The 54611-nt window shown below is 53.4% G+C and carries 39 protein-coding genes and 1 other annotated feature (1 of these 40 only partly in view); of the genes, 3 read left to right on the top strand and 36 right to left on the bottom strand.

The window, feature by feature from the left end; genetic code table 11:
- Nucleotides 1–145 precede the first annotated feature (145 nt).
- The 27 genes from BLR64_RS14220 to BLR64_RS14090 form a co-directional block, all read right to left on the bottom strand.
- On the bottom strand, nucleotides 146–1474 hold the full coding sequence (locus BLR64_RS14220; protein ID WP_068729132.1) for a peptidase U32 family protein: 1329 nt from the start codon (nucleotides 1472–1474) through the stop codon (nucleotides 146–148).
- Nucleotides 1475–1751: 277 nt separating this feature from the next.
- A complete protein-coding gene (locus tag BLR64_RS14215; RefSeq protein WP_090715063.1) occupies nucleotides 1752–2684 on the bottom strand; it encodes a peptidase U32 family protein in 933 nt (310 codons plus the stop codon).
- A 57-nt stretch (nucleotides 2685–2741) separates the two neighbouring features.
- Nucleotides 2742–3791, bottom strand: coding sequence for an endolytic transglycosylase MltG (mltG, locus tag BLR64_RS14210; RefSeq protein ID WP_279615465.1), 1050 nt, complete (start codon nucleotides 3789–3791; stop codon nucleotides 2742–2744).
- A gap of 181 nt (nucleotides 3792–3972) precedes the next feature.
- Nucleotides 3973–4281, bottom strand: a complete 309-nt coding sequence (locus BLR64_RS14205; protein WP_090715062.1) for a DUF1292 domain-containing protein — start codon at nucleotides 4279–4281, stop codon at nucleotides 3973–3975.
- The gene (locus tag BLR64_RS14200; protein ID WP_090715060.1) at nucleotides 4274–4582 is read right to left on the bottom strand and encodes a DUF1292 domain-containing protein; all 309 of its coding nucleotides are present in this window, start codon (nucleotides 4580–4582) and stop codon (nucleotides 4274–4276) included. Before BLR64_RS14200 ends, BLR64_RS14205 begins: the two co-directional genes overlap by 8 nt.
- 13 nt (nucleotides 4583–4595) lie before the next feature.
- A complete protein-coding gene (gene ruvX / locus BLR64_RS14195) occupies nucleotides 4596–5012 on the bottom strand; it encodes a Holliday junction resolvase RuvX (protein ID WP_198536677.1) in 417 nt (138 codons plus the stop codon).
- A complete protein-coding gene (locus BLR64_RS14190; protein ID WP_068729140.1) occupies nucleotides 5012–5287 on the bottom strand; it encodes an IreB family regulatory phosphoprotein in 276 nt (91 codons plus the stop codon). Before BLR64_RS14190 ends, ruvX begins: the two co-directional genes overlap by 1 nt.
- Nucleotides 5288–5615: 328 nt before the next feature.
- Complete coding sequence (alaS, locus tag BLR64_RS14185; protein ID WP_090715082.1) at nucleotides 5616–8249, bottom strand: alanine--tRNA ligase; 2634 nt, start codon at nucleotides 8247–8249, stop codon at nucleotides 5616–5618.
- A gap of 412 nt (nucleotides 8250–8661) precedes the next feature.
- Nucleotides 8662–8928 carry a hypothetical protein gene (locus BLR64_RS14180; RefSeq protein WP_090715059.1) on the bottom strand — a complete coding sequence of 89 codons (267 nt, stop codon included), beginning with the start codon at nucleotides 8926–8928 and terminating at the stop codon, nucleotides 8662–8664.
- Nucleotides 8921–9940: a nucleotide-binding protein gene (locus BLR64_RS14175; RefSeq protein ID WP_090715057.1), complete on the bottom strand. Its 1020-nt coding sequence runs from the start codon at nucleotides 9938–9940 to the stop codon at nucleotides 8921–8923. Before BLR64_RS14175 ends, BLR64_RS14180 begins: the two co-directional genes overlap by 8 nt.
- 196 nt (nucleotides 9941–10136) lie before the next feature.
- A complete protein-coding gene (locus BLR64_RS14170; protein WP_090715054.1) occupies nucleotides 10137–14123 on the bottom strand; it encodes an endo-1,4-beta-xylanase in 3987 nt (1328 codons plus the stop codon).
- Nucleotides 14124–15034: 911 nt separating this feature from the next.
- Complete coding sequence (locus BLR64_RS14165; RefSeq protein ID WP_090715053.1) at nucleotides 15035–16270, bottom strand: amidohydrolase family protein; 1236 nt, start codon at nucleotides 16268–16270, stop codon at nucleotides 15035–15037.
- On the bottom strand, nucleotides 16263–17330 hold the full coding sequence (locus BLR64_RS14160) for a pyridoxal-phosphate-dependent aminotransferase family protein (protein WP_090715051.1): 1068 nt from the start codon (nucleotides 17328–17330) through the stop codon (nucleotides 16263–16265). Before BLR64_RS14160 ends, BLR64_RS14165 begins: the two co-directional genes overlap by 8 nt.
- A complete protein-coding gene (locus tag BLR64_RS14155) occupies nucleotides 17314–18099 on the bottom strand; it encodes an ABC transporter ATP-binding protein (protein ID WP_090715049.1) in 786 nt (261 codons plus the stop codon). The genes BLR64_RS14160 and BLR64_RS14155 overlap by 17 nt, the downstream gene beginning before the upstream one ends.
- Nucleotides 18090–18860: an ABC transporter ATP-binding protein gene (locus BLR64_RS14150; protein WP_090715047.1), complete on the bottom strand. Its 771-nt coding sequence runs from the start codon at nucleotides 18858–18860 to the stop codon at nucleotides 18090–18092. Before BLR64_RS14150 ends, BLR64_RS14155 begins: the two co-directional genes overlap by 10 nt.
- A complete protein-coding gene (locus tag BLR64_RS14145) occupies nucleotides 18860–19726 on the bottom strand; it encodes an ABC transporter permease (protein WP_090715046.1) in 867 nt (288 codons plus the stop codon). The genes BLR64_RS14150 and BLR64_RS14145 overlap by 1 nt, the downstream gene beginning before the upstream one ends.
- On the bottom strand, nucleotides 19723–20712 hold the full coding sequence (locus BLR64_RS14140; protein ID WP_244157705.1) for an ABC transporter permease: 990 nt from the start codon (nucleotides 20710–20712) through the stop codon (nucleotides 19723–19725). The genes BLR64_RS14145 and BLR64_RS14140 overlap by 4 nt, the downstream gene beginning before the upstream one ends.
- Nucleotides 20709–22325 carry an ABC transporter substrate-binding protein gene (locus BLR64_RS14135; protein ID WP_090715044.1) on the bottom strand — a complete coding sequence of 539 codons (1617 nt, stop codon included), beginning with the start codon at nucleotides 22323–22325 and terminating at the stop codon, nucleotides 20709–20711. Before BLR64_RS14135 ends, BLR64_RS14140 begins: the two co-directional genes overlap by 4 nt.
- Nucleotides 22326–22517: 192 nt before the next feature.
- Complete coding sequence (locus BLR64_RS14130; protein ID WP_090715043.1) at nucleotides 22518–23903, bottom strand: MATE family efflux transporter; 1386 nt, start codon at nucleotides 23901–23903, stop codon at nucleotides 22518–22520.
- Nucleotides 23904–24138: 235 nt separating this feature from the next.
- Nucleotides 24139–25335, bottom strand: a complete 1197-nt coding sequence (locus BLR64_RS14125; protein WP_244157706.1) for a hypothetical protein — start codon at nucleotides 25333–25335, stop codon at nucleotides 24139–24141.
- A gap of 177 nt (nucleotides 25336–25512) precedes the next feature.
- A complete protein-coding gene (locus tag BLR64_RS14120; protein ID WP_090715041.1) occupies nucleotides 25513–26313 on the bottom strand; it encodes a polysaccharide deacetylase family protein in 801 nt (266 codons plus the stop codon).
- 148 nt (nucleotides 26314–26461) lie between these two features.
- Entirely contained in the window at nucleotides 26462–27154 is a 693-nt protein-coding gene (locus BLR64_RS14115) for a DUF1961 family protein (RefSeq protein ID WP_090715040.1), read from the bottom strand.
- Complete coding sequence (locus tag BLR64_RS14110) at nucleotides 27151–29862, bottom strand: exo-rhamnogalacturonan lyase family protein (protein ID WP_415841071.1); 2712 nt, start codon at nucleotides 29860–29862, stop codon at nucleotides 27151–27153. The genes BLR64_RS14115 and BLR64_RS14110 overlap by 4 nt, the downstream gene beginning before the upstream one ends.
- A gap of 83 nt (nucleotides 29863–29945) precedes the next feature.
- Complete coding sequence (locus BLR64_RS14105; RefSeq protein WP_090715037.1) at nucleotides 29946–32318, bottom strand: helix-turn-helix domain-containing protein; 2373 nt, start codon at nucleotides 32316–32318, stop codon at nucleotides 29946–29948.
- 92 nt (nucleotides 32319–32410) lie between these two features.
- Nucleotides 32411–34048, bottom strand: coding sequence for an extracellular solute-binding protein (locus tag BLR64_RS14100; protein ID WP_244157704.1), 1638 nt, complete (start codon nucleotides 34046–34048; stop codon nucleotides 32411–32413).
- A gap of 42 nt (nucleotides 34049–34090) precedes the next feature.
- Nucleotides 34091–34978: a carbohydrate ABC transporter permease gene (locus BLR64_RS14095; RefSeq protein WP_090715035.1), complete on the bottom strand. Its 888-nt coding sequence runs from the start codon at nucleotides 34976–34978 to the stop codon at nucleotides 34091–34093.
- A 15-nt stretch (nucleotides 34979–34993) separates the two neighbouring features.
- Entirely contained in the window at nucleotides 34994–35962 is a 969-nt protein-coding gene (locus tag BLR64_RS14090) for an ABC transporter permease (protein WP_068729168.1), read from the bottom strand.
- Nucleotides 35963–36203: 241 nt separating this feature from the next.
- On the opposite strand from BLR64_RS14090, the gene BLR64_RS14085 reads away from it, so the two are divergent.
- Nucleotides 36204–38198, top strand: a complete 1995-nt coding sequence (locus BLR64_RS14085) for a beta-galactosidase (RefSeq protein ID WP_279615464.1) — start codon at nucleotides 36204–36206, stop codon at nucleotides 38196–38198.
- Between the two features lie 1057 nt (nucleotides 38199–39255).
- On the opposite strand, the gene BLR64_RS14080 is transcribed toward BLR64_RS14085, so the two are convergent.
- The 5 genes from BLR64_RS14080 to BLR64_RS14060 all read right to left on the bottom strand — a co-directional run bounded on the left by BLR64_RS14080 (nucleotide 39256) and on the right by BLR64_RS14060 (nucleotide 49263).
- Nucleotides 39256–40728, bottom strand: a complete 1473-nt coding sequence (locus BLR64_RS14080; RefSeq protein WP_167360680.1) for a glycoside hydrolase family 1 protein — start codon at nucleotides 40726–40728, stop codon at nucleotides 39256–39258.
- A 514-nt stretch (nucleotides 40729–41242) separates the two neighbouring features.
- A complete protein-coding gene (locus tag BLR64_RS14075) occupies nucleotides 41243–43150 on the bottom strand; it encodes a beta-glucoside-specific PTS transporter subunit IIABC (protein WP_090715032.1) in 1908 nt (635 codons plus the stop codon).
- Between the two features lie 115 nt (nucleotides 43151–43265).
- Nucleotides 43266–44099, bottom strand: coding sequence for a BglG family transcription antiterminator LicT (gene licT, locus BLR64_RS14070; RefSeq protein WP_090715030.1), 834 nt, complete (start codon nucleotides 44097–44099; stop codon nucleotides 43266–43268).
- 265 nt (nucleotides 44100–44364) lie between these two features.
- Nucleotides 44365–46257 carry a serine hydrolase gene (locus BLR64_RS14065; protein WP_090715029.1) on the bottom strand — a complete coding sequence of 631 codons (1893 nt, stop codon included), beginning with the start codon at nucleotides 46255–46257 and terminating at the stop codon, nucleotides 44365–44367.
- 621 nt (nucleotides 46258–46878) lie between these two features.
- Entirely contained in the window at nucleotides 46879–49263 is a 2385-nt protein-coding gene (locus BLR64_RS14060) for a phosphoketolase family protein (protein WP_244157703.1), read from the bottom strand.
- Between the two features lie 323 nt (nucleotides 49264–49586).
- Between BLR64_RS14060 and BLR64_RS14055 the strand changes: the two genes are divergently transcribed.
- Nucleotides 49587–50978 (top strand): ATP-binding protein, encoded by a 1392-nt coding sequence (locus tag BLR64_RS14055; RefSeq protein ID WP_167360679.1) that lies wholly within the window; start codon nucleotides 49587–49589, stop codon nucleotides 50976–50978.
- A 67-nt stretch (nucleotides 50979–51045) separates the two neighbouring features.
- Here the strand turns inward: BLR64_RS14055 and BLR64_RS14050 are convergent, their stop codons facing one another.
- On the bottom strand, nucleotides 51046–51768 hold the full coding sequence (locus BLR64_RS14050) for a GntR family transcriptional regulator (RefSeq protein ID WP_090715025.1): 723 nt from the start codon (nucleotides 51766–51768) through the stop codon (nucleotides 51046–51048).
- Between the two features lie 291 nt (nucleotides 51769–52059).
- On the opposite strand from BLR64_RS14050, the gene BLR64_RS14045 reads away from it, so the two are divergent.
- Nucleotides 52060–52245 (top strand): hypothetical protein, encoded by a 186-nt coding sequence (locus BLR64_RS14045; protein ID WP_090715023.1) that lies wholly within the window; start codon nucleotides 52060–52062, stop codon nucleotides 52243–52245.
- Between the two features lie 200 nt (nucleotides 52246–52445).
- Here BLR64_RS14045 and BLR64_RS14040 read toward each other — a convergent pair whose 3' ends face one another.
- From BLR64_RS14040 to atzF, 3 genes are all read right to left on the bottom strand, one after another.
- Nucleotides 52446–52643 carry a hypothetical protein gene (locus BLR64_RS14040; protein WP_090715021.1) on the bottom strand — a complete coding sequence of 66 codons (198 nt, stop codon included), beginning with the start codon at nucleotides 52641–52643 and terminating at the stop codon, nucleotides 52446–52448.
- 176 nt (nucleotides 52644–52819) lie between these two features.
- Nucleotides 52820–54082: a tyrosine--tRNA ligase gene (tyrS, locus tag BLR64_RS14035; protein WP_090715075.1), complete on the bottom strand. Its 1263-nt coding sequence runs from the start codon at nucleotides 54080–54082 to the stop codon at nucleotides 52820–52822.
- Between the two features lie 165 nt (nucleotides 54083–54247).
- Nucleotides 54248–54474, bottom strand: a binding site (T-box leader).
- 69 nt (nucleotides 54475–54543) lie between these two features.
- A protein-coding gene (gene atzF, locus BLR64_RS14030) for an allophanate hydrolase (RefSeq protein ID WP_090715020.1) crosses the window boundary here: on the bottom strand, nucleotides 54544–54611 show its 3' end. It continues 1792 nt past the right edge of the window; the window shows 68 of its 1860 coding nt (coding positions 1793–1860); its start codon lies off the right edge, out of view — the gene reads right to left on this strand; its stop codon occupies nucleotides 54544–54546.

Here is a 54611-nt window from a genome sequence, read left to right as displayed (position 1 = left end):
CCATGCGCAAGCATCCTAGCTACCAAGGTGGCTTGGCCCCTCCTTGGGTTGGACTTTCACCAATTAGATAATGCGTGCCTCTGGGCACGCTAAAAAATAAAAGGACACCCCGCTTCCCGGGGTATCCTCTGTTTAAGCCAAGCTGTTATTTTCTTTTGCGCATCATATCAAAATAGGCAACCGGATGATCTACCTTCATACGGATCTTTTGGAGCGGATGACGGGCAGCATCAAGCTTGTTCCCTTCTTCATCCCACAGCTCCCCTACAGTCTGCTTGAAGCTGGTGATGTCAGGTCCGAAAAACTCCACTTCCTGTCCGGGCTTGAAGTGGTTGCGCTGCTGGATAAGTGCCATACCGGTGTCTGCATCATACTCAAGAACGAGCCCTGCAAAATCATACGGTGCCGCTTTTTCCTCAGGCTCATAAATATGATCCTCATGGTCCGGCGTATCGTAAAAGAACCCTGTGTTCAGCGGACGGTTCGCCGCTTTCTGCAGCTCCTCCAGCCATTCCGGATTCAGCACGTAATTGTCCGGATCGGCCATATAGGCATCTATCGCCTTGCGGTAGGCATTGACTACTGTGGCAACATAGTGAATCGACTTCATCCGGCCCTCGATCTTGAAGCTGTCAATGCCGACTTCGATCAGGTCAGGAATGCTCTCCAGCATGCACAGATCCTTGGAGCCCATGGTGAACTGGTTATCCTCCGGCTGATGCAGAGGCAGCTGGGTCACTCCCGGCAAAAGATGCTGCGGCGGGGCAGCCTCTGCCTGATCCTCTTCCGATACCCAGTTTCCTTCCGGACGGCCGTCCTCGAACAGGTCATACTTCCAGCGGCAGGACTGGCAGCAGCCCCCGCGGTTGGAGTCGCGGTCTGTAAAATGGTTGGACAGCACGCAGCGGCCGGAATACGAGGAGCACATCGCACCGTGAATGAAGCTCTCGATTTCAATGTCGACATGCTGTTTGATCTCAGCAATCTCTTCCAGGCTGGTCTCACGGCCCAGTACGACACGCGGCAGACCTTCTTCCTTCCAAAAGGATACCGCCTGCCAGTTCAGCGTGGACTGCTGGGTGCTCAGATGCACTTCCAGCTCCGGCACCAGCCGGCGGGCTGTATCCACAATAGCCGGATCAGCAACGATAATCGCGGCGATTCCCGCCTCATGCAGATTGCGCAGGTATTCTTCAATCCCGGCGATGTCTTCATTGTGGGCATAGATGTTGGTAGCTACAAATACTTTGGCCCCGTATTTCTTGGCGAACTCTACACCCTCGCGCATTTCCTCGAAGCTGAAGTTGTCAGCCCCGGACCGCAGGCCATATTTCTGTCCCCCGATATATACTGCATCCGCGCCATAGTGCACGGCGAATTTCAATTTTTCCAGGTTACCCGCCGGAGCCAGGAGCTCCGGTTTGTCCAGACGGTAACGTTTGCCCTTGTACTGGGGCTTAGTCATGGTACCCATTGATGTTCTCCCCTCCATATCTTCAGCTGTTAAAAAAGCTTAACCCCCGCTTCACGGTGTTGTACGCAGCTGCAGGGAATGTTTGGACTTCCGGCCGCTGTTATGTTTCGATTTCCTGATTTTAATCCGCTGCCGCGGTAGAAATCCAAACATAAAGGCGGGCGCTATCGCTCCTACAGTTCCAAACTTCCCTTCCGCCGCTACACCTGAAAGTTAATGGTTCAAACCTTATTTAAGAGGCTGAATCATTGCCTTATTTTATTTCCAAAAAGATTAATTAATAGACTTGTTCTTTGTAGAAGAAGCCGAACGACAGATCACGCTCAGGGTCCTGCAGCGCACGGATGCCATCCATCCAGGACTCATCAAACTCATACGCCTGCGGGTCCTGGAAATACAGGTCAACCGCATGTCGGAATGCTTTTACAACAACCACATTATAGGCAACCGGCTTGAGAAGGCCTTCAATCTTCAGGCTATGCACCCCGGCAGCAAGCAGGATATGCAGATCCTCAAGAATGCAGACATCATCGGAGCTCATAATGTGCGTTCCGTTGATATCCTCGTAGATCGGGAACTTCTCTTCCTGGCGCTCTGCCTCAATCAGGAACAGGCCGCGGTCCTTACCCAGATTACCATCTTCTACCGGGCGTCCCTGGTGTGCCATATAGCTGGCTACCAGTCCGCGTTTGGAATGATAAATATTGGTCATCCCGTGTACCTGCACCTGGGCTTCCACCTCAAGCAGCGGCACCATTTCGGTGATTTCATCCATATTCAGCTCACGGGCCAGCACGACACGCGAAGCCCCTTTGCGGCCCCAATAGTTGGCCGTATAGTAATTGGTCGAGGTCATCTCGGCATTCCAGTGCAGCCTCAGCTCCGGCGCTTCGGACTTCACGGCGTACAGCACCGCAGGATCTCCGAATTCGATTCCGTCGATGCCGAGCTGGCCGATTGCCTTAACGTATGCCGGAAGCTCATCCAGCAGCCGGTTGGACATCAGTCCGCCCAGGCCCGCATATACCTTGCGGCCCATGCTGTGGGCCAGTTCGATTACAGCTGCTGTATCCTCCAGCGTAAAATGGCCGGCCAGCCGCATCCCGAAACGGTCGTCTCCGATGAGCAGCGCGTCAGCGCCTGCATTCAGAAGCGCACGCGCTTCCTCCAGGGATGCTGCTGTAACCAGCAGCTCCGGTTTGTTCATCATGTTGCATCCTCCTGCCCTTGCGGCACATCAAACCGCAGTAATCTCTATTTTAATAGGTTACGGCGAATTTTGTTCACTTTTTTTGATATTGGCTAAATGTTCCTCGTACGTTTTACCGAACAGATGGCCCTGCGTGCCGTCTTTTTTGGTCACGTAGAAATAATATTCCGATGCCTCAGGCGCAAGCGCCGCCTGAATCGACGCCAGACCGGGACTTGCAATCGGCCCCGGCGGGAGGCCGGCATTTCTGTACGTGTTATACGGGCTCTCCACTTCCAGGTCCTTGTACAGCAGCCGTTCCTTTTGCTTGTCCAGCAGATACTGGACCGTAGCATCGATCTCCAGGTTTTGGCCCTTGTTCAGCCTGTTATAAATAACGCCGGCTACCAGCGGCCGCTCATCGTCGACGACAACCTCACGTTCCACCAGCGAAGCCACAGTCAGCAGCTCATGCAGGGACATTTTCCGCTCGGCCAGCTGATTTTTCCAGTCCGGAATGCTGTCCAGCTTCTTCTCCAGCTGCTCCAGCAGCGCTTCGACAACGTCCTGGGGCGTGCTGTCCTTGAGCAGCTCGTAGGTTTCAGGGAACAAGTACCCTTCAAGACGGTGCAGCACACCTCCGCCCGCAGGAATCTCCAGCCTGTCAACTGCAGCGAGTCCCGCTCCGGAATCTATAATTTCAAGAAAAACCTCAGGCTTCTGCCCCCATGCCTCAGCCAGCTTTCCGGCCACCTGCTTTGCCGTATACCCTTCCGGAATGGTGAAGACCACCGTCTCCTCCTTCACGACATCTCCCGCATTCAGCCGGGCAATCAGATTGTCGTAGGTATCTCCCGGGCTTGCGGTATATGTACCCGCCATAAAGCCTGACCCTTCCTTAACCCACTTCAGATAACCTTTGAAAAATAAAGCGTTACGGATAATACCGTTCTCTTCGAGCAGATCTGCAATTTCCGAGCTGCCCATTCCCTTCTCTATCGTAAACGTAACGGGCGGCCCCGCAGGCTCCACCGGCTGCATTCCATTCCAGACATACCATGCGCCTCCCCCGGCTGCCAAGACCATCACAAGGACTATAATCAGCACGGCGCGGATTGCTGCTTTCAAATGGAACTCCTCACTTTCCAACAATATAGTATAGAATTGTATTATCTTAAATTCAACATATATTTTTTGTGAGACTTTCATTCAACACCATTTTTACAGTCCTATCAAGCAAAAAGAGCGCGGAAATAAATCCGCCCTCTTCCTTGCCCCAGCATAGATATTGCATATTCGTGAACAGTCTTTATTCCGTATCTTCTGCAGGAAAAGTCAGCTCATCGTACAGCTCGGACACATCTTCCCACTCTTCATCGTCAACGATACTCTCCAGCTCCGGCACACCGTCAGGCGAAACCACAATCCGCAGAATCTCCTGCTCCGCTTCCCTGCCAGAACCGGCCAGTACCGCATACGCGCGGCCGCCGACCTCAAACTCGGCGACAATATTGTAAACGGAAGACCGGCCCTGCTCATCTTCCAGTTCTACTGTTTCTCCATAGGCTTCCTTGAGCTTAGATGTCCAGACCGCTTGTTCTGCGGAAAAATCAGTCATTCTCTGCTCCCCCGTCAAGCTCGTCTACAAGTGTATTGAAGGTCTCTTCAACGATTGCCCACTCTTCGTCATTCTCGATCATAAAGAGCTGCAGGTCGTCCCCGTCTTCCTCGTAGCGGAATGCGTAGACTTCATCGCTATCCTCATCCTCGGAATCCAGCGGCACCACCATCATATACTTTGCATCCGAACCGTCGACTTCAAACTTCATGATGACCTCAAATTCCTCTTCATTACCTTCCTCATCGGGAATATAGATAATTTCCGGTTCTTCTTCGTGGCCAATCTGTTCGTTTGTCATAATAGCGCACCCCTCACCTTTTACTGTTAGCATCCAAAAAATTTTGCAAAATCAGGGCTGCGGCCATTTTGTCCACAATCCCCTTGCGTTTCTTCCGGCTGACGTCCCCTTCAATCAGCATCCGCTCGGCGGACACTGTCGTCAGACGCTCATCCCAAAGGTGTACGGGTATTTCGAGTTCCTCCCGCAGCTGACCGGCAAATTCGATACAGATTTCACCGCGGGGTCCAACTGAGCCGTTCATATTCTTCGGCAGGCCAACCACGATCTCTCCAATCTCATGCTCCTTGACCAGCTCACGGATACGTTCAAACTCGTTACCGTTTCCGCGGCGTTCAATGGTCTCCAGAGCCTGGGCGGTCCACCCGAAAATATCACTTGTGGCGACTCCGATTCTGCGGTCGCCGTAATCCAGTCCAAGCTTCTTCATCATCTCGGCTGATCCACCCGGTGATTGGCCAGGTAGAAACGGACCAGTTCCTCGATCAGCTCATCACGTTCTTTTCTCCGGACCAAACTTCTAGCATTGTTGTGGCGCGGAATGTAAGCCGGATCTCCGGAAAGTAAGTACCCTACGATCTGGTTGATCGGATGGTACTCTTTTTCCACCAGCGCGTCGTATACGGCGAGCAGAATTTCCTGGGAAGAAGCTTCCTTTTCGTCGCCCTTCACATTGAATTTAACCGTTTTGTCCATGGAGTCCATTTGTGACACCTTCCTTCTGCAAAATCACCCTCAGAGAGCGGTTTCGCATAGTTGCTGCTGTACAGCTCACTTGCTGCCTTCATCATAACATATTCATGCCCCGCCTTGGAAATCCTCTATCCGAGATAACGCTTTTTTTGGCATTTTATCTACAAAAATATAGATAATTTTGGTTTCCAAGCTATTGCACAACGGCCTACAAGGCTAATTTTCGCTAAAATGCACCACCCAGCCTCATTAATAAAGCAGCGGTACTGATATGAAGCTCTCAGTACCGCTGGGCACATTATATGAAGGAACAGTCTGTGCAGACAGCCATTTTCACTCTTTAAGCCTGGGCAGCAACGAGCTCCTCGGCTTTGGCAAGTGCCTCGGACAGCTTGGAAGCATCCTTGCCGCCGGCCTGCGCCATATCCGGACGTCCGCCGCCTCCGCCTCCGCATACTGCGGCAACTTCCTTAACCAGCTTGCCTGCATGGAAGCCCTGCTTGACCAGTGCCTGAGGTACGGAGACTACAAAGTTCACCTTGTCGTCCATCGCGGCGCCGAGTACCAGAATAGCATCCGGAAGCTTGACCTTCAGCTCATCTGCCGTGGAGCGCAGTGCATCCATGTTGCCTGCCTGAACAGCTACGGCCAGCAGCTGCGTGCCGGCGCCTACGGTCTTCACGCTGCCGGTCAGCTCGGCGGCAAAGGTTGCGCTCAGCTTCGACTGCAGCGATTCGTTCTCGCGGGATACCTCGCGCACCTGCGCATGCAGTGCTTCAATCCGCTTAGGCACGTCATTCAGCGAGGATTTCAGCAAGCCTGCAGCCTGCTTCAGGAGATCAAGCTGGCTCTCGGTGAACTGGTAAGCATAACGTCCGGTCACGGCCTCAATCCGGCGTACACCGGAGCCGATACCGCTCTCGCTGACCAGCTTGAAGATTCCGATCTGCGAGGTATTCCCGACATGGATACCGCCGCACAGCTCAAGGCTGTAATCGCCGACCTGTACGACCCGGACGATGTTGCCGTATTTTTCGCCGAAGAGAGCCATTGCGCCCATAGCTTTGGCTTCGTCAATCGGCTTGTTCTCAATGACCACATCCAGGCCGCGCCAGATCTGCGCATTCACCCGGTGTTCAATATCGCTCAGCTCTTCCGGTGTAATGGCACCGAAATGCGAGAAGTCAAAACGGAGGCGTGCGCCTTCTACCAGAGACCCTGCCTGGTTAACATGACCGCCGAGCACTTCCTTCAGCGCCTTATGCAGCAGGTGAGTCGCCGTATGGTTCTTCACGATGTCCTCGCGTATTTCACGGTTAACTTCCGCACGTACGCTCTCACCGGTCTTCAGCTCTCCGGCTTCCACGGTCACCAGATGTACATGCTGTCCGTGTGGAGCCTTGAACAGGCCTGTTACCTTTGCAGTAACGGAGCCGCCTGTCAGCAGACCGGTATCGCTGACCTGGCCGCCGCTTTCAGCGTAGAAAGGAGTCGCCTCCAGCACAACCTGGCACTCGGCGCCTTCGCTGACAGAATCCACAAGCTCGCCGTCTACAACAATAGCGAGGATTTTGGACTCTGCTACCGTGTCATTATATCCAATAAATTCACTTTTAACCGTCAGATCGGCAAGGGCGCCGCCCTGGATTTTCATGCTGGCATTGTCCTGGCGGGCTGCTCTGGCCCGGTCGCGCTGCTCCTGCATCGCTGCATCGAACCCTTCGCGGTCCACGGTCAGTCCCTGCTCGGAAGCAAAATCCTCTGTCAGGTCAAACGGGAAGCCGTAGGTGTCATACAGCTTGAATGCATCGACGCCGGCAATGACGCTCAGTCCGTCAGCCTTGGCTTTTGCCGAAATTTCACCCAGAATTGCCAGGCCGTCGGACAGCGTTTCGTGGAAACGCTCCTCTTCCGTGCGGATGATTTTGGCGATATATTCGCGGTTCTCCACAACGGAAGGATAGTACACGCCCATAACCTCGCCGACAGTTTCGGTCAGCTCATACAGGAACGGGCGGTCGAGCCCCAGCGTTTTGCCATAACGTACTGCACGGCGGAGCAGACGGCGGATGATGTAGCCGCGGCCTTCATTGGAAGGAAGCACACCGTCGCCTACTGCGAAAGTCACAGTACGGATATGGTCGGCAATGACCTTCAGGGCGATATCCTGCTCCAGGTTGTCCTTGTATTTCACTCCGGCGAGGCCGGCAGTCTTCTGGATCACCGGCTGGAACAGGTCAGTGTCAAAGTTGGAGTCTACATCCTGCAGGATGGAAGCCAGACGCTCCAGGCCCGCACCGGTATCAATGTTCTTGTTGGGAAGCGGTGTGTAGCTGCCGTCTTTGTTGTGGTTGAACTGGGAGAATACGAGGTTCCACACTTCCAGCCAGCGTTCATTTTCACCGCCCGGATACATTTCCGGATCACTCATGTCACTGCCGTAGGCTTCGCCACGGTCATAGAAAATTTCCGAGCAAGGGCCGCACGGGCCTTCGCCGATGTCCCAGAAGTTCTCGTCGCCAAGCTTGATGATGCGTTCAGCAGGCAGGCCTACCTTTTCATTCCACAGCTTGAAGGCCTCTTCGTCCTCAGCGTACACGGTAACCGAGATGCGGTCGCCGTCGAAGCCGATCCACTCCTTGCCGGTCAGGAACTCCCAGGCCCAGGTGATGGCCTCTTCCTTGAAATAATCGCCGATGGAGAAGTTCCCGAGCATTTCAAAGAACGTATGGTGGCGGCGCGTTTTGCCGACATTCTCGATGTCATTGGTACGGATACATTTCTGCGAGTTGGTCAGGCGCGGATTCTCAGGAATCTCGCGTCCGTCAAAGTATGCCTTCAGCGGGGCCATTCCGGCGTTGATCCACAAAAGGGATGGATCGTTGTGCGGAACGAGCGATGCGCTTGGCTCGATTTTGTGGCCTTTGCTCTCAAAAAACTGCAGCCATTTGGAACGGATTTCACTTGCTTTCATCATGTACAGCCCCCGTCTTAGTATTAATCTGCATCCGGCCATTACGCCGGAATACACAAAAACGCCCCTGAATAAATTCAGGGACGATGATTATCGCGGTACCACCCTGGTTATCGCCTTGACCCGTGTATGAACACGCGGACACCTGCAGACGATCGCCTTGTCGCGGCTGTTAACGGGCGCCCCCGGCGGGATTTCCCCGCACTCCGAAATCAGCTTTCCGCCGGTCTGTCTTCCGGGTTCTCACAGCCATTACGATTCATCCGTAACGGAACCCGTTCTCTGGGGGAGCCATGCTCCGGCGTACTTCATTTCATCAATGTTTTATCCGATTTGCATTTTAACATTTCAAGTATAGCCAGCGGCGGGGATTGTGTCAATGTTTGGCTCTGGGGCAGGCTGCCTCATGTTGTTAGCGGATAAAAGAAGGCTTGCGTTCAGAAACCTTTCCGCCCACTGCTTCAACATATCTTACATCTGCTGTACCTTCATCTGAAGGCCCTATATACAGCTGGCCTTGTAGCGATTCACCAGAGGCTGATCTGGCACGAACATTTATAAACCTTCCCGTACGCGAGTCTCTTCTATTGGTATTAGATAATAAACCGTTGCTCACAATGATGGATCTGTGACCGGATCCGATCAGACGGTTCTTTGCCTTCCGAGAATGTTCATTCATTTCGAATCCCTCCAACCAGTCCTTTTGTAGTAAACAATAGGTCATGATTCACTTCAACAACCTGTTTCATCAGTTCATCACTCAATTCACGATTACCCGAAAAGTGAACCGATAGAACATGTTTCTTACTCAAAGCATAACATAGGACACCTATTCGAGCAATCTGCTCCCGTTTAAAAAATTTCCAGTTATTAGTTCCAAATACTTTCAAAACGAAAATCTGCTCCTCATCTGGTGACTTACCATCATTTTCTGATAAGTGATATCGTCGGCCCCTTCCAACATTTCCACCTACCTGGGATATATACTCATCCTCAACCTGCGTCCAAATTGCTGCCCCTGTAACTCGAAATCCTTCCGGAGGAAGGATGGAATTACGGACAGCTTCCGCCGCTGCGTTATAGCCTTCCACACCGCCAGAAAGAGTCACATTTCGGAGATATTCCAAAAGCAACTGAATGACACTGTCTTTCCTTTCCATTCCCGATTTCATCTCAGTAAAGAGCTCATGCCGTTGTTTAAAGAACCCTTCTTCTGCAACCGCATTCAAGATTCTTCCGCAAGCTGTACTTATTGCACTTCTCGGCCCTCTCGAATGATCAGCCATATATCTTAATAGAGTAATGCCTTCCAGGTCAGAAGGTAAATGCAGGGAAGTAGGCCCTCCCTCCTGACCGGTTGGAACTTCATTCGGAATAATACAAAATACCCTCTTGCGTCCAAGCCGCCCCCAAAAAAGTCCCATTTCGAACAACGTATTGTCTCGTGTAATAAAATATGTTTGATTTCGAATCACGGCTACGTCTTCAGCAGCAAAAACGAAAATACCGAAGTCGTTCGCATCAAGCTCTCGTTCAAGTGATTCCATGGTGTAGTCATTGGCTTGAAAAGTATTGGCATACCAGGCATTAACCTCGACATACATTTCAATGCCTTCGGCAATAGCCCGAGCGTACGGGATCGCTTCCCTTGAACTTCCGATAAACGCCCGGGGGGTTCTATTTATTGTCATTGCATTATCTCCTCATAAGGAAAAATTACACCAGCTACATTAAGTATACAGGCTCTCTCAGATACTGGAAACACTGTTTTTTCCTAAGAATAATGGAGTATACGCCATAGTCGCTTTTCAATGAAATAAAAGAGAACCGCAGGATTTAGCACCTGCGGTCCCCTTTTATTTCAATAGGTACTATTCAGACTTACCTCTATAATCCCCAAATCCGGTACACAATCACCGCCGCTTCTGCGCGGGTCAATGTATCTCCCGGAGCAAGCAGGCCGTTCTTGCCGGCGACAACGCCGGCTTCCACCAGCAGGGATACGCTGTCAGCTGCATATCCGGCGACTTGCGCAGCATCCGGATAGGCAGCCAGGCTGCCGCCACTGTCTGTGGCAGCTGTACCCGCTGCCGCCAGCGCCCGCGCTGCGATCACCATCATCTCCTGGCGGGTGATCGGACTGTCCGGACGGACGGTACCGTCCGCATAACCGGTTATGATGCCAAGCTGCTGTGCAATAGCCAGCTCACTGCCATAATATGCCCCGGCCGGAACATCGCCGAAGCCCGGGGCAGCCGTGCCGGTGCCCTTCAGCTCAAGCGCTCTCACGAGCATCGTGATAAAGTCGGCCCGCTTCACGGATGCTTCAGGAGAGAAGCTGCCTTCAGCCGTTCCCTGTACGACGCCGCGGGCAGCCAAGGCGGTGACGCCCTCTTCGGCCCAGGCCAGCTTCTCAATATCAGTGAAGCTTACAGGGTTAAAGGCTGGCGCATAAGTGCCGGCCCCGGCAATGTGGAACACAAGGGATTTGCTGACCGCGTCATAGCGGCTGTTCGGAATTGCCGTCAGGCTGCCTGTGCTGCCCAGCTGTCCGGCGATCAGGGCTGCGGTATTGCTGAGCTGCACCGCAGCAGGAGTGTACGGGATGGATACTTTTACCGGAGCATCCGGACTGCCCAGGGCAATCGCTTTGCCGCCTGCCGTCAGGCTCAGGTTAATAACCGGCCCAGCACCTATAATCGTGCGGGCCTTTGCATCCAGACCATCCTTGGGAACCTGTTTGATATGGATTGAAATGAGGTCAGCGTCTGCTGCTGCACCGGACAGAGTATTATCCGGAATCTCAATGGCAGCTGCCGCTGTCTTCACCAGCAGCACAAAGCCCTGCTGTCCTTTCAGGCTTTGCGAAGGCAGCTGTACCTCATAGCCCGCGGCATCCTCTTGCTTAGCCACTTCGATAATGACCTGTTTCCGGCCGTCAGCAGCAGGGCTTGCCTGTGCAAGGGCTTTATTCAGATCATCTGCAGAGACAGCCGCTTTAACCCCGCCGCCAGTACTGGTAACCTCAGGTCTGAGTGTCACCACACCATCCGTGCTCGCTGAAACAGCAGGCTTCGGCGTAGCAGCACCGCTGCTCGTACCGCCCGGAATCGCAGCCGGCCCCGGAGTTGGTGTTGGTGTCGGAGTAGGCGTAACTGCCGGTGCATCAGACTTGCCCGTGAGTGTAAGTACACCGTATACCGAGGTATCCTGATACCCGTTGCCGGTCGTATCATTCCATGCGGCTACACTTTGCCGTGCGCCATCCTTCGCATCATTGATCTGCACGTCGAAGCCGAGCTTCCTGGCGTTGGCCGGTGTAACGCTGGTAAGCGGTATTTTTACTTCAACAGTATAATTGGTTCCTGATACTTTGGTTGCAGAGGCGAACCCTGCCGCAATCCTATCGGGATTAAAGGTGCTTTCGTTATCAAAATTAACTCGGAACTGCCCGTCATCGTCCTGGTAGAAGGAGGTCTTCCCGTTATTCTGATCCACGAAAATCTCAACCGAATCCTGCTCCCAGACATTCGCGCTCGCCTTATCCAGCTGCGCATCGCTGACCTGAACCAGCACGTACAGATTCTGGTCATCCCACAGGGCTTTAGCTATGCCGCTTGCCCCCTGCCAGGCCAGCTGATAGCGGTTAATCTGCATTTCGGGTACACCTGCCCAGAGAGCATCTACTGTACCGTCAATGACCGGCGTTCCATAAACCGCGTTAGACACATTGGCGTCCGTTGTATCCGGCTGATGCCCGGCGATATATTTTACCGGATCGATCACCCCGTAATAGGCCGGCTTGGCCTGCAGGCTCTTGTCGAACAGCAGCGGATTGGACGAGGCTCTCCAGCTCGTATTGTCATCCATCCCCCAGAAGGTGACTCGTGCAATATTAGCAGCATGCTCCTTGTAGAGGCTCATAAGCTGGGCATACAGATACCCCTGGGCTTCGGCCAGCTTTTCTGACAGCTCATAGTTGCTGCCCGCCTGAATATCAAGCTCCGTGACGCTTACCTCAACACCAAGAGAGATGAATTTTTCCAGCGACAGCCTGACATTCTCAGGATTGGTGTTAACGTTGTAGTGCGCCTGCATGCCGACACCGTCGATCAGCTTTTTGCCGGGATGATTAAGCGCATACTTATCGTTTATTGCTTTTACCATGTTATAAATGGCCTGGGCTTTATTCTGGTTGTCCTCATTGTAATCATTGTAGTAGAGCTTGATGTTCCATTCCGGATGCTCATCCAGCACTTCCCGCGCCGCCAGAAAAGCCTGCTCGACGTAATCTGCTCCAATTGCGGTTTTCCACGGGGCCTGGCGCAGCGACGACTCCCAGTCGGCCGGATTCCCCGGATTGTCATTCATCGCCTCATTTACGACATCCCAGGAGATCACCTTATCCCCGAAATGCTCCATGACGGTACGGATGTGTGTCCGCAGATTTACAAGAGCTTCTTCGCGGCTTAACGGTACGGTATTGCCCTCCGCATCCTTGGACGTATTCATCCACACCGGCGACTGCTGGTGCCAGACCAGAACATGGCCGTGCATCTGCATGCCTTCCGCCAGCACCTTATCGACCATCGCATCCGCTGCGGTAAAGGTAAAATCGCCCTTCACATTCTGCAGCGCATCCGGCTTCATCGCATTGCCTGCCGTGGCCACGTTATGATGCATCTTCAGCAGCTCCAGCCTTACCCCTTCCAGATCCTCGGCCGAAATGGCATTCCCGATCAGAAAATCATCCCGGTACGCAGCCTTCAGCGGAACCAGATCCTTCTGGATCGCAATGGGACCTGCGCCTGTACGCTCAAAGCTGATATCGTCAATGTAAAAGGAGGCTGTAGCGTTATTCGAGCTCTCCACGTAAATCGTCAGGTACTCGCCGCCTACGCTGTTATAGCGGTAGCTGCCCTCGAATTTGACCCAGCCGTCAGCGGCATTGATGGTCTTGGGGGAGAGTGCGACATAATTGGCGCTGCTGCCGTCGCCTACCTGCGTGGACAGCTGAAGCTGCGAACTGGCCGGAGCAATCAGCTTGACCCAGGCGGAGATCAGATATTCGCTGCCTTTGTCCACATATTTCTCTACACGCAGCACCGGCCCGTGCCAGGTTGATGTGCGGCCCTCCACCTTCAGGGCATAGGAGCCGTCTGCGGTGTGGTTCGCTTCATCCGTCACCGTCAGCGTCTCATCTCCCGACCTGCCGGCGAAGCCGCCAGCTGTCTGATCCTCAAAGGTAACCGTATTGAACGGCAGCGCCGGGTCTCTTACGGGCTCCTCTCCGCCGCCGGAGGCTGGTTTACCGGTAATCAGAACGTCTCCGATATAGAACGGAACCGCTTTGCCGGCCTCGTTGGAATTAATGCGCAGCGCCTGATCCTTGGAGGTATCGGCAATGAATTCCCTGGTCAGCGTAACCGCCTTGCCGGCCACATAAGCTGCTTCGGCATAATTTCCGTAGCTGTTTACAGTCTGCAGCGCAGCCTTTGCCCCTTCTGGCAGAATGACTGCAGCATCAACATAAACCACCGCAGTTACTGTATACGTCTCCCCGTTAACGAGCCCGAGGTCGCTGAATTTAAAATCTGCAGCATCCCAGTTGTTCGCTCTGTTGCTTACATACAGGGCTGCGCCATCGGCGTTTCCGTCAAACGGCATGCCGGTAACCGCTGCCAGGCTGGCCCCGCCGGATTGGCCGGCTTTGCCTGCCCCGCCTGCAAAGGTTTCATGATAAACGGTGGTCACTTCCGTCTGGGCCGCTTCTGCAGCCTGGGATGCCTGAGCTGCCGGAGCAACCCAGCCAAGCGGCAGCAGCAGGCTTGCCGCTAATACTGTGGAGAAGATTCGTTTGAACGTTCTACTCATGCACTGCACTCCTCTTTTTATGAATTTGGATTCAACTGGATTAAGCGCTTACAAAAAGGAATCGAACAGCCCCCTTTCTCAAGCAAAATCGTAGCACACCCGCAAAATCACTGTCTTTCTCCAAACTAAAGATGATACCGGACTTTTTATATAACATTTGAATTAACGGGCAGTTACCGCTCCGTAAGGTCCGGATCTTTTATTTTGGGATTGGCAGTGAATCCAGAGAATATTGGGAAATCCCTCCCGCTGCTGTTCAATTCATGCCTGGCTCGACCCGCTGACTTCGGTTGAAATACGAGACACAACTCAGCCTTCCGCAGTGAATTTAGCTTTCTAACCTGTAAGAGGGATTCTACAGTATGTACAAGGGATTCTACAGTATGTACAAGGGATTCCTTGTTCGAGCTAAGTAGAAAAATGCCATCTAATTCTCCGCTCGATCCCACTTTCGGAAATCTAAGTGGAAAAATGCTACTTAAATTTACGGTTTTGCGCCTAATGGTGGGGTTTGCGCGAAATTAAGTGTCGATTTTCCAACTAATCCTTAAAACTCAAGAGAATCGGAAGAATTAGGTGGCGAAAATCCACTTAGCTGTTCAGGAACCCTCATCCAAGCGGAAGTTTAATAAAACCCAGCTAAGATTTGCCCTTCACCGCTGTCCGCTTAATAAACCGGCCTCTGCTAAGCAGTATAAAGAATTCTAATCAGCCTACGCACATAAACTCCAGCCTGAAGCACATAAACCCCAGCCTGAAAAAAAGCTCCAGCCTAGATCCCGCCGCTCTCTTTAGCCAGACTACCAGCTCAAGGTAGGTCATCAGCGCATCAGCCTACCAACCGGCCACAGCAAAAAGCCGTATAACCACAGTTATACGGCCCGTCCAAACTCTAAAACCGCATAAACGGCTTATCTCCCCCCGGCCAGCTCTGCTTCCGACTCCCCGGTTATAACGGAGACTATGCTCTCACGCAGCACATCGGCACTCCGGGCCTGGAACGGATCGACGTTCCAGATTACAGCATCGGCCAGGTAGCCTTCGGCAATCCGGCCTAAATCATGGCCGCGCCCGAGAATTTCCGCCGCGCCGGAGGTGGCGGACTGCCACGCTTCGGCGCGGGTCAGGCCGTAGTCCAGCAGCGTATCCAGCTCCTGCAGATTATAGCCGTGCAACGCCGGTGTGGCATAGTCTGTGCCGAAGCCGAAGCGTACGCCCGCGCTTCTGGCATAGCCAATGGCCCGGGAATGCGCTTCGGCAGCCCGTGCGGCACGGTCACAGATGACCTGCGGGAGCGCCAGCACGCCGGAAGGATCTGCGGCAATCCGGTAGATTGAAGCGGTAGACACGTAGGCTGTACGGGATTCAGCCAGCCGGCCGGCCTGATCTGCGGTCAGGAACATTCCGTGCTCGATCGATTCGACGCCTGCCCGGATCGACCAGTCAATGGTCACCCCGCCCCAGGTATGGACCAGCACCTTAATCTGATGGGCATGGGCATGGCGGACAATGAAGTCGAACTCTTCCTCCGAGAACACAGGGTCCAGCACTTTCTCCGCAGGCGCACCAAGACCGCCGGTTGCCATAATTTTGACCCAGCCTGCTCCTGTGGCATAGATCTCGGCCAGCCGGCCTTCCAGGAACTTTGTTCCCAGCGCATCCGCCGGACCCAGCATTTCGCTGCTGGTCTCGACCCGGAGCGGGTGCCCATAGCTGCGGACCAGGTGGCGGATCGTCTGCGGCGTAATCCCGCCTGCATCCCGCGCGGTCGTTACACCGGTCCGCAGAGTAGCCCCAAAGGCCGCCCCCTGCATGGCTTCCACCTCACTGCTGCTGCGCTTCAGCTGGTCTGCATGGTCAAAGTCCGTCCAGGCCAGGTGGGTATGCAGATCAATAATACCGGGGCTGATCCACAGATCAGCCTGCGGGATATCAGCCCCTGCAGGCTGCGCCGGTTCCCGCTGTCCGGGTTCTCCTTCCGGGAGCCATTCTCCGGAATACCCGGCCTGCCCCGCCGGTTCCTCCGGCACCGTTTCCTTTACAGACGTGAATCTGCCGTCTCTGATGGAAATGTCGTAACGCTTGCCTTCGATCCCCGCAATGCGGATTGCTTTATAATCAAGCGCCTTCGGATGTTTATTAAGCATGGGCATTCCCCCATGCTGCCCGAACCGCCTGCAGCGCAGCGGCGGCATCCGTTTCGAGCAGTTCCGCCAGCGCTGTAACGGCCGTCTCAACGCTCTGCAGGCTCGCATTTACGCCAAAATGATTGATCCGCAGCAGACGGCCGTTAAGCTCCCCGTCTCCCGGAGCCACGATGCCCACCGGCTGCGCAATTCTGAGGCGCTGGTCGCCGCCAATGCGGACGGTTGTAGTCAGCGTGGAATAATGCCCGCTGTCCTTCTGCCAAGGCTCAAGCCCAAGTGCCTTAATGCCGGAAACAGCTGAAGCAGCCGCAGCCCTATGTCGTGAGATGACATTGTCCAGGCCTTCCGCCTCAACAGCCGCCAGCGCATCAATCAGCGCTCTGGCCTCAAGCGCCGGAATATTAGGTGGAACACGCAGGGGCTCAACACCAGTCGGAGACGGCTTCAGATCCAGCAGAGACAGGATCGAATTGCGCGGCGCAGCTTTATTGGACTCCATGAATTCCCAGCCGCGCGGCGAGATACTGACCGCACTGACCCCGTTAGGTCCGCCCAGCGCCTTTTGCGCTCCCACAGCAGCGAAGTCAACACCCCATTCATCTACCAGGAGCTCTTCCCCGCCGACGGCCGAGACGGAGTCCGTTACCGTAATCAGGTTATGGGTGCGGGCAATGCGCAGAATTTCTTTTGCCGGATTTGAGCCCCCGGTAACGACCTCAGCCTGCACAAAGGAAATCGCATCCGGCTTAACCCGCTCAATGGCCGCGGCAACCTGCTCCGCCGGCACTACCTCATCGAACGGAACCTTTACTTCCACTACTCTTGCTCCGCCGCGCTCCAGCCAACCGCCGAACAGGCTGCCGTAAGGTCCGGTTACCACATTAATAAATGTACGGCCCGGGGCAGATATCCCTGCAGCCACAGCCTCAATTCCGAGAATCGCCTCACCCGGAATGATGACCGGGGGATGTTCCGTTGACAGCAGCCGGGCGAACTGGCTGGTCAACGTGCTGAATTCAGCGCGTGTCAGCGGCACATATCCTTTATGTTCTTGGTTCATGTAGTCCTCCTGATGTTTTCATAGTCGGCATTTGGGGAACCGCAGACAGCAGCTCACGGCTGTAAGCCGCTTCCGGACGGCTAAAGAACCTGTCCTTCGGGCTGACCTCGACCAGCTTTCCCTGCCGCATAACGGCAACCTTATCGCTTACTGCATGTATAACACCCAGATCATGGGAAATAAACAGCATCGTCAGATTTAGCTCTGACTTGAGCGTGCCCAGCAGCTCCAGCACACTTAGCTGTACGGACACATCCAGGGCACTCGTCGGCTCATCGGCAATCAGCAGGCTGGGCTCAACGCTTAACGCACGGGCAATGGCGATCCGCTGGCGCTGGCCGCCCGAGAATTCATGCGGATATTTATCCAGCGCTTTTCCCTCGAGGCTCACACGCTCCAGCAGCTGCCTGGATCTCTTCTCCACCTCCGCACGGCCCACGATCTTGTGGAACAGCAGCGCTTCAGCCAGAATCTGCCGGATGGAATGCTTCGGATTCAGCGAAGCGTCGGGATTCTGGAAGATCATCTGGATTTTTTTGCGCTGCTCACGGGTCCGTTTCCCGGTGAGCGGCTCTGCATCCAGCAGCAGCTGCCCCTGATCCGGGATAATCAGCCCGGCAATCACCCGCGCGAGCGTAGATTTGCCTGAGCCGGATTCTCCGACAAGTCCGAGAGTGGTATGCTGCTGCACCTCAAGCCGGATATTGTCCAGCGCAGTGAAACCGCCGTAACGTACAGTCACATTGTTAACCTGCAGGCTCAAGTCCATAAAACACCGCTCCCTTCAGGGGCAAGCTCCGGCACAGGCAGCACCGAGTTAATCAGCATCTGTGTATACGGATTTTGCGGCTCCTGCAGAACACTTAGCGTACTGCCCTGCTCCACGATTTCACCTTTTTTCATAACAGCCAGCCTGGAGCACATCGCAGCGGCAACTGCCAGGTTATGGGTTACAAAAATCATCGCAAACCCCAGCTCCTGCTGCAGCCGGCCCACTGTCTCCATAATCTGCTTCTGCACCGTAACATCGAGCGCCGTGGTCGGCTCGTCGCAGAGCAGGATGCCCGGCTTGCAGGCCAGAGCCATGGCAATGACGATCCGCTGGCACTGCCCGCCCGAGAGCTGGCCGGGATACCGGTCCGTCTTGCGCAGCGAATCGGGCAGGCCGAGCATATGCAGCAGCTCCAGCGCCGCAGCGCGCGAAGCTTTGCGGCTAAGCCGCTGTCTGTAATACACGACCTCCGCTACCTGCTTGACCACCGGACATAGCGGGTCCAGCGCTCCCCGGGGGTCCTGGAACACCATGGCGCTGTCCGCCGCACTCCGGATTACTCCGCCAGTCTGCTCGATGCCGCGCGGCAGCAGACCAAGCACCGCCCGCAGCGTAAGCGATTTGCCGGAGCCCGATTCACCGACCAGCCCCAGGCTCTCCCCCTGGTTAAGCGAGAAGCTGACATCCTTGACCAGCACCTCCTGTGTTTTAGCAGTCAGCGTCAAGTCCTCTATTTCCAAAACAGGTGTTGTAGCCATTATTTTTTCCTCCATAAATCTGCCAGCCCGTCACCTACCAGCGACAAGGCAATGCCCGTGTATACCACGGCGAAGCCGGGAACGGCCGAGAGCCACCAGGCTGTCGAGATAAAGGACTGCCCGTCCGCAATCATCGTTCCCCAGTCGGGAGTCGGCGGGGCGATCCCGATGCCCAGATAGCCGAGCGTGACGATCGCCACCAGCAGGCCGACCATATCCGTCATCAGCACGACCACTGCCTGCGGCAGCACATTCGGCAGCAGATGCCGCAGAATAATGCGGGGGCCGGACAAGCCGAGCGTCCGGGCCGACGCAATCCATTCCTGTTCACGGAACGATGCGCTAAGACCGCGGACCACCCGGGCGAACACAATCCAGCCGACGAGAATAAAAGTGATATAAATTCCGCGCTGGCCCGCGCCGCTGGCAAAAGCCACAATGATAACGATCAAATAAAAAGGAAAGGCAATAAACGTATCTGTAATCAGAGTAATGACGTTATCGACCCATTTTCCATAATAGCCGGCCACCATCCCCAGAAAAATACCGGTACAAAACGGGATAATCTCCGCCAGCACCATAATGGTCAGATCCGTCCGGGCAGCGTAGATCAGTCTGGTGAACAGATCCCGACCCAGCTGGTCGGTTCCGAGCCAGTGCTCGGCGGACGGCGGCTGCAAAAATGCGCTTAAATTCTGTTCCGTCGGGTCATAGGGGCTGAGGTACGGAATGAAAACAGCCAGCAGGATCAGCACAGCGAACATGATGCTTCCTGCCAGCAGGGACGGGGTATTCAATATCCGGCGGAGCAATGTAGTCTTAGGTCCGTCCGTCTGCAGTTCAGGATAAATAGTTGTCGTTTTCATCGTGTTCCTTTCGTCCGGGGATCAAGCCATTTGGCCAGTATCTCAACCAGCAGGCTGATAATCACCACAGAAACCGCACAGTACAGCGCAATTCCCTGGATGACCGGAAAATCCCGGTTTGAAATGGAAGTAAACAGCAGGCTGCCTATGCCCTTGATGCCGAACACCTGCTCAACGACCAGCGTACCGCCGATCAGATAAGAAATGTTGACACCCAGCAGCATCAGCGTCGGCAATGCCGAATTGCGCAGCACATGCTTGAACAGAATGACCCGGCCGGGAATCCGCGCAGCCCTCAGGGTAACCACGAAGTCGGACTCCAGCACCTCCAGCATCTGCGCCCTTAATGAGCGGACAAGCGTTGGAATCTGGGAAAAAGCGACTGTAACCGCCGGGAGCGTCAGGCTGTACAGCATCCCGGACCACCCTTCGCCTACACCGCCGACAGGAAACCAGCGGAGCCGGACACTAAGCAGCATAATGAAAAGGATGCCAACCCAGAAGATTGGCATACCCAGTGTAATCGCAGGAAAAATACGGATCAGATGATCCGCCAGCTTGTCCTTATTCGTAGCCGCAACCGTAGCAAGCAGCAGGGCAATCACTATAGCGATGACACATGCCATCCCTATAAGCAGCATAGTTACCGGAGCCCGCTCGGCAATCAGCACCCTGGTGGAGGTTCCAGAGACAATGGAATTACCGGTATCGCCGGAGGTGAACAGCAGCTTCACGAACCGGATAAACTGCTCCCACAGCGGAAGATCGAGTCCGAGTGTATGATGCATGGCTGCGATAGCTTCCGGCGTGCTGTATTCACCCAGAATCATTTTTGCGGGATCACCGGGAACGATGCGGATCAGAAAAAAGACAGCGGTCATCACACAGAGGATAACGACAGCGGCTCTAATCAGAGCCGCCGTCAGCCAGCTGTAGGATGTACGATTACCTGCTGCAGAACCTTGCAGCTTGCCCGGCATCATCATTGACCGATCCGCACATCTTCAAAGCGGACGCTGCCGTTAGGCAATACAGTGAGTCCCTCTACCGAAGAACGGGCACCGATCAGAATGTCAGGGTAGTAGAGCGGAATGTAAGGCACTTCATCAGCCAGCGTCTGCAGGAGCTTGGTGTAAATCTCTACCCGGGCATCGCCGTCTGCTGTTTTTTGTCCTTCATACAGCAGCTTGGTTACTTCATCATTGGTATAATGCGTCCAGTACGATTTGCTGAAGCCTTCCGGATCGGTCTGGAAAGCCAGAATCGAGTTCGCTTCCGGAGAATCCGCCTGGCCGCTGTTCAGCATGGCAGCGAAATCATAGGCGAAGAACCGTTCACGGAAGGAAGCCAGCTCAATGGATTCAATCTCAATCTTGATGCCGATTGCCTGGCCTGCCGCCTGGATAATCTGCGCTTCCTGGGCTCTTGTGCTGTTGCCGGAGGCAATCAGCAGCTTGGTGCTGAAGCCGTTAGGGAATGCGGATTTAGCCAGCTCTGCTTTGGCAGCTTCAACATCATAGTTCAGCGCTTTAATCGTATCATTCGCATTGTAAGGAATGGTTGTCGGCAGCAGGGAATTGGCCGTCTTGGCATAACCAAAGGTCAGCGCCTTGGTCAGGCCTTCACGGTCCAGTGCCAGCGCCAGTGCACGGCGGACATGCACATCCTTGAAATGCTCATCCAGTGTATTAAAGAACAGCTGCTCCGTTACCCAGCTGCCGTTGGTCACAACAGCTGTGTCTGCGCCGTTTTTCAGCTCTTCAGCATTCTGCAGGGCAAGCGCTTCGACAGCGTTCACTTCTCCGGCCTTCAGCTGATTGATCGCCTGGCTGTCGTCCTCGATCAGCTTATAGACGAGTTTGTCAATCGCCGGCTTGCCTTCCTGCCAGTAGTTCGCGTTCTTGACGAACGTCACATCGCCCGCAGGGTCCCAGGCTTCAACGGCGAACGGGCCGGTGCCGACTGGATTTTTGAAGAATTCTTCCTCGGTAGCCCCGCCGAAATCAGCCGGGATAATGCCGTTCGAGAAATTGGACAGCTCGGAGATGAACGGTGTGTACGGCTCCTGGAGCTTAATTACCAGTGTCTTGTCATCCTGTGCAGTCACACTGTCTACCTTGGCCGCAATCGCCAGCGGACCGCCGACCTTCAGGTGGCGCTCCAGCGAGAATACAGCATCCTTGGCTGTAACCGCGTTGCCGTTGGAGAACTTCAGCCCGTCACGCAGCACAAAGGTATAAGTCAATCCGTCCTCACTGATCGTATGGGAGGCAGCCAGCCAATCCACAATTTCCCCTTCACTGTTGAAAGCAACCAGGGATTCAAACACTTTATCAATCGCAAACGCATTGTTCGAGGTAATCTGATTATGCAAATCAAACGAGGTTACTGCAGCAGGCCTTCCATAGACAAAAGTCCCTCCCGCCGCCTGTTCACTGGTGTTGTTGCCCGCATCCGCCGCCTGGCTGGCGCTTGGCTGAGCCGTTTCGCCGGAAGCAGCTGTATTGTTCTGTCCGGAGCAGCCGGCAATCACCGCCATTAATAGAACTGCCAGTGTTCCTGACCATAATGTTTTCTTGATAGAAGCTGTGAATTGCATGTCTCAATCTCCCCTTCCCATAAACCTTATATGTTTAGTATGGATTGTATTATGGCCCATACCATCCCCCCTGTCAAACAAAATTCACATAATGCCAGAGCGGGTAAAACTATTATATCCAATAGAGGAAATAAATCCGTTTTCATTATAGTAAACCGGCCATTTTTCAGCATGACCGGCTCTTTGCGGTCTTTAGATCAGCTTATGCGCAAACCATTTTTCCCCTCTGAACCGCCACAGAAAAACAGCCCCGCGGACGGCCCACTCGCTGTTCATCGCAATCCAGACTCCCAGTACACCGAAGCCGAGCACGATTCCCAGAACATAGCCAAAAACAACCCGGAACAGCCACATCGTCAGCATCGAGGTAATGGAGGTGAACCGTGAATCCCCTGCGGCCCGCAGTGCCGACGGCAAAATAAAGCTGACCGCCCACAGCGGAACCTGGGCAATGGCATTGACCAGCAGCACTATAAACAAATCATCAATAATTTCCGGAGGCGGAGAAAAGATTGACACCAGCGGGTGGAACAGCGGCATCAGAATCAGGGCGATCAGAGCCAGAGAGCCGGAACCGATCCAGAGGAAGGATTTGATGAACTTTCTGGCATCGGCGACATTCCCCCTCCCGATACTCTGGCCGACAACCGTCACAATGGTCAGCGACAGCGCACTGGCCGGTATCTGGAACACCATGGCTAATGAGCCGGCTATGGCATTGGTTGCGATGGCATACGTACCCAGGCTTACAATGAAGATCTGGGTCAGCAGCTTCCCGCCGTTAAAAAACATCTGCTCCGCCGCAAACGGCACACCGATGAACATAATTTTGCGCAGCATGCTGAGCGGAATATGGAGCAGATCGCGGGCACGTACACGCAGAGCGGTGTCGAGTTTGAACAGATAGACAAGGGCACAGATCATCCCTGCGTACCGCGCAATATTAACCGCCAGCGTCATGCCCAGCACACCCATATCCAGCAGATTTATAAAAATAATGTTCAAGAGCACATACAACAGGTTCATGATCAGCGACAGCATCAGGGAAGCCCGCGTCCGGCCCACGCCCCGCAGCGCACCGCATACGGCCTGAACCACAGCGATCCCCAGATAGGAGATGCTGCTGCCGATCATATAAATCCGGGCATTGTCCAGCACATCGGCGGAGGCAGACCCGAACAAAAGATTCAATATCGGCGAGTGGAAGCCCATGAGCAATAGACCGATACCCACGGCGATCAGCGAGACTGAAGTAACGGAGCCCGCAGCAGCCTGTGACACCATCCGGTCATTTCCGCTGCCTTTATACTGCGCAACCACCACTGTACCGCCGGTCGCAATCGCCACAAATACGTTGATCAGAAAAATATTAAGGGAATCCACCATATTCACCGCACTGACCGCCGCCATCCCGGACGAGCTGATCATCGCCGTATTTACGAGATTTAGCCCGATGATGAAAGCCTGATCAATCAGAATTGGGAGAAACAGGGCGATAATCTGCCTGTAATCCATCCCTTCCCCGGAAAGGTGTTTCTCCAGCCATTTTTTGTGTGGTATTCGAGCCTGAAGCTGCATAAATAGATCACATTCTTTTCTGTAGGATTAGAGTGCGCGAAATACATTCCTTCCAGTTTACTACAAATTCTGACTTTCGTCTGTTATCCGGGTGATAACCGGTATTTACCACAGACACCTTCTATGTAAAAAAGCAATAACCCGCAGGCGTATGCCAGGCAGGTTATTGCTTGGGTACTTTTGTATGACAGGCGCAATCCATGGCGTGCAGCCGTGCTTTTACTTGAGTACGGCCTTACAGCGCCACTTCCCCGCCCGGGTACAGGGTGGAGCTGTACAGCCGCTTTGGCTGCGGCAGCGGCCGGCCCGGATGGACCGCCGCAAGCGGAAGCGGCTCGCCGGCATAGACTGCAGCCAGTTCATCCGTGTAAATGATAACCTGCTCCGTGCCGCTGCCGAGTAGATCCCCGTGCACGGCATAACCCTGCTCGGCGAACTGTGCAACCCTATTCATCTTCCCGTCGTAAAGCGCCGGAAGCACGCCTTCCCCGCGCCGGTACGCCAGAATATAATCCGGAGCGTTCTTCCAGAATGTGCTGACTGCATCAACGATCGTCAGCCAGCCGTCTGTGGTTCGCTCCTCTTTCCACAGCTCCTTGCCGTTCTGATCCAGCAGGAACATGGCGTCTTTTCCCTTGAGGCCCTTGCCGTCATCCTCTCGGACCATGCGGTCAAGCCCGGCAATCTGCAGTCCCGGCAGTTCAGGGCAGAAGCGTCCAAGCGCCAGATGCTGGGATTCAATGGAGCCGTCGTACCGCCACAGCTCCAGCCCGTCCCGGTCATACATTACCGTAACACTTCCCCCGACAACCAGCTCGGGAAGACCGTCGCCGTTAACATCCCCGACCCAGAGGCAATCCGCATGATCGTCCAGATCACGGCAGCTCCATTTCAGCTGTCCGTCAGCATCCAGCAGATCGTACCCGGCCATGACCTCATCGCGTCCGTCACCGTCCAGATCATACACCCACGGATAATGGCCTACATTGCCTTCGTGGGTCCATAGCAGCTGAAGGTTTTTGTCCAGCGCCCACAGCCGGTGATAGCGGTCCTTGAGGATAATGTCGGAAGGGTGCGCATTACCGCTCAGGTTGGCAATAATAATGCAGTCATGGGCTTCAGCGGACGGAAGCTCATGGACTGCCTTTACTTTTCCCGTTGCCCCTTCCAGGATCTGCAGCTTATCGTCCATTACACACAGCACCTCGAGCGCACCGTCACCATCAATATCATAGATTTGGGCCGGATAATCCGAGCCCTGGCTGCCTGCGCCTGCATCCGGCTTCCCCGTCTGCCACAGCAGCCGGCCGTCCAGATCAAAAGCGCTCAGGCACTGCACCTGATGGGGAATATATCTTACATCCTGACGGTTATCAGGCTGAACCAGCAGCAGCTCAGCCCTGCCGTCCCCGTCCAGATCACCCAGCAGCATTTTGCATCTTGGCCCGGCGGCCGAAATGTCGATCCCGGCCAGCCGGTGCAAGGCCTGATCGCCTTCAGCCGGACTGCCCGCTTTATTCGTATTATTCACAGTAGTTCCTCCTTGTCTCCCGTCCGTTTGCCCCGCCAGCGGCAGGTGCAAGCGGTCTCTTCCAGCCTGCTTCAATAATTAACCCAAGTCCACCGTCTGCCCGCCCGGCACTTCAACGATTTGACCGTCAACCTCCAGCCACACTGCGGCAGCGTTCGGATTGTATACAAAATCCCGGCTTGCCGAAAAGATCAGATTCCGGCAGGCCTTCATATAATGGACAAACTCCAGATTAGTAGCGTACCAGATGTCATCGCGTCCGCCGGCCATGGCGCAGAATTGCTCCATCAGCTCCCAGTTATCATCATTGTCGAATTCATAGCTGTGGCCCCAAACATACATCAGGTACAGGTACTGACGTTTGTGCAGGGCGATAAAATTCTCCCCGTGCTCAAGCAGGTTCCTGTTGTGGTGGCAGGTCGCCGCCCATTCGAGCCAATCTTCCGGGAGGCCGAAGCCGCCGGTGCTCTGCACGGTCCGGGCATACTCCATGCCCAGATGCGGCAGCAGCTTCTTGATCTCGGCGGTATACGACCCGTTCGGGTATGACATCCCGCGGACCGGCTGATGCAGCAGCGCCTCAAGCGCCTTGCGGTCCTCCATAATCTCCTCAACGATGAATTCCTGCGGGCAGCGGGCCATCGTCGGATGCCGCCGCGTATGGGCGCTGACTTCATGACCTTTATACAGCTGAGGCAGCTCCTCCGCTGTAATCCGGTCCCCTTCTCCCAGCAGGCCGGAATTTAGGTGAAAGGTTCCTTTAATCCCGTATTTGTTAAACAGGCCGACCAGCCGCTCATCGGCCCGTCTGCCGTCATCATAGCTCATTGTCAGCGCCTTGTGCCGGCCTTGCGGATAGCAGTAATACACTCCGGGCATTGCTGTTACGCCTCCTTGGATATGGATCGTTGTATCCCATGTAAAATAGTTGAATTTATCGTCATTTCGGGCCGCATTCACCGAATTCAAAGGCATTTTGCCCCTTCAATACTTACTATGCGCCCGTGCCTGGCGGCTTCCGATCCTTTCAGGGCGCATACACAATCAGATCACTGTACTCAGCAATCAGCGGCGCCATCTGGCGGAAGCCGATCCGGCCGCCGGCCAGCAGCGGACCACATGAGCCGTCATCTGTCCACTGCAGCAGCGGCAGTCCGTTGATGGCGAAAGTTACTGCAGCGCCCTGCTTCACTACCAGCATCTCGTAGGCTTCATTCATATCGGCAACATCCGGCAGCGGATCAGCCCCCTGGGCGACCAGATGAAAGCCGTAGCTTTTGCGAAGGTTACATGTATGAAAGGATCGCTCCTCCTCCCACATCCGCCGGAAATAGGAGATATGGAAAGCATTCATCTCCCCGTGATGATACTGGTCATACTCCCCTGTCCGCACGGGCAGCGACGGGTCAAACAGATCCTTGCCCCCGGCACCGGCGGCAGCGAAGAACAGAATGGCCAGTCCAGGCTCGCGCAGCGGCCGGAATGTCCACGACACTGCCAGGTCCCCCGGAAAAACCTCAGGGCACCAGAACACAACATTCGCCTTCTGCCCCTCCGAAGCAGCCCGGGTGCTCTCCAGCCGTAACCGGCCCATCGGAAAGGTTACGGCCCCGTCCCCCTCCATCCGGAAACCGGCCGTTTGCTCCGGGCCCGTCAGCGTATTGCGGTATATCTCCCGCCACTGCTCGGGGATGAGCGCCTTATTCTGCTGAGCAGTCATTCTTTTGCCCCCTTCACGGGATCCCGCTCCGGCAGAGCTTCGGCAATCAGCTCCAGCGCTATGATCGTATTGAGCGACCATTGGGAGGCTTCATTGGTATTCATCCAGCCGATTTCATTCAGCTCTTCCATGTAAGTGACCAGTGTCTGCTCTTCCTGCAGATTGACGGCTCCGAACGGATTCTCTAGCAGGATGTTCCAGCAGCGGTCAGCCGTTGTCCGGTCATCCTTGTACCAGGCCCCGTAAGCAGCAATGGCGACACTCAGCACAGGATGTTCGAACCGCAGCTTGCCTGTAATTGCCCCTCCTGCATAAGCATCCTTTTCTTCTTGAGGCAGATTGTAGAACACGCCAAACTCAGCGAGCATATCCTCCCACTCCGGGTCCTCCAGCATCATGGCCAGCTCAAACCACACCTGCGGCCCGCCCATGCAGATTGCCAGATGCCGGCCCCAGTTATCATCGCCCATCGGGCTGAGGATGCCGGTCTTCGGATCATAGCCGTAGGTTGGACCGGAGATCAGCCGCAGATTGGCTGCTTTGATGCAGTCTATCCCAGTCATTATTTTGTCTCGGTAAGCCGTATCTTCGTATCGTTCCCACCTTGTCATCCAGTTGGAGCTGAACGCCGCCCAGTCCGGGCCAACCCGCACATGCGTCGGAAATTCATCCTTGGGAAAATAAGCCCGCATCGGGTCCAGCGTAACGGTCGTATAATCGGCATCCTTTACACTGTCCATGATGTCGCCGGTCCGCTCATCGCCGGTAAGATAATAGTAATACCGGTGCAATCCGGCCATCGCAATCCGCGCTTCCTTGCAGCCGCAGCCCCAGTGCACAACATTATGCCGCGAGCCGAGGCCTGCATACTCCCCGAAATGGTACACATCCACCTCGCTCGTATGCCGTGTCATCGCCTCGGCCATACGGAAAATGTCAGCGCGCCCGGTCCGCAAAAAGCTCACCCACAGCCACATATTCGGCACCAGCTCCGCATTCTGCCAGGCGCAGCCGCCGAGGTCATAGTTCCAGACATGGCGCACCGGATCATAGCTGTGCATGAAGTCGCCGTAATCCCACAGGCCATACCATTTGCGCTGCTCTACCTCTGCCTGGTAGAAGGAAATGATCCCGTCCAGCCGCTCCTCCAGATAAGCCTTGGCCGGTGTACTCCTGTCGGGCAGGCTCCATAGGCCAAACGCCCGGCTGCGGTGATAATACTCCGGTTCACAGACGAGGAGCGGCGGTTGATCCGACATCTGCTGCATCCGCTGCAGAGCGGCCGAATCCGGTGTTCCCGAAGTGCACCACAGGGTCAGCTCACTGGTGTTGGCAATACCGTACGGGGTAGCCCGCAGCTCCTCGGCACCTTCATACGAGGACTCCACATGCGTCTTTGTATCATAGTGGCGCAGATCCATGACCGGTACCTCCGGCGACCAGAACCAGACGGTCAGCGCAGCCTCATTACCGGAAAGGCCGCTGAGCTCAAGGCCGGATGGGCACTTCCGCCAGAAGTCCTTCACTCCGGCGGCCAGCCCGCCGCACTCTGAGCCGACATAGCCAAGCCCTCCGGCACGCCGCCCTTCCGCTCCCTTGATCCAGACACAGTCCGGTCCGGTACGCTTATGAACTGCATAATGCTCGGAGGAATCCTGAACGAGACGGAAGCTGTCCCACACTGCCGAATCCCGCAGCAGCCCGGTGAAATAAGCATCCTCCTCCGGGTCAAACTGCAGTCTGCGGCCTTCCAGCTGGGCCGCGAACAGCTCCGCATATTTGCCTTTGGTTCTGCGGGTATGGAGCGTCTTGGGCGATTCACTGAAGCTGCCTTCGCTGCCCGCGAACCGGATATGGCGGTTGTACAGCGGGCCGTTGAGCGGCACCTTGAACAGGATGCCCAGCCCCTTGATGAAGTCCTGGTGCGGATTGCCGTCGTAATGGAAGGTATGCACCAGCCGGATCGTCTCAAGTCCGGCATAGAAATACAGCCGCAGCGTATAGGGAATCCATTCCCCGACTCCGCTGCGGCTGCGGTGCCGTCCCTCCAGGCGGATAACGGCGCGCAGCGGCCCTGATTCCTCCAGCACAGCCTGTCCGGTTTCGCCGGTGAACCGCTCCTGCCGCAGGGTAAGGGCACCGCTGAGCCTATCCCGCTGCTCCCTCACACAGACCAGCTCGCTTCCGCTGCATACCAGATGCTCTGCTTTCACATTAGAATCCTTTAAACATCCGGAATATCCGTAATTGCTTTCCGGATTTCCCTTCCCTGCCGGGCTGCTATCCCGTTCCAGCCTCCTGCGGATGATCCGCGACACCAGCTCCGCACCGCGTTTTTCCACGGTACATACAATCGATCCAGTGTCCACGACGAAGGCAGCCTCTGTATCCTGAACAGATACCTTTGCTGCGTACTGGACCTCCTGCGGCTCCGCCCCCCGCTCCAGCACGTACCCTTCCGTACTGCCCTCCGGGCAGACCGCGGAATGGAGTGACCATTTAATGCTGCCGTCCGGCCAATAAGCGGCCGGACGGCTTTGCAGCGGCAGACGGGAATTGTCCCCTTGTCCGTCAAGATATAGAGCAGAGAGCCCTTCGCGGTTCAGCTCTCCTTTGATCCAGGGAACTCCCCACGTAACTCCTGCAGCCGCTGCAGGTTTATTCAGCCAGTGTAATCGGATCGGCAAGGCTGAGGACAAAGCTGTCATCTCCTTTTGGGCGCATCACACAGCGGGCGGTACGGGCGCAGGAAGGCGGCCTTCAGGCACGTTCCGGCATCCCATGCCCGCCCTTACCGGGTTCCCGCATCCTTCTCCCCTTCATGCCGGCTAAGCTCACGGTAGCGTGTCGGTGTGATGTCCTCCTGTTTTTTGAATATCCGGTTAAAATAGCTCTGCTGATAGCCGACCTGCAGCGCAACATCGTTCATTTTGAGATCTGTGTCGCGCAGCAGCTCCTTCGCTTTTTCAATTCTGATCCCGGTTAAATAATCGATAAAATTCTGCCCGGTAACCCGCTTGAAGGATTTGCTGAGCAGGAACGGGCTGGTGCCCGTATAATCCGCACAGCTGTCCAGTGAGATATTGTCCATATAATGCTCCTGAATGTACAGCATAGCCTGGTCAATCGTCCGCCGGATTCCGGCGTCGGAACGCTCGGACAGCTCCTTCAGGAAAGGCGAGACCACGTGATTGCGGAACCAGGGCAGGATCATGCCCGGCTCATGGATCTGTGACAGGCCGGCATAAAGGTTCCTGCCTTTGAACAGCTGGTTCGGCGCAATCCCTGCTTCCAGCACCGCATGCTGTACTGCACCGAGCAGATGCAGCATGCCCTGCTGCACATCAATGACCTTGGCGCCGTCAGCGGACAGCGTGGCGAGGAATTCCTCCAGCAGCCGGTCTGCCTCCTCCGCCTCGCCGGTGCGCAGCGCCTGAATCAGTCCGCGTTCCAGAGTGAACGAATACTGCGGCATATGGGTGCCCTCTCCTTCCCGCTCCAGTTGCTCCAGGCTGACCACCTGGTTGCCGCCCCCGTATCTGCGGTGGCTGGCTGCCTGCTTGGCTGCTTCAAAGGACCGGGGAATCGCGGAGATGCTGTCGATCGGCGCACTGTAGGCTACGGTAGCCTGCAGCTTAAGCATCCGGTTGATCGTGGCCGCCAGCTCTTCCCCGAACGCCTGCACCCTTGCCGTCTCCGGAGCGCCTCCCGGTCCAATCAGCAGAATGCCTGCTGTAAGATTGTGCAGATTAACGGTCTCGGCGCGCTCGAAACGCTCAGCCGCCAGTTCCCCGATAATGTTCACCGCCGCAAAGGACACCAGACTCTCGTCGCCGCTGCGGAACTTGCCCTCCAGGCTGGATATGCCGGTAAGCTGAATGTACAGCACCACAAAGACGCAGTTCTCCACATCCCATTTATATTGCTTCATCCGGCTCTGCAGCTCCTGCTCAGAAAATCCATATAAGTAGCCTTGGAACAGCTGGTGGAGAAAGCTGCGCTGCACATGCGGCAGCTGCTCCGACAGGGTATATTGCAGGGCATTCTGCTGACCGTGCAGATTCTGCCAGTGCCGCTCGATCAGCGTCATCTCATCCTCCCGGCCTTCACAGACATCATGCTCAGGGAGCAGCGTCTGCAGCAGGCGGCGGAAGGGGGAATAGATTTTGCGGGAAGCGATCCACGACAGGACAGCTGCGAGCAGCAGAGCGCTCAGGCTGACCATAATAATGGTCCGGGAAAGCTCCACCACGGGAGAGGTTATACTGGAAATAGGCGAAGCCGATACATACATCCATTCACTGGCAATCCGGGAAAAATCGCCGTAAGTCACCGCATAGGTGACCCCGTCCCAGTCATACAGGAATGATGTGCTGTTTCCGCTGCCCCTTGCTTCAATAGCCGCCTGCAGCGAGTTGACAAATGGCGCGGCGGCACCGCCAGTACCGCTCCCGGAGATGAACAGGCCCCCTGATTTTTGCAGCATATACACCTCTCCGCTGTTATACGGGGTCATGGTCCGCAGCATATCCGAGACCCTCTGCGTATCCATCCGCAGCAGCAATACCCCGAACGGCTCAAGGCTGCCGCCGGGAATATGATGCACAAGAGTCAGCTCTTTTTGCTGAGGCTTGGCCGTATCAAAAGCCGGCTCCGTCCAGTAGGTGCTTTGCTCGGTCTTCATCAGCTTTTCGTAAACGGCAGCTTCGCTGGAAGTAACCGTACCGTACTCTGTGTTAAACAGCACGGGACGGTCTCCGGACAGATAGAGCTCCACCTGCCGTGCCATGGAATTGGAGCCCTGCATGACCACCAGCGTCTTGGTGATATCCCAGGCCCGCTCGTGGTTCATGGTAAAGTCCATATTCTTCAGGCTGTAGTCGAATTTCGGATCAAAAGCCCAGTGGGCCAGCATCAGCTCCAGATTGGACAGCTGGTCATCAATATTGGCGGCACGCTGCTCGATCTGCCGGTTATGCATTTCGAGCAGCTCCTCCTCCAGGCTTCCGCCAGCCATCCAATACACAAGCAATCCTATAATCAGGCCGGGAATGGACGAGACGATCAGCACAATAATCAGATTATTGCGGTAATACCGGCCTGTACGGCCCGCCCATATCCGTTTGTAGCCTTTGCGTTTCACTGCTGTTGTTGTATTCTCCATGTGTATTCACCAGCCGAATTCATAGTTTGGCATTGCAGCCTTGCGGCGTTAATGAGGCTACTTCCAGCCGGTGCATGGAGCGCGGCCGGACGCTATTTAGCCGTCTTTGCGTACAATTCGTTCATTTCTTTTACCAGATCGTCCCCGCCCGTCTTCCGCCATACATCAAAGGCTGCCTTCAGGCCGGCCTCGTCAATTTGTCCGACAATATACTTGATGCGCGCATCGTTGATGACATTATCAAGCTGTGAGCCTTTTTGCGTATATACGGTAGAGATCAGCGCTTCAGCCGGATTGACAACAATGGTTGCTTTATTTTCTTCCTGCACCTTGGTTTGTTTATCCCGCAGCGGGGTCTGTTTAATCTGCTTCGCGTCCTTTGCATTCTCGTCAGGAATATAAGGGATCATCTGGTTAAGCCCTTCCACTTCGGATTCGAGCAGGACGGTGTCAGCTGAACGTTCAACGAATCCATCTACCAGGTTGTAATGGACACCCTCAAGCCCGTATCCCAGCAGCGTCTGCAGATCTCCGTCGTTCACCTGATCCAGGAAGGCCAGTACACGCTTCAGCTCATCCTCTGTTTTGACGGAGGATTTCGGAATAGCCAGCATACCGGAGAATCCGGAGGTAGGGAGTGTATGGAGCTGTCCGTCCGCCCCTGTAACGCCGCCCATGACATCCATGTAGTGACGGTCAGGCTCGTCTTTGCCTTCTTTTTGGAGTGCAGCATGGATCTTGTCGTCAATACGGGCCGCAGTGTCCACTACATCGACAATAACGCCGGCCTGGTTGTTCACAACCGGATCATTCCATTTGGAGCTGTCCATAACCGCGAAGTCGGAGTTAATCAGCTTCTCGTCGTACAGCTTTTTCATAAATTCAAGCGCTTCCAAATATTCAGGATATTCATGCTCAGGAACGAGCTTGCCATCCTGCACACCCCATCTGTTCGGGGAACCGAACCACAGCTTGATCGTATCGAAGCCGCTGGCCCAGCCGCCTGTCCACTTCACCATTACCATGCCGTAGGTGTCATCCTTGCCGTTGCCGTCCGGATCCTGCTCTTTAAACGCTTTCAGCATATTGTAGAATTCATCCACGGTCTGCGGATTCGCAAGCCCCAGCTTCTCCAGCCAGTCTTTGCGGAATACGACACCGTTGCGGCCCAGCGCCCGGCCTCTGTAAATCCCGTAGTTTTTGCCGTCAATGGCCGAGTTGTTCAAAATAACCGGGTCGGCCTTGCTCAGGTTAGGATAATCCTTGAGGTAAGGTCCAACTTCCCAGAAAGCGCCCGATCTTGCTGCATTTACAAAGCTTGAAGCCTTGACATCGCCTACATAAATAATATCGGGGAGCTTGCCTGAAGCAAGCGTAATGTTAAATTTATCGGTATACGAAGCATTTGGCACCCATTCAAAATGGATGTTCGTACCCGTCAGCTCCTCCAGCTTGGCCGCAACCGGGCTGTCATCCTTCGGATAATTCGTTTTAAAAATCGGCAGCATCAGCGTCAGATCCAGCGGTTTCTCTGCTTCTGCTCCCGTTGTTGTTTCAGGCTTGGCTGTTCCTTCACTGCCTGCAGCCCCGTTTGTTCCTGCTGCATTATTGTTTCCGCCGTTGCTTCCGCAGCCTGACATCACACTTACAATCATAATTGTTGACAGTAGTGTAAACAACCGCTTTTTGAATTTAATGGAACTCTTTCCTTTTGAACTTTGATTTTTCATGATTGGCCTCCCTTTATTTGTTAGCATAACATGTTTACCTTTTTAGCCTTTAACCGAACCGAGCATCACCCCTTTGGCGAAGTGTTTTTGCAGAAACGGATAGACGCACATAATCGGAAGTGTACCGACCACGATAACTGCCATTTTGATCGACTGCTCCGGCGGCTGTACAAAATTCGGGTCCATGGAGCTGAGATCGCCGGCTGCCGACTGGGACAGCATAACGATCTGGCGCAGCATGACCTGCAGCGGCCACTTGGACGGATCATTGATATATAACAGCGCAGAGAAGAAGTTGTTCCAGTGTCCGACGGCATAAAAAAGAGTAAAGGTCGCAAGCACCGGCTTCGAGAGCGGCAGTACGATTTTCCATAGCAGACCCAGCTCGCTGCAGCCGTCAATCCGCGCCGCCTCCTCCATTTCGACCGGAATCTCCTGGAAGAAGTTTTTAACGATAATCAGATTGAAGGCGCTGATTGCCCCAGGCAGAATCAAGGCATTCAGGGTATCCAGCAGGTGGAGGTCACGGATTACCAGATAAGTGGGAATCATGCCGCCCCCGAACAGCATGGTGAAAATAACGAGATTAAGGAACAGATTGCGGCCCATCAGGTACCGTTTGGCCATCGGGTACGCCATGGTGACTGTAAAGAACAAATTCACTAGGGTTCCGATCACCGTTATATATAACGACACCCCGATGCTTCGGACAATCGTATCTGTAGAAAAGATGAATTTGTAAGCGTCAAAAGAGATTGTTGTCGGAATCAGGAAGACCGCACGCTTTGTAATTTCCGCTTCCGTCGCGAACGAACCGGCGACTACAAACAGGAACGGCAGGATGGCCGCGATTCCGATAATTCCAAGTATTAAATAGTTGAATACGTCAAAAGTAACCTCTCCGGCGCTTCGATATTGCTTCTTAACCACGCACGCAGCCTCCTTCTAATAAAGTCCTGATTCGCCGAACTTCTTGGCGAGCCAGTTGGTGCCGAGTACCAGCACAACGCCGATGACCGACTTGAACAGCCCGACCGCCGTACTGTAGCTGAATGCCCCCTGGGTAATCCCGAGTGCGTACACATACGTGTCGAATACCTCGGCCACTTCACGGTTAAGCGCATTCATCATCAGATAAATCTGCTCAAAGCCGTTGTCCAGAATGGTACCCATCCGCAGAATCAGCAGAATGACAATAGTGCTGCGGATTGCCGGCAATGTGATATGCCAGATCTGCCGCCAGCGGCTCGCCCCGTCCATTACTGCAGCTTCATATTGCTCCACATCAACGCCGGCCAGCGCAGCGAGGAAAATGATGGTGCCCCAGCCGCATTCCTTCCAGATCGTCTGCAGGATAATCAGCGGCCTGAACCAGTTCGGATCAGCCAGAAAGTCGATTTTGCTTCCTGTAACTGTGTACAGGAATTCATTGACTGCCCCGCCTTGAGTTGTCAGGAATACATAGGAGATACTCGCCACAATAACCATCGAAATGAAATGGGGCACATAGATCAGCGTCTGGATTGTCCGCTTATAGAAGGACAACCTGATTTCATTCAGCAGCAGCGCCAGTATAATCGGTGCCGGAAAAAAGAACACCAGATTAAGCAGAGACAATACTAGGGTGTTGCGCAGCAGCATGAAGAAATCCGGATTCTGGAAAAACGTGCGGAAATGTTCCAAACCCACCCATTCGCTTTTCCAGAAGCCCAGGAAAGGCTGAAAATCTTTGAAAGCGAGCAGTACTCCCCACATTGGCACGTATTTAAACAGCAGAAAATACAGGAGTCCCGGGGTCAGCAGGATATAGAGCCATTTGTCACGCTTCAGGCGTCTAAAGAAGACCTCCCGTCTGCTGCGGTAATTTGAAGCAGCATGTATTTCAGCTGTTCCGATTGCCGCTCCTTGCTTCATTACATTCACCTCCGATTGAATATGCAGCCCCGGCTTGCCTTCAGGGGGCTACGGTTCCCATTATGTCGGCGGCAGATTTTTCCGGCAATCAGACTTTTTGGACTGCCCTGCATCAGCACCGGTACAATCCGCTTCAAAAAAGTGCAAAGCGGGCAAAACTTTACTATTGCCGGCCTGGCAGGCAGCATCTATGATGCCGGAAGATCAATTCCCTCATTATAATCTCCTGGAGGTATGCTTAGTGAAGCATAAATTGTATTACGGCGCCGCATGGTACCCCGAGCTGTGGGGGGAGGCTGAACGGCAAGCCGATCTTCAGCTCATGAAGGAAACCGGAATCAATCTGGTCCGCATGGGCGAGTTCATCTGGTCAGAGCTGGAGCCGGAGGAGGATGTTATCGATGTCCGCCCGTTTGCCGGTCATATCCGCCAGCTGCATGATCACGGCATTGATACCATTATGTGTACTCCCACTGCAACGCCGCCTATATGGCTGACACACGGACATCCCGAGCGGCTGTTCGTCCGGGCGGACGGGGCCGTTATGAACCACGGGTCGCGGCAGCATATCTGCACGAACAACCCTTATTTCCGGCAGCGGGCCGCCATCATAGCCGGACATCTGGCCCGGGAGCTGGGCCGGCTGCCCGGTCTTGTGGCCTGGCAGCTCGACAACGAATTCAAAGCCCATGTGGCGGAATGCGTGTGCGATACCTGTAAGGTGCTGTGGCATAAGTGGCTGGAGCAGCGCTACGGGAGTATTGCCCGGCTGAATGAGGCTTGGGGAACAGCCGTCTGGAGCCATACCTATCAGGCATTTGATCAGGTGCCGCAGCCGGTGGCAACCCCCTTCCTGCATAACTCCTCACTCGTTACGATGTACCGGCTGTTCCAGATGGAAAAAATCGCTGAATTTGCGGCAGAGCAGGCAGGCATTCTCCGCGGGTATTCGGATGTTCCAATCACTCATAACAGCAGCGTTGCTTTTCATCTGGATAATGAGCAGCTATACCGGGAGCTGGATTTCGCGTCATATGACACCTATGCCTCCCAGGCCAACCGGCACGCCTATCTGCTGAACTGTGATCTGTGGCGCAATTTCAAGCCCGGCCGGGATTTCTGGCTGCTTGAGACAAGCCCGGCATACGCCGGGTCTCTTACGAGCTACGGACAGCCGCATCCGGACGGCTATCTCATTGCAGAAGCCGTATCTGCCTATGCGCTGGGCGCAGGCGCTTTTTGCTACTGGCTGTGGCGGCAGCAGCGCTCAGGCAGCGAGCAGACCCATAGCTCCATCCTCAGTGCCTGGGGCGAACCTGCGCTCGGCTTCGATAATGTGCGGGCCGCTTCGCGGGCCCGGCTGGCCATCGAGCCGCATATGCTGGCGACCCGGCCGGTGCAGGCAGAGGTTGCGGTAACCTATTCGGACCGCACAAAGGCTTTCCTTGCGACAGAGCCGCACCGGAAATTGAATTACCGCTCTCTGCTGAGCGATTTCTATAAGCGGATTGTGGACATGGGCATCCATCGCGATCTGGTTCCCGAAGGCGGCAGCCTCAGCGGCTATAAGCTGCTGTTCACTCCTTTTGTGCATTATTTGTCGCCGGAGTTTGTGGGAAAAGCCTTGGCGTTCGCCGAAGCCGGCGGCATCTGGATCGCCGGCCCGCTAAGCGGGGGCCGCACAGCCGAGCACACCCTGCATACCGATGCGGCCCTGGGTGAGCTGGAACGGTATGCAGGCGTGCATACCAAATACGTCTACCCGATGGAGGGAACCGGCAGCATCGGGAAGGCCTTTGGCCTGTCCGCGCCGCTGTCCTTATGGAGCGCGGTGTTTGAGCCGCTGCCCGGCGGGGCTTCCGTGATCGGCGAGATCACGGAGGGCCGGACGCCGGGCCTGGCTTTTGCGACCGAGCAGCAGTATGGCCGGGGGGCCATCGTCATGCTCGGCTCTTTGCCGGCCGGCGGGGACGGCGATCAGCTGCTGCGCGCGCTGATCGGGCATTACGCCGGCCGGGCCGGGGTGACGCTGCGCAGCGATGTCACCGCGGGCACGGTAGTGTGCCCGCGGCGCGGCAGCAGCGGCGAGCTGTGGACCGTCGTGAACATGGACGGTCTCGGGGGCAGGGTTACCCTGCCGCGCAGCGGGCAGGATGCTCTGGCGGGCCGGGCTGTGCCGGCCGGCCCGCTGACGCTCGGGCCGTATGAATACCGGCTCATCGCGCTGGAGGAATAAGGGCGCGGCGGTGCACCGCGAATCATTCGGAAGCGGGGAATACTGCAATAAACCCGGTGCATGTAATCCGGCACACAGGAATGGGGATGTGCGCGTTGGCCGTACATGAACGGGTGCTCCTGTTTGATCGCACATGCTTGCCGTCACACACTCGTCCCACCTATGTCTCACATACTTGGTCGTACGTGCTCGACGCGCTCAGTTGGCTCCATAACCCTGCCACACCCGTTAAATCGCAAAAAAGCAGTATGCAGCCGGATTTATTCCGCTGCATACTGCTTTTTTAAATGTTGTAAGTAATGTTTAAGGGTTGATTCCGCTAATTGGCAAGCTGCGTAGGCCATTTAGCCCTACCATAAGCACTTAGTTACTCAACTTTCCCATTCATGAGCATACGTCTGCCCGCACACTTAACTTCCACCCACTCGCTTACTCACGCAGTTATGGCTCCCCGAAATCTAGTTGGATTTTCGCCACTTAATTCCAGAGAAACAGCATCTATTTCCGCCCATTAAGCCACTTTAGCGTAGATACAGTCGAACTAAGTGCCGTTTTTCCAACTAACAACCTCATTCAGGGGAATTGGAGCAGAAATAGATGGCGATTTTCACTTAGCTTGCTCAGGCATATCCTGTAGATCACTCCCGCCAACCAATTAGTCTACATAGCTGCACTTTATACAACTACAACAGCCCTTTTGGCATGGAAAACACATATAAGTGCATTCCATACAATTAAAATGTCCGCATAACCCCACTTTCGGCCGATTCGGGCAGATATAGCTGCACAGAATACACTTATATGGCGCGATGGCAGGAAGTTACCATTTTTAATTGTACAAACTGCAGTTAAAAGGCCTTCTACTTTAAATAGGGTAATGCCAAAACAACCGGCTAAGCGATGCCTCTGCCAAGGCTGTTAAGAGCTCATTCAATAACTCAATAAATCAATAGCTCTATCAACGCTCTTCAACAGTTCATCAATAGCTCTTAATCGCTCTACACAGCACTAGAACAGCTATGCTGCAGCGAAGCTCCCGCCCCACATCCCCCCGCTATTAGTCCAGATCCGCACCATTCGAGGCAATCGCCTTCTGGTACCAGAAAAAGCTTTTCTTTTTGAACCGGTTCAGCGTGCCATTGCCCTCATCGTCCTGATCCACGTAGATCACACCGTAACGCTTGGACATTTCAGAGGTCGAGGCGCTGATAATATCAATCGCCCCCCAACTGGTGTAGCCCATCACATCAACGCCGTCCAGAACAGCTTCCTTCACCTGAGTAATGTGCTTGCGCAGATAATCGATCCGGTAATCATCGTTGATTGAACCGTCTTCTTCCACCTTATCTTTTGCCCCGAGACCGTTCTCCACCACGAACAACGGAAGTCGGTAACGGTCGTACAGTTCTTTGAGCACGATACGCAGTCCGATTGGATCAAGCTGCCAGCCCCACTCGGTTACCTGCAGATTCGGATTCTTCACCGTACTGAACAGGTTGCCGCCGGTAACGCCGTATTTCTCCGGATCAACTGTAGAGATTAACGAGGTATAGTAGCTGAAGGAGATAAAGTCTACAGTGTGCTCACGCAGCAGCTGCTCGTCTCCCGGCTCTACAACCAGATTAATGTTATTTTCAGCAAAATAACGCTTCACAAACGGAGGATAACTGCCCCGCGCCTGCACATCGGTATGCAGCAGATTGAGCTGGTTGTCTACCTGTGCCTGCAACACGTCTTCGGGACTGCTGGTCGCCGGATAGTGAATCATGCGCGCCAGCATGCAGCCGATGCGGAAGTCCGGATTGATCTCGCGGCCTTTTTTCGTTGCCAGACTGCTGGCCACAAACTGGTGATGCAGCGCCTGGTAAGACGCTTCACGGATATTATCGACTGTATCTTCAACCACACCGCCGCCGGTGAACGGTTCAATGACGGTCGTGTTGATCTCATTAAAGGTAAGCCAATACTTAACCTTATCCTTGTACCGGGTCATCACAGTTTCTGCATACTTTTCATAAAAAGCGATCACCTTGCGGTTTCTCCAGCCGCCATAGTTCAGCACCAGCGACATCGGCATTTCATAGTGGGATATGGTAACCAGCGGCTCAATCCCGTACTTGTGCATTTCGTCGAACATATCGTCATAGAACCGCAGCCCTTTTTCGTTCGGCTCAGCATCATCCCCATTCGGGAAAATCCGCGCCCAGTTAATCGACATCCGGAACACCTTGAAGCCCAGCTCGCCGAACAGAGCGATATCTTCCTTATAACGGTGGTAAAAATCAATCCCGTATCGCTTCGGATATCCTTCAGCCGTAGTGTGCTGCATCGCGCGCTGAATGGATTCACTGGTGACATGCATTAGTTCTTTCAGATTGGTATAATCCTTTTTCTTAAAATAAGGCACCATATCCGCGGTGGACAGCCCTTTGCCGTCGGCATCAAAAGCACCCTCCGCCTGATTGGCCGCGATCGCGCCGCCCCACAGAAAACCTTCCGGAAACCCCTGCTGTATGCTCAATGTGCTCATCTCCTTGGTTTTTATATAGATTGAACTATAAAGTGTAAATTTTGGGATTGGCCGTGACTCCATGAATATTTGGACTTCCGGCTACTGTTATGTTTGGATTTAACTGCTACTATATAGATATAACTGGTGAATTTTCCGTTTTGGGGTTGGCCGTGACTCCAGAGAATGTTTGGACCTCCGGCCGCTGTTGTCTGCAGATTTCTTGATTTGATACCGCTGTTCGCGGTGGAAATCCGCAGACAGCTTATGCTTCCGGAGCTAGCTTTTCTACGAAAAGCTTTCAGGAGGACGCTCCGCTCCTACAGTTCCAAAATTCCTTCCGCCACTTTTCCCTTAATTCAAGTTTTCAAGTTCAATCTATATAATATTTTTTTGTAAAAAGTGCTCTGGATCTGCTGCGCCTGCAAATCCATCTCCTGGTATATAAAACCAAAGGGCAATTGCCCGGGAAATGGAACTCCCCTGCGCAGCCGCAGGTCAAACCGTCTAATCTAATCCAATCGCACTAATCACCCTACAGCTCCGCCCGCAACACCGGCTCACCAAAGCCAACCGGTCCCAGCTTGATCGGAAGAATCTGCTTGTAATCAGCTGTGTTCGTAACAACCATTGCGGTCGTAATATCATAGTTCTGCGCAATCTGCTCCAGATCGAAGGTCAGCAGCTTGTCGCCGGCCTGCACCTGATCACCGGTCTGTACATGCGCTTCGAAGAACTGGCCGCGCAGCTTAACGGTGTTGATGCCGACGTGAATCAGCAGCTCCATGCCGTTCGCATCACGGATCACCAAGGCATGTTTGGTTTTGAATACGTTCATTACTGTACCACTGACCGGAGATACCAGCTCACCGACTGCCGGTACAAAAGCAATGCCCTTGCCCATCAGCTCATCGCCAAACGTAGGATCGTTGACCTCTTTCAGAGGAATCGCCTTACCGCTCATGGGAGCATAAGCCGTAGCATCCGCAGATGCAGTGGCCGCCTCTAGTTCAACCACTGCCGGAGCGGCAGACTGCGGTGCTTCATTAGCAGGTTTTGCCGCAATATTGCCGGAAATCTGTGCAGCGTCATCCGCCTCTTCCTGGATTCCCAGCAGCACTGTAACGACAGCGCCGACTACAAAGGCAATAACCATTCCGCCAAAAGCGTACCAGAACGTCTGGCCGACCAGTCCCGGAAGACCCGGAATACCGCCGTTACCGGCCAGTGCGTACGCCTTGGCACCAAAAGCCAGCGCAAAGCCGCCCCCTGCGCTACTCCCAATCATTGCCGCGATGAACGGCTTTTTATATTTCATGTTCACACCATACATAGCTGGCTCGGTAACACCCATAAGCGCGGTGAAGCTGGTGGAGAGCGCTACGGATTTCAGCTTTTTATCTTTTGCCCGGAAGAATACGCCCAGAGTCGCGCCAGCCTGCCCCATATTGGAAATGTAGGTCAGCGGCAGGAATTTGTCGAAGCCAAGCGTTGCCAGATTGCTGATGATAACCGGAACCAGCGCGTAGTGCATACCCGTCATAATAATCAGGGCCATTGCACCTCCGAGGACGATACCGGAGATCAGTCCGCCTTCATTCAGCAGCCAGTTGATGCCGCCGGACAAGCCGTCACCGATAAAGGTTCCCAGCGGTCCGATCGCAATCAGCGTTACAGGAACCATAATAAGCAGCGAAATCAGCGGAACAAGCAGCAATTTAAGCGATGGTGTAATGAATCGGTCCACCGTCTTTTCCACATAAGAAAGCAGCCATACGGCCAGCAGGATCGGAATAACGGATGAAGCATACGATACGGCAGTAACCGGAATGTTCAGAAAAGCAACCGGATTACCGCTCGACAATAACGCCCCCATGTCCGGATACATCAGTGCCGCACTTACTCCAACTGCAATAAACGGGTTACTGCCGAATTTCCGGGCTGCGCTGAAGGCGATCAGGAGCGGCAGGAAGTAGAACACACCGTCACCGATGGCGGAGAGAATCCGGTACGTATCCGTTCCGGTTGTCAGCCATTCCAAGGTTACGAACAGGGCCAGCAGCCCTTTGAGGATACCGGCAGCCGTAATAGCCGGGAGCATCGGCGCAAATACGCCCGCGATGGTTTCAAATATTTTCAGGATGACGTTCTGTTTCTTTCCATCCTCTTTTTTGCTGCTTTCCCCGCTCTGCTTAAGCGCCGGGTAAGCTTTTACCATCTCATCGTAGACCTTCGGCACATCGTTGCCGATGATGACCTGGAACTGCTCGCCCGAGATGTTGGTGCCCATGACCATATCCAGCTTTTTGAGCGCAGCCTGATCGGCCTTGCTGTTGTCTTTAAGCTCAAAACGCAGCCGGGTTACACAGTGGTAAACCGAGCTGACATTATCCGCACCGCCCACGGACTGGACGATTTGCTGTGCCGTTTCCTGATGTTTCATCTTACTTCCCCCTATTTTTGGCAACTAAAAAACCCGAACGAACACACAGTCTCCGCTCATACGGGTACCGTGCCTCATCCGGGTTTTGCCTGATTGAACAGTAACAAGCCCTTGGTTATTTACTTTTCATCAGCCGCTCCAGATGCAGCGTCAGGTAGAGCTGCTCGGAATGCGTCATAACATAATCATAGTTTTTGAGGATAAACGTTTCGATCTTGATGATGCACTTGAAGGTCTCCGGATAATTCTTGCGGACAACCTCGTACAGATATTCCTCTGTGTCATCATGACTGGAATGGGTAATCACCCGTTGGCAGAAATATTTGAGATGCGTAATGAATCTGAAATAGTTGACGCTGTCCTCATCCAGATCGACACTGAAATGATATTTGATGATGTTCATAATCTCCTGCAGCAGCTGCATCAGATGCGTCACATCGTTCATCGAATCATTGACTTCAGCATTTATGAAATGCAGGGCGATATTGCAAATCTCATCTTTCGGAAAATCAATCCCCAGACGTTCCCTGAGAATCGTCAGCGCTTCCTTGGCCACATCGTACTCAGCCTTATAGAAGTGCTGCACCTCCCACGACAGCGGGTTACGGACAATCTGATCCCGCACCATCCGCTGTACGGCAAAGTTAATATGATCCGACAGGGATACGTAAATCCCGTCACTGATCTGCTTATTCAGCTGCATACGGGCAAGACTGACGATATCATCCGTCACCTGCAAAATTTCTATCGGAACCTCAGTAACAATCGCTTTGAAGCGCTCGTAGATGGAGGAATCCTGCAGACGGAAGATTTTTTCAATCCGCCCTTCGTCAATAATGTCGCCTGCCTTGAACTGGAAACCGATACCCCGGCCGAGAATAAGCAGCTCCTGGTTCTTGTCATCAAGCGTACTAACGATGTTGTTGTTAAAAATTTGTTTGATGATCACGATAAACCCACCTGTGTTTGAGGAATCAAAAAAGGGCAAAACAACAATGGATATGACAGAATCATTCCCACTGTGGTTTTGCCCGCATTACCGGTAACAAGCCTCGGAAACAATTTAGCACAAGCTGAAAACGGTGTCAACCATCATTTTTAAAATGTTCCGGCCGCCTTCAGGCTGCTTCCCTGCTTCCCTATCTCCCCTGCGCGGTCTGCTGTAGCCTAATTTTAACCAGCCGCTGTCTGAACTATGCATCCGCTGCACTATACTAAAAGTATAAATCCCATCCGATAATCAGCGCACTGAACAATACAGCCGACAGGCCGGACAGCACGTACAATACCTTCCTCATTCTTCTGCTGTTCGAGCGCCGGAGCTTCAGTAATAGCAGCACAATATATCCTGCGGCCAGCAGAATATAGACAATATTCAGTGCAAAATGAATATACACTCCGGTGTAGGCTGTGGTATTCATAGCCCGGAAAAACATAAGGGTATTGTTCAAGAGATAGACTAGACCGGCTGCATTAAGCCACATGTAATACTTATTCAACCCGGACCCCGGTTTGCGCATTCTCTTAAAACGTCGTATGATCCAGCTAATAGATTCATAAATAATTGCAAATAGGGTAATAACTGTACCAATCCCCAGAACAATGAGCGATATTCCGATGCTTTGTGCAGAGAATCCGGTAAGCGGCAAATAATCCCCATACATATTTGAAAGCTTGATAATATTCCCCTGATCATCCCTTATAAAATAGTCGATACCCGACGAGTAAATCTTGTTATAGGCATAAGGCGCAAACTGATTGTAAGGATCACCATTCCAGCTGGATACCCGTGTATTAACAGGTTCAATATAGGCCAGATTGAGATATTCAATCATTTTGCCGAACCCGTGAATGACCCGGCGTGCACGTATGTAAGTCCCTTCTACCTCTGAGCTGTCCGGCAGCTCGCCGCTGTAAGCCGCTGGTGTGTAAGTACCAAAAACTCTGTCAACAAGCCCTGCGCAGTACTGGCCCTCATTTTGCTGGTTAACCATGACGATCATCCCGAACCCCGAAACAGGGTCGAATACGAAATTGCTCGAAAAAGCCCAGGTATTTCCGCCATGCTCCAGCGTGCGGACTGCATGCTCATTTACAAAAAATCCGTGGGCAATCCGTGGCACATCAGTACCTTCATACATCAGACTTGGCGTCAGCATCTGCTTAAGGGTTTCATTGCTCCGAAAAAGCGGACTTCTGCTCCCTGCCGGCGGTATAAGCGCAGCCATAAATTTCGCTGCATCTGCTGTGGTGCCGATAGCACCGCCTGCCGGATATATCCCCATATGTGTAATATTCTTCTTGATCAGCTCCCGCTCAGCTGTATATCCCTGAATCCTGCTTCTTGCAGCTGCAACAAAAGAATTGTCCTGCAGCGTCGGGTGAAGGGAAGTAGCATTCATTCCCAAGCTCTCAAAAATATGCTCTTTAACATATGTATAAAACGGCATTCCGCTCTGCAGTTCAACAATGTAACCTGCCAGGGCAGCACCGTAATTGGAGTAAGCTACTACCGCACCCGGTTTATACACCTGCCGGGGTTCATAGATACGCAGCGCTTCATATAAATCGGGTACATCATCTTTCTCCATATAAAACAAATCGGTATACCTGTCCTGCCAGCCCGCATTATGATGCATCAGATTCAGCAGTGTAATCGGCTCATCGTATTTCAGCTTCCGGAAAAAGCCCTCCGGCAGATATTCCCGTATATCCGTCTGCAAATCCAGCTTGCCCTGCTCCATCAGCTGCATCACACTCGTCCAGACCAGCAGCTTCGTGACGGAGCCCCATTCAAAGACCGTGTCCGTATCGGCAGCAACATTGTGCTCCACATCGGCTAAGCCGTAGCCTTTGTTAAATATAGTCCCTCCGTTGTTGACGACGGCAACGGATACTGCAGCAGTATTTACCTTACGGGCAGTAGTTATGTAAGAATCAATAACGGCTTCAAGTGCAGACAGCCTGATTCCGGAAGGGCTTTCATCGTTAGCCGCCGCCCCTCCTTCCGCCGCATACGCAGGAAATCCTGCGGACAGCAGTAATAAAATAGCCGTCAGGCAGATAACCTGCTGCTTAAATAAGGCAAACCATCTTCTCAGGTTCATGTACAGCCTCCTTTTGCAACGCTGGTATTATAGTAAATTAATCCCATATGCACGTATAACTGCTACTACGTTTTAACCGGGAATGCGGTGCAAAAATTTTCCTTTAACAACTTACTCAGCATATAGTGCTACGGAAATTGTACGTGTGTCTAACTTTTAAGACCGAATCGCAAACCGTCCAGTCTTCATCCCCCAAAAACATAATTATCCATCCTGCACCATGCTCTAACGGACACCAGCGCTCTTGTCTATGCGGAATATTCACCTTTGACAGGCTAACGGACTCCAGTGCGCTTATTCGCCGGATTTCGCCCAAATTATCGCCCATTTGGAGCAATAAGCGCATTACGGTCCGTTAGATTGTGAAAATGCTCTCCACAAACCAAATAAAGGCTGTACGGTCCGTTAGCAGCATTCAGCACTCAGCATTCAGCACTCTGTATTCAGCACTCTGTATTCAGCACACTGCACCGGCTACCAGCCACATTCGCTTACGCAGGTGAATCCACGCAAATGATATGCTTACCCGCCCAAGTATTTCTTGCCTTTGCCATCTTTGCCTTGAGCAAAAAAAGCCTGCCCCCAACACGGGAGCAGGCCTTCAAATTCAATCTACCAAACTTATTTCAAACCCTTCCAAACCCAGCTTTCAACCTCCGGCAGGTCAATGCCTTCTTCGCGGATGAATGCATTGTGCTTCTTAACCATGGCATCCATCTCAGCTGCGATAGCAGTATGCACTGGCGACTCAGGCAGGCTCAGTACAGCTTCCTTCGTCAGGTCGAAGCGGTCCATCTGATTCAGCACGCGCATGTCAAACGGAGTGGTGATGTCACCGTTCTCGCGGTAGCCGTGCACATGCAGATTGTGATTGTGACGGTCGAAGAACAGGTCTTTAATCAGGCCTTCATAGCCATGGAACGCGAAGATCACTGGTTTGTCTTTTGTGAAAAATTGATCAAACTCTTCGTCGGACAGGCCGCGCGGATCGAGCTTCTGGCTTCTCAGCTTCAGCAGGTCCACTACGTTGATATAACGGATCTTCAGCTCAGGCAATTTCTCATTCAGGATGGAGATCGCCGCCAGGCTTTCAATGGTCGGCTCTGTACCTGCGGAAGCAAAGACCACATCAGGCTCGCCGCCCTTGTCTGTGCTTGCCCAGTCGATAATCTTCAGCCCTTTATCTACCAGCTCCTGCGCCTCTGCCACACTGAACCATTGCGGACGCGGATGCTTGGAGGAAACGATCAGGTTGATCTTCTGGCGGTCATTCAGCACAGTGTCGAATACAGCCAGCAGGGAGTTCGCATCGGCCGGCAGATATTCACGGATGAATTCCGGTTTCTTGTCAGCCAGGTGGCCGAGCAGACCCGGGTCCTGATGAGTGTAGCCGTTATGGTCCTGCTGGAATACAGTCGAGGTTGCCACCACATTCAGTGACGGGATGTCAGCGCGCCAGCCCTGATCGGTTGCCTTGCGCAGCCATTTGAAGTGCTGTGTAATCATCGAATCCACTACACGCAGGAACGCTTCATAGCTATGGAAGAAGCCGTGGCGTCCGGTCAGCACATATCCTTCCAGCAAGCCTTCCGCCTGATGCTCCGACAATTGGGAATCGATAACACGGCCATAGGAAGCCAGGAATTCATCGTTCGGCTCAATAACCTGATCCAGCCACTGGCGTTTGGTAACTTCAAACACCGGTGCGAGACGGTTGGACATCGTTTCATCCGGCCCGAAGATCCGGAAGTTGCGATTAGGCTCGTTGCGCAGGACAACCTCTTTCAGGTATTTACCGAGAACCGCCATATCCTGTGCCACCACTTGGCCCGGAACAGCATTGTCCAGCGCATAGTCCGCAAAATCAGGCAGATTCAGGTCCTTGATCAGGTTGCCGGCATTCGTAACAGGGTTCATCCCCATTCGTCTGTTGCCGGTAGGCAGAATTTCAGCAATTTCGGCAAACAGACGGCCGTTTTCATCGAACAGCTCTTCCGGTCTGTAGCTGTGCATCCAGTCCAGCAGTGCCGGTGCATGCTTCATATTCTTCTGGTCAACCGGGATCGGCACCTGATGGGCCCGGAAGGAGCCTGTGTTCGGTACGCCATCCCACTGTGCAGGTCCGGTCCAGCCTTTAGGGGAACGGAAGACAAGCATTGGCCATAGCGGACGGGTAAGGTCGTTGTTCTCACGCGCATTTTTCTGGATCGCCGCAATTCTTTCCACGATTGTATCCAGTACCTTAGCCATTTCAGGGTGCATCTGCTCCGGATCTTCACCTTCCACGAAGAACGGCTCCCAGCCCATGCCGGTGAAATAAGCTGTGATTTCTTCCCGTGACTGGCGGGAGAGAATCGTCGGGTTGCTGATCTTGAAGCCGTTCAGGTGCAGAATCGGGAGTACAGCACCGTCAGTAACCGGGTTGATGAAGCGGTTGGAGAACCAGGATGCGGCCAGCGGTCCGGTTTCAGCCTCGCCGTCTCCGATGACTACTGCCGAGATCAGGTCCGGATTATCAAGAATTGCGCCGGCGCCGTGCGACAGGGAATAACCAAGCTCACCGCCCTCATGGATGGATCCCGGAGTTTCAGGTGCAGCATGGGAGGCTACGCCGCCAGGGAACGAAAACTGCTTGAACAGCTTTTTGAGACCGGGGATATCCTGGGTGATTTCCGGGTAAATTTCGGTGTAGCTGCCGTCCAGATAGGAATTCGACACCATAACCTGGCCGCCGTGGCCCGGTCCTTCTATATAGAACATGTTCAGATCATATTTGGTGATAACGCGGTTGAGATGGGCATAAATGAAGTTCTGGCCGGGAATCGTTCCCCAGTGCCCGATCGGTTTGATTTTGACATCAGCATCCTTCAGCGGTTCTCTTAACAACGGATTGTCCTTCAAATACAACTGTCCTACGGAAATATAATTCGTTGCCCGCCAGTAAGCATCCAGCTTCTCCAGATACGTTTTTGATGAGTAATCCACATTCATGGTCGATAATCCCATTTTCTCCACTCCCTAAATGATTGTATTTATAATTACCATTCTTTTTTCTCTACAGGTACATCATACCTCTGAAAAAAATAAATACAACCTTTTAGACAAGTGATACGGTCCAATTTTGTGAAATTTTGAACATAGTATGAAATGTGCAGGTAATTGTCTGGGAAAACGCTCTTCCGCTATGTATTTAGCCAGTTTCTTACATTCAATAATTAGTAAATAAAAGGATTCATAGTAATGTTTCCCCGCCAGCTGAAGAAAAAGTGACGAAGATATTATTTTCAATTATAGTAATAGATAAACTTGCAGCAATGAGGAGCCCCATTATGAGCAGACAGGCAATAACGTTAAATTCTTTAACAAGTGTTACAGACGGCGGACACATCATCTATCTGTTTGAGGATTATGATCGTTATATTGATAATGCTCTTTCATATATCACAACGGCAATTGAGCACAATCATCACATTTTGTTTATTGAGCAGGCCGGCGTTTATGAGACGATCCTGGAAAAGCTGGGCAGCAGCAGTCTGGCCGACAGGCTTCACTATCTCCATTATGCCAACAACATTGATTATTACGGTTCCCGGGGAGATTTCAATTTCCAGCACATCGTGTCTCATTTTGAGAAAATAACCGCGGCAATCCAGCAGAAGGACTACTCCCTCCGCACATGGGCCAATGTCTTGACCTGGGGGGAGCACAATGAGCTCACAATCCGGGAAAATCTGATGGCCTACGAGCGGCAGACAGCCGATTTTGTGCGGGAATACGGGATGGTATCTGTATGCGCCTATAATGCGTACGAGATTTCTGCTTCCCTGCAGACCGGGCTTATCAGAGAGCATGAGTATGTCATGACTGATACCGAGTTTTATAAATCGCCCCTTTATAAGCATCAAGCAGCAGAAGAAATTATTTTCCCCTCCCTGTCTGTACAAAGACAGCTGCTGAATGAGCAGAAGCATCTTCTAATCGAAAAGGAAGCTATGCAAATGGCCAACCAGGCCAAAAATGAGTTCATCGCCATGATGAACCATGAGATCAGAACGCCGATGAACGGTGTGCTGGGCATGGCGGAACTGCTGGCGGCAACGCCGCTGGAGAATGTGCAGAAGGAGTACGTTGCCACTATCCAGAGAAGCGGGAAGACACTGCTGCGGATCGTGAACGATATTCTGGATTACAGTAAGCTGGAGTCCGGTTTCGGTCAGCTGCTGTCTGAAGCATTCAGTGTGCGGGAATCCATTGCGGAGACGCTGGATCTGCTCATTGTAGCAATCCGGAACAAACAGCTGGAGGTAGACTTGTCGGTTGATCCTGATATTCCGGAAATCCTTGTCGGGGATGACGGGCGGCTCAGGCAGGTTCTGCTTAACTTATTGGGGAATGCCGTTAAATTTACAGAGGAGGGGAAAATTTCTGTTACAGTACTCCTTATTGCAGCTACCAGTGATACAATCCGGCTGCAGTTTACGGTTCAGGATACCGGCATCGGTATACCTCCGGAGATGTGCAGCCAGCTGTTTCTTCCTTTCTACCGGGCTGATTCCGGTAAAACCCGGCAGACAGAAGGCACCGGACTGGGACTGGCGATCTGCCAGCGGATTGTAGAACTGATGAACGGAGAGATCCGTATCGATTCCGCAGACTCTGGCCAAACAGGCACGACGGTTACTTTTACAGCTGCGTTTGGTGCCTATGAGGACTGCTTATAGTTATCGCTGTTTCCCCCCATTCTCTCCCCGCAAAAAAAGAAGTCCGGGACATTTCCCGGACCTGCACCTACGTGACGGATACAAAGGTATTAAACTTCAGATATTTGTAGTGGAATCTCATATGTGAGAATTCAAGCGGAGTGCCGTTATCGAGGAAGAAAATCCCTTCCATGATACTTACAGGCTCATTCGGTGACAGGTGCAGCAGCTCCTGGTCATGAGGCTCTGACGGCTCTGCAAAAACAGACAGGAATGATTTGGTGACAGCGAGATTGCGCGAATCCTCCAGATAATTAAAGATCGAGCCTTCAATAATCGTCTGGTTGAGATCCTGGACAATCTTGATCGGGATGTAGCCTGTTTCAATCATGAACGGTTCATCGTCGAACAGCCGGAGCCGGACGATTTTGTACACAAAATCATGGGGCCCGAGGAACAAATCCCGCTGCAGCTCTTTGGTCGGAGGAATAACCTCGAAACTCAGCACCTTGACTTTGGGTTTCGTTCCGTGCATCTGGAAATTGTCGGTAACTCCCAGATTAGAGCCTTCATAATTGAAGATGGATTCATTTTTTATGTACAAGGGATTGATAAAGGTGCCTGAGCCCCGTTTTTTGAAAATAATGCCGACACTCTCCATTTTGGCGAGCGCCCGTTTGATTGAGCTGCGGCTGACCTGGTAGGTCTCACTGAGCGTCCGTTCATCCGGCAGGCGCATATCCGGATATTCTCCGGCAAAAATTTTCATTTTGAGGTCATCAATAATCTGCTTGTAAACAAATTGTGTCATGAAGTACTCCCTTTCAGGTCTGTTGCTGTCACTTCGTAAAGCTTACTGTTAAATATATCATAATCAGCGCACAGTTTATACAGAAACGCCATGTTTCATGTACCGGTTAGTGGAGCTTACCGGGAGCCTTGGACTGCTGCAGGTGTTCTTTCCGGTGCAGAGGGTTAAGCAGCTGCTGATAGTTTTTGAACGTTCACAGGTTGAGCGTATCCCGAGAAGCTAGTAATATGGACATACTAATGGCAACAGCCAAGAAACGATCCTGCCATGTAAAAAAGGAGCTATGAGATTATGACCTATTCGCAACGATCAGCCCGCACCGGAGCTTCATCGGATTACACCTATCTGGAGTATCAGATCAGCTTAGCTCAGGACGCATTAGCGCAGGCTGAAGAAGCCGGCGATGTGGAGCTTGCCGCCGCCATCCGGAAGAAGCTGGCCGGGCTGGAGGATGAGCTGGAGCAGCTGGAAGACTAAACGGCGTCCTGCAAGAGAAAACAGTGAATAACAGGGTGTATGGTACACTGTAAATCAATTGATCAATTGATAATTATTATCAATGTGTAAATGAAAACTAAGGTAATATACGTAATGCCCATACTAGTGAGTCCCTTTAACCACATCACACCGTCCACCGGTTACCTTGAACCAACTCACCCTCGTCAGAAACCTTAAGACTAGTTACCTTCATTCATTAAAGGAAAGGGAGTTTTCCCTTTCATTTCAGCGTTTAGCCTAGTTGCGGCTAAATCAAAGGGATTTTTCCCTTTCATTTCGGCGTTTAGGCTAGTTGTAGCTGATTCAAAGGGACTTTTCCCTTTCATTTCGGCGTTTGAGCCGATTGCAGCCGAATCAAAGGGATTTTTCCCTTTCATTTCTGGTGTTCAGCCCTTCAACGGCACACTTAGTGGGATATTCCCCCTTATCTGCCGGATCTCAGTCTTTTTGTGCAATCCGCCGCATCACACTCAAAATATCTCCTTCATAACTTCCCTTCAAACACAAAAGCGGCGGATCAGGGCATTTTCGCCTCTAATCCGCCGCCCGCAGCTTAAACCAGTTTTACCAGGCTGTAGTTTTTCTTGCCCTTGCGGACGATGATGAACTTGCCGCCGATAGCGTGCCCGGCGGTAATATCAACCTCCAGCTCATTGACACGTTCGCCGTTGATCGAAATAGCTCCCTTGGTGATGTCCTCACGCGCCTGGCGCTTGGACGGCTCAATGCCAAGGTCAACCAGCCATTCCACGATATTCTTCGTTTCGTTAGTGGCGGTATAGGTAGGCATTTCCTTGAAGCCTTCCTCAATCTCATCAGCGGTCAGGGAGCGGATGTCGCCGCTGAACAGGGCGGCAGTAATCCGCTTCGCCTGCTCCAGCAGCGCTTCACCATGCACGAACCGGGTCATTTCTTCTGCAAGTGCCTTCTGCGCTTCCCGTTTGTGCGGCTCGGATTCAACCTTGGCTGCAAGAGCTTCGATCTCCTCTTTGCTAAGGAACGTGAAATACTTGAGGTATTTGATTACATCCCGGTCATCCGTGTTCGCCCAGAACTGGTAGAACTCATAAGGGGTAGTTTTCTTCGGATCGAGCCACACAGCGCCGCCGGCGGTTTTGCCGAACTTGGTGCCGTCAGCCTTAAGCATCAGCGGGATGGTGAGGCCGAACGCTTTGGCTTCGTTGCCTTCTTTTTTACGGATCAGGTCCAGACCGCTTGTGATATTGCCCCATTGGTCGGAGCCGCCGATCTGCAGCTGCACATCCTCATGCTTGTACAGGTGCAGGTAGTCGATCGACTGCAGAATCTGGTACGAGAACTCGGTGAACGAAATTCCGCTGTCCAGCCTGCTGGAGACTACATCCTTGGATAGCATCGTGTTGATGCTGAAGTTTTTGCCGAAGTCGCGCAGAAATTCAATCACATTGATATTCTTGGTCCAGTCGTAGTTGTTAACCAGACGAACCTGGTTGGCGTCATCCTCGGAGATAAACAGCTTCTTCATCTGCGCAGTCAGCGCATCCACGTTCTCCTGCACCTGCTCCAGAGTCTGCAGGGAGCGCTCGCTCTGTCGTCCGCTCGGATCACCGATTGTTCCGGTAGCACCGCCGATCAGAATCACCGGACGGTGCCCGGCCAGCTGAAAGCGTCTCAGCACCATAAACGGGATCAGATGCCCGATATGCATACTGTCTCCGGTCGGGTCTACGCCGCAATACAGCGAAACCGCCTTAGTATTCGTTAATTCCCGCAGCCCTTCCGCATCCGTCTGCTGATTAATGGCGTCGCGCCATTCCAGTTCATCAATAATATTCAACATGTACAGCCCCTTTGTCAGTGATCAGGTATGGTTAGTGAGATACGTTGGAGGATGAGCATCATCCGGGTTGTGGTAAAGTTCTGCGGACCGTTAACAGCTGTATATTCGGCAAACAGGCCGTCAGCCCGGCAAACGCAAAAAATCGCCCCTTGTCTATTCAGACACAGGGACGATTGAATTAACCGTGTTACCACCCAAATTGCACGGACAGCCTAAAATCAGCCGATCCATACCACTCATAAGCGAGTTATCGTTCGCTTGCTCCCGCTTGGCATTACCCAAGATACTCCAGAGTGTATTTCGCAGCCCTCGTATGTACCGGGTTCCATCACCCCCCGGCTTTCTGTGACAGGGACTAAGCTGCTACTGCGCTCATTCAACGTATACAAACTATAAGATTACAGAAAGTATAGCCAATTCACAATTTATTGTCAATCCAGGCGGTATCCGGATGAACATCAGGCATAACGCCAGCCGCCGCTGGCCGTTATATTATCCGCTTCTGTCTCGGCGTAGCCCTCGCAGA

It is taken from the genome of Paenibacillus typhae (assembly GCF_900099765.1).
Lineage (GTDB): Bacteria > Bacillota > Bacilli > Paenibacillales > Paenibacillaceae > Paenibacillus_AQ > Paenibacillus_AQ typhae.
This window is presented reverse-complemented; position numbering and strand designations above follow the sequence as displayed.

Coding starts and splice junctions, on each gene's coding strand:
- BLR64_RS14220 (WP_068729132.1), bottom strand. CDS start 1,474: ATGGGTACCATGACTAAGCCCCAGTACAAGGGCAAACGTTACCGTCTG.
- BLR64_RS14215 (WP_090715063.1), bottom strand. CDS start 2,684: ATGATGAACAAACCGGAGCTGCTGGTTACAGCAGCATCCCTGGAGGAA.
- BLR64_RS14205 (WP_090715062.1), bottom strand. CDS start 4,281: ATGACTGATTTTTCCGCAGAACAAGCGGTCTGGACATCTAAGCTCAAG.
- BLR64_RS14200 (WP_090715060.1), bottom strand. CDS start 4,582: ATGACAAACGAACAGATTGGCCACGAAGAAGAACCGGAAATTATCTAT.
- ruvX (WP_198536677.1), bottom strand. CDS start 5,012: ATGAAGAAGCTTGGACTGGATTACGGCGACCGCAGAATCGGAGTCGCC.
- BLR64_RS14190 (WP_068729140.1), bottom strand. CDS start 5,287: ATGGACTCCATGGACAAAACGGTTAAATTCAATGTGAAGGGCGACGAA.
- alaS (WP_090715082.1), bottom strand. CDS start 8,249: ATGAAAGCAAGTGAAATCCGTTCCAAATGGCTGCAGTTTTTTGAGAGC.
- BLR64_RS14180 (WP_090715059.1), bottom strand. CDS start 8,928: ATGAATGAACATTCTCGGAAGGCAAAGAACCGTCTGATCGGATCCGGT.
- BLR64_RS14175 (WP_090715057.1), bottom strand. CDS start 9,940: ATGACAATAAATAGAACCCCCCGGGCGTTTATCGGAAGTTCAAGGGAA.
- BLR64_RS14170 (WP_090715054.1), bottom strand. CDS start 14,123: ATGAGTAGAACGTTCAAACGAATCTTCTCCACAGTATTAGCGGCAAGC.
- BLR64_RS14165 (WP_090715053.1), bottom strand. CDS start 16,270: ATGCTTAATAAACATCCGAAGGCGCTTGATTATAAAGCAATCCGCATT.
- BLR64_RS14160 (WP_090715051.1), bottom strand. CDS start 17,330: ATGAACCAAGAACATAAAGGATATGTGCCGCTGACACGCGCTGAATTC.
- BLR64_RS14155 (WP_090715049.1), bottom strand. CDS start 18,099: ATGGACTTGAGCCTGCAGGTTAACAATGTGACTGTACGTTACGGCGGT.
- BLR64_RS14150 (WP_090715047.1), bottom strand. CDS start 18,860: ATGGCTACAACACCTGTTTTGGAAATAGAGGACTTGACGCTGACTGCT.
- BLR64_RS14145 (WP_090715046.1), bottom strand. CDS start 19,726: ATGAAAACGACAACTATTTATCCTGAACTGCAGACGGACGGACCTAAG.
- BLR64_RS14140 (WP_244157705.1), bottom strand. CDS start 20,712: ATGATGATGCCGGGCAAGCTGCAAGGTTCTGCAGCAGGTAATCGTACA.
- BLR64_RS14135 (WP_090715044.1), bottom strand. CDS start 22,325: ATGCAATTCACAGCTTCTATCAAGAAAACATTATGGTCAGGAACACTG.
- BLR64_RS14130 (WP_090715043.1), bottom strand. CDS start 23,903: ATGCAGCTTCAGGCTCGAATACCACACAAAAAATGGCTGGAGAAACAC.
- BLR64_RS14125 (WP_244157706.1), bottom strand. CDS start 25,335: ATGCTGCTGGGTGATCTGGACGGGGACGGCAGGGCTGAGCTGCTGCTG.
- BLR64_RS14120 (WP_090715041.1), bottom strand. CDS start 26,313: ATGCCCGGAGTGTATTACTGCTATCCGCAAGGCCGGCACAAGGCGCTG.
- BLR64_RS14115 (WP_090715040.1), bottom strand. CDS start 27,154: ATGACTGCTCAGCAGAATAAGGCGCTCATCCCCGAGCAGTGGCGGGAG.
- BLR64_RS14110 (WP_415841071.1), bottom strand. CDS start 29,862: ATGACAGCTTTGTCCTCAGCCTTGCCGATCCGATTACACTGGCTGAAT.
- BLR64_RS14105 (WP_090715037.1), bottom strand. CDS start 32,318: ATGGAGAATACAACAACAGCAGTGAAACGCAAAGGCTACAAACGGATA.
- BLR64_RS14100 (WP_244157704.1), bottom strand. CDS start 34,048: ATGAAAAATCAAAGTTCAAAAGGAAAGAGTTCCATTAAATTCAAAAAG.
- BLR64_RS14090 (WP_068729168.1), bottom strand. CDS start 35,962: ATGAAGCAAGGAGCGGCAATCGGAACAGCTGAAATACATGCTGCTTCA.
- BLR64_RS14080 (WP_167360680.1), bottom strand. CDS start 40,728: ATGAGCACATTGAGCATACAGCAGGGGTTTCCGGAAGGTTTTCTGTGG.
- BLR64_RS14075 (WP_090715032.1), bottom strand. CDS start 43,150: ATGAAACATCAGGAAACGGCACAGCAAATCGTCCAGTCCGTGGGCGGT.
- BLR64_RS14065 (WP_090715029.1), bottom strand. CDS start 46,257: ATGAACCTGAGAAGATGGTTTGCCTTATTTAAGCAGCAGGTTATCTGC.
- BLR64_RS14060 (WP_244157703.1), bottom strand. CDS start 49,263: ATGGGATTATCGACCATGAATGTGGATTACTCATCAAAAACGTATCTG.
- BLR64_RS14055 (WP_167360679.1), top strand. CDS start 49,587: ATGAGCAGACAGGCAATAACGTTAAATTCTTTAACAAGTGTTACAGAC.
- BLR64_RS14050 (WP_090715025.1), bottom strand. CDS start 51,768: ATGACACAATTTGTTTACAAGCAGATTATTGATGACCTCAAAATGAAA.
- BLR64_RS14045 (WP_090715023.1), top strand. CDS start 52,060: ATGACCTATTCGCAACGATCAGCCCGCACCGGAGCTTCATCGGATTAC.
- BLR64_RS14040 (WP_090715021.1), bottom strand. CDS start 52,643: ATGAAAGGGAAAAATCCCTTTGATTCGGCTGCAATCGGCTCAAACGCC.